Source organism: Nonomuraea candida (assembly GCF_000725485.1).
Lineage (GTDB): Bacteria > Actinomycetota > Actinomycetes > Streptosporangiales > Streptosporangiaceae > Nonomuraea > Nonomuraea candida.
In genome coordinates this window covers 1-40,741 of the sequence record NZ_JOAG01000064.1, presented here as the reverse complement: position 1 = coordinate 40,741, position 40,741 = coordinate 1, and the positions used below count along the sequence as shown (strand labels likewise).

Below are 40,741 nucleotides of genomic sequence, written 5' to 3'. Positions count from 1 at the left end.
CGAGGTGCTCTCCAGCGACGGCATGTCCATCGAGATGCGCGACACCGACGAGGACGTCTTCCGCGCCGCGGAGGAGCTCGGTATCGACCTGTCCCGGCGCGAGCCGAGCAGCGTGGAGGAGATCTGACGCATGGCGTGCGGCCGGGCGGCCGGGCTCCGGCCGCCCCGGCCGCACGTGGATGTGATCGCCGGGTGTGCCGCGTGAGATGCTGCTTTTGTGACCTCGACTGAGCATGCCGAACCGGCCCCGCGCCGCCGGCGGGGCCGTCCCGGCTATGACCAGTCGGCGATCCTGCGCGCCGCGATCGACCTGTTCAACCGCCGTGGCTACGACGCCACCAGCATGGGCGACCTGGCCAGGGAGCTGGGGCTGACCAAGCCGGCCATCTACCACCACGTCAGCAGCAAGGAGCAGCTGCTCGGCCAGGCGCTGGACGACGCGCTCGACGAGCTGACCGCCGTGGTGAGCGAGGCGTCGCGCGACGGGGCGGGCGCCGGCGCGTACGAACGGCTGCGCGGGGTGGTGCGGCGCAGCGTGGAGGTGCTGGTGGCGCACCAGCCGTCCGTCACGCTGCTGCTGCGGGTGCGCGGCAACAGCGAGGTGGAGCTGGCGGCGCTCGAACGCCGGCGCTGGCTCGACGACCGGCTGGCCGCGCTCGTCGCCGACGCCGTCGCCGAGGGCGCGCTGCGCGACGACGTGCCGCCGGGGCTGGTGAGCCGGCTGCTGTTCGGCATGGTGAACTCGCTGGTGGAGTGGTATCGGCCGGACGGCGCGTACGACCTGCGGATGGTCGCCGAGGCGATCACCTCCATCGCCTTCGACGGCCTGGCCCGTCACGAGACCGGTCACCTCGCCCGGCACGACACTTGACCCGCTCCCCGCGACCGGCCCGGCGTGCCGGACCCGGCGCCCGGCCCGCCGGCAGGGACCGCCCCGGCACCCCCTGCCGGGGCCGGTGTCACCAGGTGTAGAAGCCCTGGCCCGTCTTGCGGCCGAGGTGGCCGGCCGCGACCAGGTCGCGCAGGATGCGGGGCGGCTCGAAGCGGGGGCCCAGCTCGCGGGCCAGGTGCTCGGCGATGGCCAGGCGCACGTCCAGGCCGACGATGTCGGTGGTTCGCAGCGGCCCGGCCGGGTGCCGGTAGCCGAGGGTCATGGCGGTGTCGATGCCGGCCGCGTCGGCCACGCCCTCTTCGAGCATGCGCATCGCTTCGAGCGCCAGGCACACCCCGAGCCGGCTGCTGGCGAAGCCCGGCGAGTCGGTCACGGTGATCGGCGTCTTGCCGAGCGCCCGCACCCAGCCCTGGGCCCGGGCGACCAGCTCGGGGCCGGTGGCGGGGGCGGCGACGATCTCGACCAGGTCGCTGACCGGGACGGGGTTGAAGAAGTGCAGGCCGAGAAAGCGCTCGGGCGCGGCCAGCGCGGCGGCGAGGCGCGTCAGGGACAGGCTGCTGGTGTTCGTGGCGAGCACCGCGCCCGGCGCCTGCTTCTCGGCCAGGGCCAGCACCTGGGCCTTCAGCTCGGCGTCCTCGGGCACCGCCTCGACGACGAGCTCGCAGCCGGCCAGGCCGGCGGGGTCGGCCGTGGTCCGCAGCCGGGCCGCCGCCGCCTCCGCGGGCTCGCCGAGCGTGCCCTTGGCGGCGGCCTTGGCCAGGCTGCCGGTCACGCGGGCGCGGGCGGCGGCGGCCGTCGCGTCGCCGGTCTCGACGATGACCACGGCGCTGCCCGCGGCGAGGAACGCGTGCGCGATCCCGGCGCCCATCCGGCCACCGCCATAGACGCCCACGACGCGGGGCAGGCCGGCGTCCCCCTCGTCCGGGTCCGCGGAGCCGGCCGGGCCGGCGTTCAGCGAGTGGGCGTTCATCGGGTCGGCGTTCATCGAGGTCCTCCGGGACGAGGCGGGTGCGCGTTCATCGGGGTCCTCCGGGACGAGGCGGGTGCGCGTTCATCGGGGTCCTCCGGGGCGGCGCGGGTCGGCGTTCATCGGGTACGTCCTTTCCGGTCGCGGCGCTCCAGGAACGCCGTCATGCGCTCGCGCTTGTCCTCGGTCTCGAACAGGACCGCCTGCGCCAGGTCGTCGACGAACGGGTGCGCCGATCGCGGGGCGTGGAAGACGGCCTTCATCAGCCGGGTCGCCAGCGGCGCCTGCGCGGTGATCCGGTCGGCGAGCCGGTGCCCGGCGGCCGCCAGCTCGTCGGGCTCCACGACCTCGTTGAGCAGGCGTACGGCGTGGGCCTCCGCGGCGGTCAGGACGCGCCCGGCCAGCAGGATCTCCTTGGCCAGCGGCTCCCCCACCAGCTCGGCCAGCCGCCAGGCCGCCCCGGCGGCGGCCAGGATGCCCAGGCCCGTCTCCGGGTTGCCGATCCGGACGCGCGGGGTGCCGAGGCGGAAGTCGCAGGCGTAGGCGAGCTCGGCTCCGCCGCCGAGGGCGTACCCGTCGAGGAGGGCGATGGTCGGCATCGGCAGCCGGTGGACGCGGTCGAAGAGCGTGGAGTTGATGCCGCGCAGCGCGTCGTCGCGGCCGCGGTCGCGGAGCTGGGCGATGTCGGCGCCGGCCGCGAACGTGCCGCCCTCGCCGGCGATCAGCACGACCTTCGGCCGCTCCTCGACGGCGGCGCACGCCCCGTGCAGCGCGGCGACCAGCTCGCGGTCGATGGCGTTGCGCACCTCGGGACGGTTGAGCCGCCACACCACCCGGTCGTCGTCCTCCTCCACGAGGAGGCTGGGCCCGGCGCTCACCGGCACACCAGCGGGGCGGCCCCGCGGGCTCCATCGCGGACGGGCGCGCGGCCCTGGCGTCCCCTCGGAGCGGCGACGCGGACGCGAGCGGATGCGCGGCCGTGACGGCCGGTCGTCGCGGCGGCGCGGGCGTGGGCCGAGGCGCGGTCCTGCGGGCTCGTCGTCGTGCGCGGGACGGGCGCGGCCGGTGATGGTGGCACGTTGCGGCTCCTGTGATCGGTACGGGTTCAGGCGTCGTAGTCGACGGTCACGCTCTCGCCGACCGGGTACGTCTGGCAGGTCAGCACGAACCCGGCGGCCACCTCGGCCGGTTCGAGCGCGTAGTTGCGGCGCATGTCCACCGCGCCCGTGCGCACGACCGCGCGGCAGGTGCCGCAGACGCCGCCCTTGCAGGCGAACGGCAGGTCGGCGCGGGTGGCCTGGGCCCCGTCGAGGAGCGTGGTCCGGCGGGAGACGGCCGAGGTGGTGCGCAGGCCGTCGAGCACGGTCGTCAGCTCGGTGGTGGCGCCGTCCGGGAGGTCGTTCCCGGCGCGGCGCGGGGGCGGCGGCGGGGCGTCGGCGTAGAAGAGCTCGACGTGCACGCGCCCGGCGGGGACGCCGAGGGCGGCCAGGACCGGCCGGGCCTGCTCGATCATCTCCAGCGGCCCGCAGAGCCAGACGTGGTCGAACACCTCGACGGGGACGAGGGTGGTGAGCAGGCGGCGCAGCCGGTCGGCGTCGAGGCGGCCGGACAGCAGCTCGACGTCGCGGGGCTCGCGCGAGAGGGTGTGCACGACCTGGAGGCGGGGGCCGTAGCGGTTCTTCAGGTCGCCGAGCTCCTCGGTGAACATGACGGTGCGGCTGGTGCGGTTGGCGTACAGGAGGGAGACCTGCGCGGCGGGGTGGGTGAGCACGGTGGCGGCGACCGAGAGCATCGGGGTGATGCCGGAGCCCGCCGCCACGCACAGGTGGCGCTCGCCCCGGCCGGGGTCGGCCTGCCAGGCGCCGGCGGGCGGCTGGACCTCGATGCGGGTGCCGGGGCGTACCTCGTGGACGAGCCAGGAGGAGAACAGGCCGCCGGGGATCTCGCGCACGCCGATGCGCGGCGCGGCGCCGGCGGGGGCGCAGATCGAGTACGAGCGGCGGTGCTCGCGGCCGTCGATGACGCGGCGCAGGGTGAGGGACTGCCCGGCGCGGAAGGCGTAGGCGTCGCGCAGCTCGTCCGGGACGGCGAAGGTGATCGCGGCGGCGTCCTCGCACAGCCGGTCCACCGCCGTCACGGTCAGCGGGTGGAAGACGGCGGCCCTGGACGGCGCGGGCGCCAGGATGGTCATGGTCAGATCTCCTTGACGTGCTCGAACGGTTCCAGGCAGCCGGCGCAGCGGTAGAGGGCCTTGCAGGCGGTGGCGCCGAACTCGGAGGTGAGCCTGGTGTCCGGCGAGCCGCAGCGCGGGCAGGGCGGGGCCGTCCTGGGCGGGCCGAGGGTGAGCGGCACCGGGCCGGCGCGGCGGGCGGCCGGGCCGGGCGGCGACAGGCCCGCGGCGCGCAGGGCGGCGCGGCCCTGCTCGGAGATCCAGTCGCTGGACCAGGGCGGGTCCAGCACGACGCGCACCTCGACCCGGTCGAAGCCGGCGTCGTTGAGCCGGTGCACGAGGTCGTCGCGCATGGTGGCCATGGCCGGGCAGCCGGTGTAGGTCGGGGTGATCGAGACGACGACGACCTCCTCGCCACTGTCGCCCCGCACCACGTCCACGCCGCGCAGCACGCCGAGGTCGGCGAGGGTGAGCATGGGCATCTCGGGATCGCGCACGTGACCGGCCACCTCGGCCGCCCGCCGCCCGGCGTCCGCCGGGGCCCGGTCGTGGGGCCGGCCGGTCGCCGGGTGCCCGGCGTCCGTCCGGGGCTGGTCGTGGGGCCGGCCGGGCGCCGGGTGCGCGGGGGTCACCAGCGTCCCTCCGGGTGGGCGCGGGCGACCACCTGCATCTCGGCGAGCAGCAGGCTCAGGGCCTCGGTGTGCAGGCCGTCGCGGCCCGTGCGCCCGCCGACGCCTGCCAGGGGCGCCCGGTCCGGGCGCTCGACGCCGCTGACGGCGAGCACCTGGGCGAGGACGGCGTCCACCTCCTCGCGCAGGGACGCCGGGTCCACGCCGACGCCGGCCTCGGCGAGGGAGCGTTCGAGCGGGTGCGGGGCGACCAGCTCGGCCTGCAGCGGCCACAGGGCGTCGAGGGCGGCCAGCAGCCTGCGGCGGGACTCGTCCGTGCCGCGGGCGAGAGTGAGGAACCAGCGGCCGGACCAGTCGCGGTGGTAGGCGACCTCCTTGACGCCCTTGGCGGCGACGGCGGCCAGCACGTGGTCGCGACCGGCGCGCAGCCGCTCCAGCAGCGCGAGCCGGGCCGTGGAGAACAGCAGCAGGCGGACGACGACGTGCGCGAAGTCGCCGTTGGGGACCTCGGCCAGGCGCACGTTGCGGAAGTCGCGGTCGCCGCGGAAGAAGGCGAGCGCGTCCTCCGGCGGCACCGGCGATCCCTCGGGCAGGGCGGGCACCACGCCGGGGTCGGCGGCGGCCGCCCGCGCCAGCAGCAGGCGCGCCTGGCCGAGCAGGTCGAGCGCGATGTTCGCCAGCGCGATGTCCTCTTCGAGGTCGGGGGCGCGGCTGCACCACTCCGACAGGCGCTGCGACATGATCAGGGCGTCGTCGCCGAGCATGAGGCAGTACGCGGCCAGCTCGGCGCCGTCCACGCCGTCGGGCGTGGTGGTGTCCACGCCGGCCAGCGGGTCCTCGAAGTCGGTGCCGAAGGCCCACTGGGACGAGTCCCCGCCGAGCAGCCCGTCGAAGACGCTGCCGTGATCGATGCCCCCGTGTTCGACGCTGCCGGGTTCGACGCTGCCGGGTTGGACGCTGCCGGGTTGGACGCTGCCGTGAGCGATGCTGCCGGGTTCGGTGCTCATGGTGATCGGGCGTTCCTCACATGTGCGGGACGTCGTCGGGGATCTCGTAGAAGGTCGGGTGCCGGTAGACCTTGTCGCCGTTGGGTGCGAACAGCGGGTCCTTCTCGTCGGGGCTGGAGGCGGTGATGGCGTCGGAGCGCACGACCCAGATGCTGACGCCCTCGTTGCGCCGGGTGTACACGTCACGCGCGTGCCGCAGGGCCATCGCGTCGTCCGGCGCGTGCAGCGAGCCGACGTGCACGTGGTTGAGGCCGCGCTTGCCGCGTACGAACACCTCGTACAGCGGCCACTCCCGCCGGTCGGCGCTCATCGCGCGCCCTCCCCGGCCGGTCGCGTGTCCTGCGCCGCCTGAGCCTTCCGGGCCCCCTGGGCCCTCTGGGCCTCCCGGGCCTCCCGGGCCCCCTGGGCTTCCTGGGCTTCCTGGGCTTCCTGGGCCGAGCGGCGGGCGAAGGCCGTCGCGGCCTCGCGGACCCAGGCGCCCTCCTCGTGCGCGGCCCGGCGGTGGGCCAGGCGCTGGGCGTTGCAGGGACCGTCGCCCCGCAGGACGGCCGCGAACTCGGCCCAGTCGGGCTCGCCGAAGTCGTAGTGGCCGCGCTCCTCGTTCCAGCGCAGGCCGGGGTCGGGCAGGGTGACGCCGAGCGCCTCGGCCTGCGGGACGGTCATGTCGACGAACTTCTGGCGCAGCTCGTCGTTGGAGTTGCGCTTGATGCCCCAGGCCATGGACCGTTCGCTGTTGGGCGACTGGGCGTCCGGCGGGCCGAACATCATCAGCGACGGCCACCAGAACCGGTTCACCGACTCCTGCACCATGGCGCGCTGGGCGTCGGTGCCGCGCATCATCGTCATCAGCAGCTCGTAGCCCTGCCGCTGGTGGAACGACTCCTCCTTGCAGATGCGGATCATCGCCCGGCCGTACGGGCCGTAGGAGGTGCGGCAGAGCGGCACCTGGTTGCAGATCGCGGCGCCGTCCACCAGCCAGCCGATGGTGCCGACGTCGGCGTAGGACAGGGTCGGGTAGTTGAAGATCGAGGAGTATTTCTGCCGGCCCGAGAGCAGCAGCTCGGTCAGCTCGGCCCGTGAGACGCCCAAGGTCTCGCACGCGGAGTACAAGTACAGCCCGTGCCCGGCCTCGTCCTGCACCTTGGCCAGCAGGATCGCCTTACGGCGCAGGGACGGCGCGCGGCCGATCCAGTTGCCCTCGGGCTGCATGCCGATGATCTCGGAGTGGGCGTGCTGGGCGATCTGGCGAATGAGCGTCCTGCGGTAGGCGTCCGGCATCCAGTCGCGGGGCTCGATGCGGTCGTGCCGGGCGATCGTCGCGTCGAACCCGGCCTGCAGCCGGCCTTCCAGGCCCGGCTCCGCTGGGGTGGTCGTCATTCTTCCTCCGACACCTCGGGCTCATTTACTTATCGCTCGGTCAGTAATAAGGTCGCACAGGGAGGGGCGCCCGCGCAAGCAGGTCAGGCCCGGGGAGAGGAGACAGGATGAGCACGCTGCTGGAGAGCTACGCCGCCGGACGATGGTTCCGCGCCGCCGACGACGGGGAGCCACTGCTGGACGCGGCCACCGGCGAGGAGGTCGCGCGCGTCTCCAGCCGGGGGCTGGACGTCGCCGCGATGGTCCGGCACGGCCGGGAGGTCGGCGGGCCGGCGCTGCGGTCCCTGACCTTCCACGAGCGGGCGGGCCTGCTCAAGGCGCTGGCCAAGCACCTCATCGAGCGCAAGGAGGAGCTGTACGACCTGTCGGTGAAGACCGGCGCCACCGCCCGCGACACCGCCGTGGACGTGGACGGCGGCATCGGCACCCTGTTCAGCTACGCGAGCAAGGGCGTGCGCGAGCTGCCCAACGACACGATCGTCCTGGACGGCGGCCTGGAGCGGCTGGGCAAGGGCGGCACGTTCGTCGGCCGGCACCTCTACACCTCCAGGCCCGGCGTGGCCGCGCAGATCAACGCCTTCAACTTCCCCGTCTGGGGCATGCTGGAGAAGCTCGCCCCGGCCTTCCTCGCCGGGCTGCCCACGATCGTCAAGCCGGCCTCCCAGACCGCCTACCTCACCGAGCGGGCCGTCCGGCAGATCATCGCCTCCGGCCTCCTGCCCGAGGGCGCGCTCCAGCTCCTGGCCGGCAGCGCCGGGGGCCTGCTCGACGAGCTGACCGTGCAGGACTCCGTGGCCTTCACCGGCTCCGCGCACACCGCCGGCATCCTGCGCCGCCACCCGAACGTGCTGGACGGCGGCGTCGTGCTGGGCGTGGAGGCCGACTCGCTGAACTGCTCGATCCTCGGCCCCGACGTGCGGCCCGACGATCCGGAGTTCGACCTGTTCGTCAAGGGCGTCGTCACCGAGATGACGGTCAAGGCGGGGCAGAAGTGCACGGCCATCCGCCGGGTGCTCGTCCCCGCCCCGCTGGCCGGCCAGGTGGTGGAGGCGCTGGCCGCGCGCCTGGGGAAGGTGACGGTCGGCGACCCGCGCAACCCGGACGTGCGGATGGGGCCGCTGGCCAGCCTCGGCCAGCGTGACGAGGTGCGCAAGGCCGTCGAGGCGCTGACCGCGGGCGCCGAGGTGGTCTACGGCGACGGCGCGGCCCCGCCCGACGGCGACGCCGGGCGCGGCGCGTTCATGAACCCGCTGGTGCTGCGGGCGCGCCCCGGCGCCACCGAGCCGCACGACGTGGAGCCGTTCGGCCCGGTCAGCACCGTGCTCGCCTACGACGGGCTGGACGAGGCGATCGCGCTGGCCGCGCGCGGCCGGGGCAGCCTGGTCGCCTCCGTGGCCACCCACGACCCCGCCGTGGCCCGCTCCGTCGTGCTCGGGCTCGCGCCCTGGCACGGCCGCGTCCTGGTGCTGGACCGCGACGACGCCAAGGAGTCCACCGGCCACGGCTCCCCGCTGCCCACCCTCGTGCACGGCGGACCCGGGCGGGCCGGCGGCGGCGAGGAGCTCGGCGGGATCCGCGGCGTCCTGCACCACATGCAGCGCACCGCCGTGCAGTCCTCCCCCGACCTGCTCACCGCGATCACCGGCCAGTGGACGACGGGCGCCGCCCGCAGCGACACCGGCGTGCACCCCTTCCGCAAGTCCCTGGCCGAGCTGCGGATCGGCGACACCATCAGCTCCGCGCCGCGCACCGTCACGCTCGCCGACATCGACCACTTCGCCGAGTTCACCGGCGACACCTTCTACGCCCACACCGACCCCGAGGCCGCCGCGCGCAACCCGCTCTTCGGCGGCATCGTCGCGCACGGCTACCTGGTCGTCTCCCTGGCCGCCGGGCTCTTCGTCGACCCGGCCCCTGGGCCCGTGCTGGCCAACTTCGGCGTGGACGCCCTGCGCTTCCTCACCCCCGTCAAGGCGGGCGACTCCATCGCCGTGACGCTGACCGTCAAGCAGATCACGCCGCGTGCCAACGCCGACTACGGCGAGGTCCGCTGGGACGCCCTGGTGACCAACCAGGAGGGCCAGGCGGTCGCCACGTACGACGTGCTCACCCTCGTGGCCAAGACCTGGGAGCAGGCGTGAGCGGCGGCGCGGTCCTGCTCGAACGCGACGGCGCCGCGGCCGTGGTGACCATCAACCGGCCCGAGCGCCGCAACGCGCTGGACGGCAAGACCAAGACCGAGCTGCGCGGCGCGCTGGAGGACGTCGCCGGCGACGACGCCGTCCGGGCGGTGCTGCTGACCGGGGCGGGCGGGGCGTTCTGCGCCGGGCAGGACCTGGCCGAGCACGCGGCGGCGCTGCGCGCGGACCCGGCGCACGCGTTCGACACCGTCGAGGAGGACTACGCGCCGGTGGTGCGGCTGCTGGCCACGATGGGCAAGCCGGTGGTCGCGGCCGTCAACGGCACCTGCGTGGGCGCCGGGCTGGCGCTGGCGCTCGCCTGCGACCTGCGGGTCCTGGCCGAGGACGCCGTGCTCGGGACGGCCTTCGCCGCGATCGGGCTGACCTGCGACTCCGGCCTGTCGGCCACGCTCACGCGGGCGGTCGGCGAGGCGCGGGCCAGGGAGCTCGTCCTGCTGGCCGAGCCCTTCTCCGCCCAGCAGGCGGTGGCGTGGGGCATCTCGGGGCAGGTGGTGCCGCGCGAGGAGGTGGGCGCGGCGGGGCGGGCGCTGGCGGCGCGGCTCGCGGCCGGGCCCACCGCCGCGTACGCCGCGTCGAAACGGCTCATCGCCCAGTCGTGGGAGCGGGACCTCGGCGCGACGCTGGCCGCCGAGGCGCAGGCCCAGGCCCGGCTGGGCCTGAGCGGCGACCACGCCGCGGCGGTCGAGGCGTTCCTGGCCAAGCGCAGACCCACCTTCGAGGGACGCTGAACGGTCCTCCCCGCGCCGCCGGGAGCCATTCGTCCAGCGGATCGGGCACAATGAGCGACACTTGGACTCCCGGACGGCGCGAGGAAGGCCGGATGTCGACCGACGAGAGCACGGGCGCGAGCTGGCCCGGGCGTTCCGCCGCGCCGCTCGACGAGGTGGACCGCGCGATCATCGCCGAGTTGCTGCGTGACGGCCGCGTGTCGGTGCGCACGCTGGCCGAGCGCGTGCACATCTCCCGCGCCAGCGCCTACGCGCGACTGGGCCGGCTGCTGGACGACGGCGTGATCACGGGGTTCCGGGCCGAGCTCGCGCCGGCGAAGGCGGGGCTGGGCACCAGCGCGTACGTGTCGGTGACGATCGAGCAGAACGCCTGGCGGGAGGTGTCGGCGCGGCTGCGCGAGATCGCCTACGTCGAGCACATCGCCATGGTCGGCGGCGACTACGACCTCCTGGTGCTGGTCAGGACGCCGGACAACGAGGTGCTGCGGCACGTGGTGCTCGAACGCGTCCAGGACATCCCGGGCGTACGGGCCACGCGGACGTGGCTCGTCTTCGACGAGGCCCGCGGCCGGGGCGCGGAATGGGGCAAGGCCCGGGGCTGACCCCGGGGCGCGGAAGGGGCGCTGACCCCGGGCGCGGAAGGGGGCAAGGCCCGGGGCTTGTCCCGGGCCGCGCCTGCCGGGCAAAACGTCCGGTGTGTCGCCCGTCACTCCGTCCGTGGATCGACATTTGGCACCGGTAAGGCCACTCTGAGGCCATTTGTCGCCTATCGTGCCCGATGTCTTGAACAGGTGGCTCGCCGGGCGGACGCTTCTCTTGTCAAACGTCCAGCGAAAGCGAGCGTCGCCATGGTCCATCGTCAGGTGGTCGACGGTCTTCTCCCCGCGCCCGTCCCCGTGCGCTTCGTCGCCGAGGACGGCACCGCCGTCGACCCGCCCACCGCATACCGGGCGCCCGCGGACGAGCTGCTGGCAGAGGGCTACCGCCGGATGGTCCTCGGCCGCCGCTTCGACCGCCAGGCGACCGCCCTGACCAAGCAGGGCCGGCTGGCCGTCTACCCCTCCAGCCGCGGCCAGGAGGCCTGCCAGGTCGGCGGCGTGCTCGCGCTGCGCGCCGCCGACTGGCTGTTTCCCACCTACCGCGACAGCGTGGCGCTGGTGGCGCGCGGCCTCGATCCCGTCGAGGTGCTCACCCTGCTGCGCGGCGACTGGCACTGCGGCTACGACCCCGCCGCCACCCGCGTCGCCCCCCAGTGCACGCCGCTGGCCACCCAGACCATCCACGCCGTCGGCATGGCCGAGGCGCTGCGCCGCAGGGGCGAGGACGCCGTCGTGATGGCCTTCATCGGCGACGGCGGCACCAGCGAGGGCGACTTTCACGAGGCGCTCAACTACGCGGCCGTGCTGCGCTGCCCGGTCGTGTTCTTCGTGCAGAACAACAAGTACGCCATCTCGGTGCCGCTGGCCCGCCAGAGCGCCGCCCCCGCGCTCGCCTACAAGGGCATCGGGTACGGCGTCCGCTCCGAGCAGGTGGACGGCAACGACCTGGTGGCGGTGCTGGCCGTGCTGGCCGAGGCCGTCCGGCACGCCCGTGACGGTGGCGGGCCGTTCCTGGTGGAGGCGCACACGTACCGGATGGACCCGCACACCAACGCCGACGACGCCACCCGCTACCGCGACGCCGGGGAGGTCGAGCGGTGGCTGGCCGCCGACCCGCTGGCCCGGCTGGAGACCTACCTGCGCGGCCGGGGCCTGCTGGACGAGGCGGGCGTCGCCGCCGCCCACGAGGCCGCCGAGGAGTACGCCGCGCGGCTGCGCGACAGCATGAACGCCGAGCCGGAGACGGATCCGTTCGAGCTGTTCGAGCACGTCTTCGCCGTCCCGACGCCGCAGTTGCGCGAGCAGCGCGCGCTGCTGGCGGCCGAGCTGACCGCCACGGAGGAGTGACATGACCACGATCCCCATGTCCGCGCCCGCACCGGCAGCCGGACCGGCCTCGGCGTCCGGGCCGGCGTCCGTGCCCGCCGCTGCGACGGCGGCCCCGTCCGCGCCCCCGGCCCCCGCGCCCCCGGCCCCTGCGCCCCCGGCCCCGTCCGCGCCTCCTGCCCAGGCCCGGGCCGCGGCCGTGCCCGGCTCCATGTCGATGGCGCAGGCGTTGAACGCGGCGCTGCGCGACGCGCTGCGCGAGGACGAGCGGGTGCTCGTCTTCGGCGAGGACGTCGGGCCGCTGGGCGGCGTGTTCCGCATCACCGACGGGCTGACCAAGGAGTTCGGCGAGGAGCGGTGCTTCGACACGCCGCTGGCCGAGTCCGGCATCGCGGGGCTGGCGGTGGGCATGGCCATGGGCGGCTTCCGCCCGGTGGTGGAGATGCAGTTCGACGCCTTCGCCTACCCGGCCTTCGAGCAGATCGCCTCCCACGTGGCCAAGACCCGCAACCGCACCCGGGGCCGGGTGACGCTGCCGATGGTGATCCGCATCCCGTACGCGGGCGGCATCGGCGGCGTCGAGCACCACTGCGACTCCAGCGAGGCGTACTACGCCCACACGCCCGGCCTGAAGGTCGTCACGCCGGCCACGGTGGAGGACGCGTACTGGCTGCTGCGCGACGCCATCGCCGACCCCGACCCGGTGATCTTCATGGAGCCCAAGCGGCTCTACTGGGCCAAGGAAGCCTTCACCCCCGGCGCCCGGCGCGCCCCCGGCTTCGGGCGGGCGGTGGTGCGCCGCGCGGGCCGCGACGCGACGCTCGTCGCCTACGGCCCCGGCGTGCCGGTCGCGCTGCAGGCCGCCGAGACTGCCGCCGCCGACGGCCTCTCCCTGGAGGTGGTGGACCTGCGCACGATCGTGCCGTTCGACGACGAGACCGTCACGGCCTCCGTACGCAGGACGGGGCGGTGCGTGGTGATCCAGGAGGCCCAGGGGTTCGCCGGCGTGGGCGCGGAGATCGCGGCCCGCGTCCAGGAGCGCTGCTTCCACTCGCTGGCCGCGCCCGTGCTGCGCGTGACCGGGTTCGACATCCCCTACCCGCCGCCGAAACTGGAGCACGCGCACCTGCCGGACGCCGACCGGGTCCTCGACGCGGTGGACCGGCTGCAGTTCGACGACCGGCCCGACGTGCTGCACCTGGGCGGGGAGGCGTCATGACCGTCACGGCCACCCGCCAGGTGTTCCGCCTGCCCGACCTCGGCGAAGGGCTGACCGAGGCCGAGATCATCCACTGGAAGGTCGGGGTCGGCGACACGGTGGAGATCGACCAGATCGTGGTGGAGGTCGAGACGGCCAAGGCCGCCGTGGAGGTGCCCGTCCCGTACGCGGGCACCGTGCTGGCCCTGCACGCCGAGGCCGGCGCCGTCCTGTCGGTCGGCGAGCCCCTCATCGAGATCGGCCCCGCGGCCCCTGCGGACGCGACCACCGAAGACCCGGACCCCGCAGGCATCACCACTGAAGAGCCGAACCCTGGAGGCATCACCGCCGGAGACCTGGACACCCGAGGCGTCCCCGCCGGTGACCCGGCCGCCCGGAACGTGCCCGCCGAGGACCCGGCGGCGGCGCGGTACCGGGAGGAGGAACGCGCCGGCTCCGGCAACGTCCTCATCGGCTACGGCACCGGCCACACCGCCCGCACCCGCCGGCGCCGCCGCCCCTCGGCTGCGCGCCCCACCACGGCTCACCCGGCCGAATCCCTGGCCGTCGCTGAAGACCCGCCCGAGCATCCCTCCGGCGGTCCCCGTCCCGGGCGGGAGCAGGCGCCGGAGGAGGGGCAGGCGCCACGGGTGATCTCGCCGCTGGTGCGGAGGATCGCCCGTGAGCACGGGATCGAGCTCACCGGCGTCACCCCCACCGGTCCTCACGCCGTCATCCTGCGCCGCGACGTCGAGCAGGCCATCGCCGCCCGAACCCCCGCCACCTCCCCGACGGCCTTCCCCGCCGACTCGCCCGCCGACTCGCCCACCGGGTCCCCCACGGCCTTCCCCGCCGGTTCCCCCGCCGGCTCCCCCGCTGGGTCGCCCTCCGGGCAGGGCTTGGGTGGGGCGGCCGGGCGGGGCGGGGGGCTGGTGGCGGAGCGGGTTCCGCTGCGCGGGTTGCGGCGGGCGGCGGCCGAGAAGCTGAGCCGCAGCCGCGCCGAGATCCCCGACGCCACCACCTGGGTGGACGTGGACGCCACCGACCTGGTCGCCGCCAGGGACGCGCTCAAGCGCTCCCGCCCCGGCCTCGGCATCGGCCTGCTGGCCCTGCTGGCCCGCATCTGCGTGGACGGCCTGCGCCGCTTCCCCGAGCTGAACTCCACGGTGGACGCCGCCCGGTCCGAGATCGTCAGGTACGGCCACGTCAACCTCGGCTTCGCCGCCCAGACCGACCGCGGCCTGGTGGTCCCCGTGGTCCGCGACGCGCACCTCATGACCACCGCCCGGCTCGCCGCCGAGCTGGCCCGGCTCACCGGCCTGGCCCGCGCCGGCAGGCTGGGCCCGGAGGAGCTGACCGGCGGCACGTTCACGCTCAACAACTACGGCGTCTTCGGCGTGGACGGCTCCGCGCCCATCATCAACCATCCCGAGGCGGCGATCCTCGGCGTCGGCCGCGTCATCGACCGGCCCTGGGTGCGCGACGGCGCGGTCGTCCCCCGCAAGATCGCCCAGCTCTCGCTCACCTTCGACCACCGGGTCTGCGACGGCGGCGCGGCCGGCGGGTTCCTGCGCCACGTGGCCGACTGCGTGGAGAACCCGGCGATCCTGCTCGCCGACACCTGAACCAGACGCCTGAGCCCGGCACCACAGCCGGACAGCCGAACCCCGACGCCCCGGCCCGGCACCTGGGCCCGGCGCCCCGGCCCGGCGCATGGGCCGGGGCGCCACCGGCGTACGGGGCGTCCCTTGCGTCCCCTTACGGTGGTGCCCATGAACATCTGTGTCTTCCTGTCCGCCGCCGACCTGTCCGAGACCTACACGCGGCCCGCCCGCGAGTTCGCCGAGCTGGTCGGAAGGGGCGGCCACACGCTGGTGTGGGGCGGCTCCGACGTGGGCCTGATGAAGGTGGTGGCCGACGGGGTGCACGAGGCGGGCGGGCGGCTCATGGGCGTCTCGGTGGACTTCCTGGCCGCCAAGGCGCGCCGCGGGGTGGACGACATGGTGATCGCGGCCGACCTCGCCGAGCGCAAGAAGCTGCTGCTGGAAAAGGCCGACGCCGTGGTCATCATGGTCGGCGGCACCGGCACGCTGGACGAGGCCACCGAGATCCTGGAGCTGAAGAAGCACGGGCACACCGACAAGCCCGTCGTGCTGCTCAACACGGCGGGCTTCTACGACGGGCTCAAGGAGCAGTTCCGGCGCATGGAGGACGAGGGTTTCCTGCCGCGTCCCCTCACCGACCTGGTCTTCTTCGCCGAGGAGCCCGTGGGGGCGATGGCCTACCTGGAGGAGTCGCTCGGCATGCCCTGACCGCCCGTCCCCGGGTGCGGTGAGGTGGCGGCGCAGGAAGTCCAGCTCCAGCAGGAGCAGGTTCCCGGCGACCTCCTCCTGGGCGGCCAGGCGGGAGACGCCCGCGCCGCTTGTTCCGGCTCGCGCGTGTGATCGAAGATGGCATCCGGCACGGGACGCGGCGCCGTCCCCGGTGGAGAGGAGCGGCGATGGACGCGACGTTCTGGGACGAGGCGGACCGCCTCCTGATCCGCTACGGAGCCGCCTTCACCCCGCGCGTCATCGAGCGGGCGGCCGGCTCCTACGTCTACGACCGGCAGGGCAGGCCCATCCTCGACTTCACCTCCGGCCAGATGAGCGCCATCCTCGGCCACGCGCACCCGGACGTCGTGGCCACGGTCTCGGCCGCGGCGGCCACGCTCGACCACCTCTACAGCGGCATGCTCAGCCCCCCGCTGCTGGAGCTGGCCGCCGCGCTCACCGCGACGCTGCCGCCCGCGCTGGGCAAGATGATGCTGCTGACCACCGGCGCCGAGGCGAACGAGGCCGCGATCAAGATGGCCAAGCTCGCCACCGGCCGCTACGAGGTCGTCTCCTTCGACCGCTCATGGCACGGCATGACCCAGGGGGCGGCCTCGGCGACCTTCTCGGCCGGCCGGCGCGGCTACGGCCCGCCCGCGCCGGGCAACCTCGTGCTGCCCACGCCGAACGCCTACCGCTCGCCGTTCCGCTCCCCCGACGGCTCCTACGACTGGGAGGCCGAGCTGGACTACGGCTTCGCCCTGGTCGACCGGCAGTCCGCCGGCAGCCTCGCGGCCTGCCTCGTCGAGCCCGTCCTGTCCTCGGGCGGGATCATCGACCTGCCGCCCGGCTACCTGCGCCGTCTCAGGGAGCGGTGCGACGAGCGCGGCATGCTGCTCATCCTCGACGAGGCGCAGACGGGCCTGGGGCGCACCGGGACGATGTACGCGTTCGAGCGCGACGGCGTCGTCCCCGACCTCCTGACGCTGTCGAAGACCCTCGGCGCCGGGCTGCCCGTGGCGGCCGTCGTCACGACGGAGCGGATCGAGCAGGTCTGCCACGAGCGCGGCTTCCTCTTCTACACCACGCACGTCTCCGACCCGCTGGCGGCCTCCGTCGCGCTGACCGTGCTGCGCGTCATCGAACGCGAGAACCTGGTCGAGCGGTCCGCGCGGCTGGGCGGGCAGCTCACCGAACGGCTGCTGGCGCTGCGCGACGGCCACGAGGTCGTCGGCGACGTCCGCGGCCGGGGCCTGCTCCAGGGGCTCGAACTCGTCCGGGACAAGCGCGGCAAGGCACCCGCCGACGCGCTCGGCCAGGCGATCACCACGGCCTGCCTCGAACGCGGCCTGCACATGAACATCGTGCAACTGCCCGGGATGGGGGGCATCTTCCGCATCGCCCCGCCGCTCACGATCGCCGAGGACGACCTGCACGCCGGGATGGACATCCTGGAGGCGTCGCTCAAGGCCGTGCTCGACGCCGCCGCCGGGGGTCATTCCGGGTCCTGAGGCGGGATGGAGGCGAGCTTGTCGGGGTTGCTGACGACGTACACGTCGTGCACCCGCGCGCCGGCGGCGTCGAGGTCGAGCACCATCACCGCGAACGGCGCGTCCTTCGTGAAGACCACCACCGAGGGGTCGCCGTTGACCTGCCGGTACCTGATCCGCACGCCGTGGGTGGTGCGCGCGCCGGTGACGAGGGTCCTGGCGACCTTGTCCCGGCCGTGGATGGGGCGGGGCGCGCCGACCGGCGACTTGCCGCCGCCGTCGGGCCACAGGGTGACGTCGGGGGCGAGCAGGTCCATCAGCGCGGCCAGGTCGCCGCCGAACGCGGCCTCGATGAAGCGCTCGGTCACCTCCCGGTGGATGCGCCGGTCGACGCGGGCGCGGGGGCGGCGGGCCCGCACGTGCTCGCGGGCCCGGTGGGCGAGCTGCCGGATCGCGGCGGGGCTGCGGTCCAGCATGGCGGCGATCTCGGTGTGCTGGTAGGCGAAGACCTCGTGCAGGACGAACACCGCCCGCTCCAGCGGCGTCAGCGTCTCCAGCACGACCAGCAGCGCGATCGACACCGACTCCGCCCGCACGGCCGGCTCGGCCGCGTCGGACGCGGCGACCAGCGGCTCGGGCAGCCAGGGTCCCAGGTACGTCTCCTTGCGCCGGCGCAGCGCGCTCTGGTGGGCGAGCGCCTGGTTGACCGCGATGCGCACCAGGTAGGCGCGCGGGTTGCCGATCGTGTCCGGGTCGCGCCCCGACCAGGCCAGCCAGGTCTCCTGCAGCACGTCCTCGGTGTCGCCGACGGTGCCGAGCATGTTGTAGACGATCGAGAACAACAGCTCGCGGTGCCCGGCGAACACCTCGGCCGCCCCGGCCGCTCCGGCTGCCGCGCCGGTCTCACGCATGGCGGGCCGCCCGCGCCGGTCCCGCGCCGGTCCGGGGCGTGGTCGTCGCGTGGGTCATCGCGTGGGTCATCGCGCGGGTCGTCGCCTGGGTCATCGCGGGTCTCCTTCGCTCACGCCTCCTGAGAGCGCGGGAGCGCCCGGAGTGTGACGCGTCCGCCGGAATGTGAGCGGCATCACGTACGGGGTCGGCGCGGCCGGACGCCCGGGTGCGCAGGCGAACGCCCCGGTGCGCAGGCGGGCGGCCAGGTGCGTGTGCGGCGGCGCGGGGCGTGTGCGGGCGGTTCGGCGGGGCTCAGCCGAGGACGAGCGGGAGCCGCTTGGCCAGGTCGCCCAGCTCGGCCCGCTCGGCGAGGGTCGGGGCGCGCCGTCCCGTGCCGGTCAGCAGCGCGTCCCGGTCGGAGAACGACGCCCCGACGACCCGGCGCCGGCTCCCGGCGCCGCGGCCGTCCCCGCCGGGCCGGGCGGCGCCGCGCCGGGGCACGGCGTGTCGACGCCGCGCCAGCTACCCGCGGATGTGCCGGTGTTCGTGGGCCGCTCGGCCGAACTGGCGCTCCTGGACGCCATGGGAACGGAAACCGCCCCGGAGCCGAAAGCCGAGACCGCGACCGGGGGCACCGTGGAGACCGGGGGCACCGTGGAGACCGGGGGCGCCGTGGGTGCCGCCGGGGCCGGGAGCGGCCTGAGGGCCGCCGTGGCCGGGGCCGCCGTGGAGACCGGCGGGGGTGTGCGGATCATGGCGATCGACGGGATGGCGGGGATCGGGAAGACCGCCCTGGCCGTGCACGCCGCCCACCGGCTCGCGCCGCGCTTCCCCGGCGGGCAGGTCTTCCTCGACCTGCACGGCTGCCATCCGCGGGTCGAGCCGGTGGAGCCGGGGGACGCCCTCGGCCGCCTGCTGCGCGCCCTGGGGGTGCCGGGTGAGGAGATCCCCTCCCACCCGGACGATCGCGCCGCGCTGTACCGCAGCCTGCTGGCGGACCGGAAGGTCCTGATCGTCCTGGACAACGCCGTCAGCGAGGAGCAGGTGCGGCCGCTGCTGCCGGGCGGCCCGGCGTGCCGGGTGCTGATCACCAGCCGGCGGCGGCTGACCGGCCTGGACGGGGCGCACACGGTGTCGCTGGACGTCCTGCCGGTGGCGGACGCCATCACGTTGTTCGCCCGTACCGCGGGTGACGAGCGGCTGGCCGGCACGCCGGGCAGGGCGCTGGACGAGCTGGTGGGCCTGTGCGGGCTGCTCCCGCTGGCGATCCGGCTGGCCGCGGCCCGGCTGCGGGCCTTCCCCGCCTGGAGCGTCGCCCATCTCCTGGAGCGGCTGCGCGAGCAGGACGACCGCCTGGGCGAGCTCGAGGCCGGGCAGCGCAGCGTCACCGCGGCGCTGGAGCTGTCCTTCAGGCAGCTCACCGGCGAGCAGCGGCGGGCCTACCGGCTGCTGAGCCTCCATCCGGGCGCCGACCTGGCGGCCGGCGCGGCGGCGGCCCTCCTCGGCGTGAACGTGCCCGCCGCCCGGCGGGTCCTCGAACGGCTGATCGACGTGCACCTGCTGCAGGAGCCGGAGCTCGGCCGCTACCGCTTCCACGACCTCGTACGCGACCACGCCGGGCGGGCGGCGGCGGCCGAGGAGGGCGAGGCGGCGCGCCGGGCCGCCCTGACCCGCCTGTTCGACCACTACGGCCACGCGGTGACGGCGGCCATGAACGCCCTGTACCCCTACGAGGCCGCCACGCCCCCCGCCACCCCGCCCGGGACGACCGGCTCTCCCTTACCCCCGTCCCGTTCCCTGGACCGGCCCGCGCCCGCCGGCGCCGCGGCCTGGCTGGAGGCCGAGGCGGGCAATCTCCTGGCCACGGTACGGCTGGCGGCCGATCACGGCCGGCCCGATCACGTGCTGCGCCTGTCGGCGGCCCTGCAGCGCTGGTTGTGGAACCGGGGCCGGTACGACGAGGCGGCCTCCGTCCTGGGCCTGGCGCTGGTCGTGGCCAGGAGGGCGGGCGACCCGGCCGGGGAGCTGACCGCCCTGCTGGGTCTCGGCGAGGTCTACCGGGGCCAGGGGCGCAACGCCGAGGCCTTCGACGGCTTCACGTACGCGCTGGAGATCGCCCGCACCACGCGGCTCCGGGTGGGCGAGCTGCGGGCCCTGATCGGGCTCGGCCACCTCCACCGGCTGGGCTGCCGCTACGCCGAGTCCGTGCACTGCTTCGAGCAGGCCCTGGCCCTGGCCCGTACGGCGGGCCACCGGGTCGGCGAGATGGAGGCGCTGGCCGGGCGGGGCTGGATCGCCCGGGACCAGGGACGGCACGCGCAGGCCGCCGAGGCGTTCACCCGGGCGATGGAGCTGGCCCGCGCCATCGGCCATCCGACCGGGGAGCTGCGGGCGCTGAGCGGGCTCGGGCACATTCAGCGCCTGCGGGGGAACTACGAGGAGGCGACGGCCTGCTTCACCCTGGCGCTGAACCTGAGCCGCTCCATCGGCAGCCGCAGCGTGGACGTCGACATGGTCACCACGCTGGGCATCGTCATCTCGCTGGGCGCCATCCACCTGCGGTTCGGGCGTCACGAGCAGGCCGGTGAGGCGTACGGGGAGGCGCTGGAGATCGCGCGGCGGATCGGCAACCGCAACTGGCAGTTCGAGGCTCTGCAGGGGCTGGGCCGGCTGGCCGGGGCGCTCGGGGACCCGCGCGGGGCTCTCGGCAGGCACCGTGCGGCCCTGGACCTGGCCACCGGGCTCGGCCAGCCGCGGGACCAGGCGCGGGCGCACGACGGCCTGGCCCACGCCTACCACGCGCTCGGCCGGCGCGAGCAGGCCGGTCATCACTGGCGCCGGGCGCTGTCCGTCCTCACCGCCCTGGGACTGGAGCACACGGAGGACGAGGAGACCAGCGCCGCGGCGATCCGCACCCACCTCGCCGGCCTCCAGGAGACGCCCCCGGAACCCTCCTGAGCGGATCCCCGGCCCGGCCCCGGAGGCGCCGGGCCGGGGACGTCGCCGGCGTGCCGCGCATGACGCGGGCCGGCCGGCCCGCCGTACAGGACATGAGCCGTTCGGCCTGCCGCGCATGACGCGAACCAGTTGCGGGGCTATGGTTGTTGCAAAGAGTTTGCAACTAATAATCTTTGGAGGATAGTCAGCCATGGGTCAGTACACCCTCCCCGACATGCCCTATGACTACGCGGCCCTGGAGCCCGCGATCACCGGCGAGATCCTGGAGTTGCACCACGCCAAGCACCACGCGGCCTACGTCAAGGGCGCCAACGACACCCTGGAGCGGCTGGCCGAGGCGCGCGACAAGGGCGAGTTCGGGGGCCTGGTCGGGCTGGAGAAGACGTTCGCGTTCAACCTGTCCGGGCACGTCCTGCACACGATCTTCTGGCAGAACCTGTCCCCCGACGGCGGCGACCGCCCCGACGGCGAGCTGGGCGAGGCGATCACCGAGCACTTCGGCTCCTTCGACGCCTTCAAGAAGCAGCTCACCACGGCCACGGCGACCGTGCAGGGCTCCGGCTGGGGCGTGCTGGCCTGGGAGCCGCTCGGCCGCCGCCTGGTGGTCGAGCAGGTCTACGACCACCACGGCAACGTCGGCATGAACACCACCCCGCTGCTGGTGTTCGACGCCTGGGAGCACGCCTACTACCTGCAGTACCGCAACGTCCGCCCGGACTACGTGGAGAAACTGTGGGGCCTGATCAACTGGACCGACGTGATCGCCCGCTACGACGCCGCCCGCGGCGTCTAGCCTGATGCCGGCGACGCCCGCCTGACCTGAGCTTGGTCCGCGGGGCCAGGCGGGCGCCGCCCTCTCCCACCCCGCAAACGCCGCCTCTCCCCGCCGCACAGAACGGGCGCGGCCCCGTACGGCTCCGGCATCGCCACGGACACGCCTCCCAACGCCCGTGCCATCCCTTCACGCCCCGGGCGTACTGGGAGGCTTCATGCAATTTGCTGGCAATTGCGACGTATGGGCAGAATGGCGGTGCCAGTAGCAATCGTCCCACGTCGCACTTTCCGGAGACGCACCGCATGATCCGCCCGCCCCGCACCACCCCGCCCACGCCGCCCACTCGCGACAGCGCACCGTCACGGGCGGGAGCCGGATCATGAGGAAGCTGCTCGCCCTGGCCACGGCGGTCCTGACGCTGACGGCCTGCGGGCAGGCGCCCGCCGCCCGGCAAGCCGCCCCCGCCGCCGCGCCGCAGGCCGGTTTCCCCGTCACCGTCGAGAACTGCGGCCGCAAGCTCACCTTCGACAAGCCGCCCGCCAAGGTCGTCACCGGCTACCACCCCGCCCTGGAGACCCTGGCCGCCCTCGGCCTCGGCGACCGGATCAAGGGGCGGACGAACTTCTCCGAGAGCGCGTTCCTGCCCGGCCAGAAGGAGATCTACGACAAGATCCCCGAGATCTCCTCGACGATCATGCTGCCGCAGAAGGAGGTCATGCTCGCCCAGGGCGCGGACTTCGTCCTGGACAACGCGATGGCCAGCTTCGACGCCGGCGGCGGCTACGCCACCGTGGAGGAGCTCGACGCCGCCGGCTCGCCCGTCTACATCCTCGGCGGCTGGTGCAGCCCGGAGGAGACGCTCGAGTTCACCCTCGACGACACCTTCACCGACCTGCAGAACCTCGGCAAGATCTTCGGCGTCTCCGACCGCGCCGACAAGCTGGTCGCCGAGCTGCGCGGCAAGCTCGACGACGTCCGCGCCCGCGTCGCCGGCCGGCCGCCGGTCAAGGTGCTGGCCACCGACGGCGGCAAGGGGCCGATCAACGCCTACGGCGGCTCCGGCATCACCAACCAGATGATCACCGCCGCCGGCGGGCAGAACGTGCTGGCCGGCGTCAAGGGCGACTACACCGAGGTCAGCGTGGAGCAGATCAGCGCCGCGCAGCCCGAGGCCATCCTGGTCAGCGAGTACGCCACCCTGCGCGGCGAGACGATGCCCAGCATCGAGGCCAAGACCGCCGACGCCCTGTCCATCGCCAGGAACAGCCCCGCCGCCAAGGACAAGCGGGTGCTCCCGGTGCCGGTGGCCGCCCAGCACCCCGGCTACCGCAACCTCCTGGCGATCGTCGACATCGCCCGCTTCCTGCACCCCGACGCGTTCACGTCATGACCAGCGAAACCCGGCAGGAGCGCGCCCCGGCCAAGCCCGCGGGCGGCGCCCGGCCCCGCCGGCGCGCCCGGTACACCGCGCTCGTCGCCGCGCTGGCCGTGGCCGTGGTCGCCGCGACGTGGCTGGCCGTCAGCATCGGCGCGGTGCCCGTCGCGCTGCCGCAGACGTGGGGCATCGTCGCCGACCGCCTGGTGCCCGGCCTGGTCCCGCACACCTGGACGCCGGTGCAGGAGCAGATCGTCTGGGAGTTCCGGCTGCCGCGCGCGCTGCTGGCGCTGCTGGTCGGGGCCGGGCTGGCGGTGGTCGGAGCGGTGCTGCAGGCGCTGGTGCGCAACCCGCTGGCCGACCCGTTCCTGCTCGGCATCTCCTCCGGCGCCTCGTTCGGGGCGGTGCTCGTGCTCATCCTGGGCGCCGGGACGCTGGGCGGGCTGTCGTTGTCGGGCGCGGCCTTCGCCGGCTCCCTGCTGGCCCTGGGGCTGGTGTACGTGCTGGCGCAGCGCTCCGGCAAGATCACGCCGTCCCGGCTGGTGCTGGCCGGGGTGGCGCTGGCCTACCTCTTCCAGGCCCTCTACAGCTTCGTGCTCCAGCAGGCCCAGAGCGGCCGGGCGGCCCAGCAGGTGCTGTTCTGGCTGATGGGCAGCCTCGGCGGGGCCCGCTGGGAGATGCTGCCGCTGCCCACGGCCGTCCTGGCCGCCGGCCTGGTCTACCTGCTGCTGCAGCACCGGCAGCTCAACGCGCTGACCGCCGGCGAGGAGACCGCCGTCTCCCTCGGCGTCAACGTGCACCGCCTGCGGATCACGCTCTTCGTGCTGACCTCCCTGCTGGTCGGCGTGCTGGTGGCCACCAGCGGCGCGATCGCGTTCGTCGGGCTGATCGTGCCGCACGCGGCCCGCCTGCTCGTCGGCGCCGACCACCGCCGGGTGCTGCCCGTCACCGCGCTGCTCGGGGCGGCGTTCCTGCAGCTCGTGGACCTCGCGGCGCGCACCATCAACGCGCCGCAGGAGCTGGCGCTGAGCATCGTCACCGCGCTGTTCGGCGTGCCGTTCTTCCTGTGGCTGCTGCGCCGCCGCTCCGTGGACCGGGCGGTGACCGTCGGATGAGGCTCGACGTGCGGGGCGTGTCGGTGCACCTCGACGGCCGCCCCATCGTGCACGAGGCCGACCTGCTGGTGGACGACGGCGAGTTCGTCTGCCTGGTCGGGCCGAACGGCTGCGGCAAGTCCACCCTGATGCGCACGATCTACCGGGCGCTGCGGCCGGCGTCCGGGCTCATCACCGTGGACGGCGATGACGTGCACGGCCTGTCCTGGCGCGAGTCCGCCCGGCGCACCGCCGTCGTCGCCCAGGAGACGCCCGCCGAGCTCGACTTCACCGTCGGGGAGGTGGTGCTCATGGGCCGCACCCCGTACGAGCGCGCCGCCGCCGAGGACGAGGAGCGGTGCGCGCGGGCCCTGGACCGGGTCGGCCTGGCGGGCGCGCAGGAGCGCATCTACGCCACCCTGTCGGGCGGGGAGAAGCAGCGCGCCCTCGTCGCCCGCGCCCTGGTGCAGGAGACCCGCCTGCTCCTGCTCGACGAGCCCACCTCCCACCTGGACGTCCGCCACCAGCTGGAGATCCTGCACCTGGTGCGCGAGCTGGGCGCCGAGCTGGGCCTGGCCACGCTGGCCGTGCTGCACGACCTCAACCAGGCCGCCGCGTTCTGCGACCGCCTGTACGTCATGAGCGCCGGCCGCGTGCTGGCGGGCGGCCCGCCGGACCAGGTGCTCACCCCCGAGCTGATCTCCCAGGTGTACACCGTGCGCGCCGTGCGCCGCACCCAGCTCGTCTTCGAACGGCTCAAGGAGGAGGACGGGTGATTCCCCGGCCGTCCTCCCCGGCCGTCCTCCTCTAAGAGACCGATGACCGCCCGGCCGCCGCCCGTCACGGCGTGGCGGCGCGGGCGTTGAGCCGGTTCACCATCAACGCCAGGGTGACCCCGTACACCAGGTGGCCGGCGACCATGACCGCCTGGCGGCCGGGCCGGTCCCGCGAGGCCGGGGGCAGGATGCCCAGTTTCGGGACCCAGCCCTGATAGCTGGAGGCCCAGATGGCCAGCGCGTAGCCCGCCCCGGCCGCCACGGGGAGGCGGTGTCCCCTGCTCAGCGTGCCGTACAGGGAGCCGGCCGTGACGCCGAAGCCGAAGTGGGCCAGCGCGCCCGCGACACCCTCGCCGGTCTTGGGCCGGTGGCGCTGGCCGGGCAGGACCGCGCGGGCGATGCGCTTGGGCGGCTGGTCAGGCATGAGACCGGCACGGCTGCCCGCCACCATGACCGCGCTCATCGCCGCCGTCGCGACGGCACCACCGACTGCGCCTTTCAGGAGTTCACGCATCATGCAAGGCGGGTGCCCCGCAGCCCGCCGCGGAAACGCCCGCCCCCGCCGTCCTCGTTCCGTCAGCCCGCCACGCGGAACAACGCGATGGCCCGGGTGCCGATCTTGAAGGAGGCGCTGGGGCGCGGCCCGCCGTCCACCGGGACCTTGCGGCCCCGCACCGTCACCGCGATCACCGCGCCCGGCGCGAGCACGGCCGTCAGGGCGGCCGGCAGGCCCGCGATCCCGGCCGCCGCGCCCGGCCCGCGCCAGTGGGTCTGCTCCCCGTAGGGCACGTCGGTGATCACGATGTCGGGGGCAGCGGCCGGAGGGTCGCCGTCCAGGGCCCGGCGCAGCGCCTCCGCATCGAACACGTCGGCCCGGCGCACCGCGTGCGGCACGTCACCGCCGCCGGCCGCCAGAGCGGCGGCCAGCTCGCGGGCGGCCCGCGCCGCCGCCTCGTACGACGGCCGGCCGAACCGGGCGGCCCGCTCGTCGAGCTCGGCGGCCCGGCCCGCCAGGCCGGCCCCGGTCAGCAGCCCGAGATTGCGCCCGGCCAGCCGCAGCACCCCGGGATCGACGTCGGAGGCCAGCACCGAGGCGACCCGCCGGCGGTGCAGCAGCGCCAGGACGGTCACCAGGTAGCCGCTGCCGCAGCACGGGTCCCACAACACGGCGGGACGGTCGCCGCCGCGCAGCGCCAGCGCGCGCTGGAAGATCTCGCTGGCCGGCCGCACCGGGAAGGCGGGGAACCCGGGGGCCGAATGCAGCACCGCACCGCTGGCCAGCCGCTCGTAGTCGCCTCTGACGGTGGCGTGACGATAGGTCACGCCCCCGCCGCCCGGCGGTTGCGCTGGCGGGCGGCTTCGTACAGCACCACGGTGGCGGCGTTGGCGGCGTTGAGCGAGCTGGCCGAGCCGGTGATCGGGATGCGCGCCATCGTGTCACAGCCCTGCCGCCATCCCGCGCTCAGCCCGGTGGTCTCGTTGCCGACGACCAGCAGGGTCGGGCCGGTCAGGTCGAGGTCGGCGATGTCGTCGGCGCCGTGCTCGTCGGTGCCGACCACGGTCAGCGGCAGGCCCCGGGCGCGCAGCCGCGCCGCCCACTCCAGCACCTCGCGGTGCGAGTGGGTGCGGACCACCGGCAGCGCCAGCAACGACCCGGTGGAGGCCCGCACCGAGCGGGGGTCGTAGGGGTCGGCGGCGTGCCCCGTCACGATCAGGCCGGCGCCGCCGAACGCGTCCAGCGAACGCGCCATCGTGCCGACGTTGCCGGGGCTGTTGGGCCGGTCGAACACCACGCCCAGGAACGACGGCCCCACCTCGATCCTGGACAGATCGTCACCCGGCAGCTCCACCACCGCCACCAGCTCGGGCACGTCGTCGTCCTTGCCACCCAGCTCCCGCAGCAGCTCGGGGGCCATCGCCACCCGCTCGCCGCCGGCCGCCTGCAGCGTCTGGACCGCCCACTGCGACAGCGGCCGGTCGGCGTCGTAGATCAGCGCGCGCACCGGCCAGCCGAGCTCGACCGCCAGACTGATCGGCCGCACCCCCTGGACCAGGAACTCCCCGGCCCGCTGCCGCTTGGACCGGTTTCCCAGCAGCGCCTGCCACTGCTGGAACCGTGCGTTCGCGCGCGAGATGCGCAACTCCCCCGACACCGATCTCCCGACCTCACCACGGCCTGCACGACACGATCACCACCGCGCGAACGGTGACAGACCGCCCCTCACGTCCGCGTTCCTCCTAGCCTAGTGGGACGCACCACGCCGGACGATCGGCCGCCGCCCGCCTCCTCTCACGGATCAGGACCTCTGAGCCGGCACCTGCCCCGGCTCCTCGACCACCCCACGGGCCAGTTCGGCGCTGGCGTAGGAGGTGCCCTTCCTGGAGAGGATCTCGCCATCGAGGATGTCGTCTTGCAGGTTGTCCACGCGCCTGCCGAGGTAGCGGTACGTGCCGGCGTCCAGCACCACGTAGGACCGCGACACAAGCCGCCCTTCCGCGTCCCGCTGGTTGCCGCCGTCGTAGCTGATACCGATCCCGGCCCGGTCCGCCGCGTCATGCACACCCATGTCCACGCGAACGCCCGGGATCTTCGCGAACGCCCTGAAGATCGCCGCTTCGAGCTTGGGCGGCATGGGGAGCTGCTGGTCGAGGTAGACCGACAGCACCCGGAACGCCCGCGCGTCGGCGCTCTCCGCACCGACGGGGTCGTCTTCCGCCTTGACCTTCCAGTGCCGGTCACCCTTGACGTGGGCCAGCAGCGCGTCCGGATCGGTGGGCAGGCGGGCCAGCTTGGCGGCGTACTCCCGCGGGGCGAGGTCGTCGTCGTCCGGGTCGGGCTCGATGGCGTGCCCCTCCATCCGCCCCCCGTTCTCGCGGAACGCCTGCTCGGCACCGTCGTACCTGGTCCAGTACTCCTGGAGCGTGGGGGTGTCCTGGCCAGACTGCTTGACGACCACCTTGCGATACATCCACTGGTCGGCACGTGGCGCGTCACCGGCCCGGCGCCGCTCGGCCACGAGAGCCGCCTGTCGCAGCACCACCTCGGCCCGCACGGGAACCGTCTCCACGATGACGGGTGGTGAAACGGCAGGCCGCTCGACACCGTTCAGAAGCGCGATCGTCCCGACGGCAGCCGTCGCCGCCGCCAGAATCGACGGGGCCACCCAGAACCGCCGCCGCGTCACCGGCCGCGGCACGCTCGCAACCTCGATGCGGCGACGCAGCCGATCCAGGCGGGCGGCGTCCGGCGCCGGGGCATCCGCCCGCAGCTCCCCCAGCAGCTTCAGATCATCCACGGGCCTTCCCCTTCTCCTCGACAGCCGACGGGTCGACCCCGCCCAAAGCGGCGCGGGTCTTCCTCCTGGCACGGTGCAACCGGGAGCGCACCGTGCCGACGGGGATTCCCAGCGCCCTGCCCACCTCCTCGTAGGTGAAATCCGTCCACGCGACCATCAGCAGCACCTCCCTGTCCTCCGCCGACAGCAGCGTCAGCGCACCGGCCAGGCTGCGGTGCGCCGCCCCCGCCGACACCCGCGCCTCCACCCGCTCCGCGTAGCTCTCCGCAACCTCGTCCACACCGCTCCTGGCCAGCGCCCGGTAGGCCCTGACCTCGGCGCGCCGGTGCTTGTGGATGAGGTTCGCGGCGATGCCGTACAGCCAGGGGCGGGCGTCGCGGTGGGAGGTGTCGTAGCGGCCCAGCCGCCGAAACGCCACCAGGAACGTCTCGCCGACGATGTCGTCGGCCAGGGAATCGCCCAAGCGCCTGGTCACGTACCGGTGCAGTTCGGGGGCGTGCCGGTCGAACAGCACCGAGAACGCGGCGGGGTCCTGGCGGGCACGTGCCATCACCTCCGCGTCGTCGGACTCCAGGTCTGTCATCAAGATCATGTGCTCCAATCGCGAATCCTCGTCACCCCCTATCCCCCGATGCGGGCAAACGGGTTCTCGCCGGCCGGCACCACCAGGGACGAACGCGCTGCCACGGGCGAGCACCGCCGGGGCGAGCACCGCCGGGGCGGCCCGGCGGCTCACGGCGCGTGCTCCTCCCCGGCGGCGGCGGTCGCGGCGCGGCAGGCGCGGACGAGCGCGACCACGGTGTCGGTGGTGCGCTCCAGATGGCTGCGGCCGTCGGGCAGCCGCGCCTCCGGGCTGATGTAGCTGTGCCGCCCGACATGGGTGGCCGGATCGAGCCGATGCACCGTGATCTTCCCGGCCCGGACGGCCCGGTTCCATCCGCTCCCCCGGAACCACCGCCGGCGCTGCGGGAAGATCCCCCACCGAGTGGACGAGCCGGGAGCCGGCCGGGGAGAATGGGGAAGGTGCCTTCCAAATCCGCCACGACCGACGAGGCCGCGAACCGGCAGCGCCTGCGCGACCTCGCGCGCCTGCGCCGCGTCCGCGACCGCATCGACAGGGAGTACGCCCAGCCGCTCGACGTCGAAGCGCTGGCCCGCGGCGTGAACATGTCCTCGGGACACCTCAGCCGCGAGTTCCGCCGCGCCTACGGCGAATCGCCCTACTCCTACCTCATGACCCGCCGCATCGAGCGCGCCATGGCACTGCTGCGCCGCGGCGACCTCAGCGTCACCGAGGTCTGCTTCGAGGTCGGCTGCTCCTCACTCGGCACCTTCAGCACCCGCTTCACCGAACTCGTCGGCATGCCGCCCAGCGCCTACCGCCGCGAGGCCGCCCGCGCCACCGCCGGAATGCCCTCCTGCGTGGCCAAACAGGTGACCAGGCCCATCAGGCACCGGGAACCGGCCACCGCCTGACCTCACCGACGCCGCCGGCTCCTGCCGGCCCGGCCGGCTCGGCTGACCACCCCCAGGGCGGCCACCGACCGCCCCTGCACCCACCTCACCGCTCGGGGCCGGCAAAACGCCGGCCCCGCCTGCCCAGGCCAACCTGGAACACCGGCCCGCCTCGCCGCCCTCGCCTCGCCGACCCCCGCCGGGAACACAGGCCCCGCCTCACCGACCCCGGCCGGGAACACAGGCCTCGACTCACCGGCCCCGGCCGGGAGCGCCGGTCTCAGCCTCAGCCGGCCGCCGGCCCCCGGCGGGCCGCGCGCCACTCCGGCGCGAGCACCGCCCACACCTCCACGTCGTGCCGCTCCCCGCGGTGCGGATAGCTCTCCCGCAGCACGCCCTCCCTCGTCATGCCCAGCCGCCGCGCCACCGCGATGCTGCCCTCGTTCCTCGCCGCGGCCAGCCACTCCACCCGGTGGATGCCCCGCTCCTCCACCGCCCAGTCGATGATCACCCGCGCCGCCCGCGTCACCAGGCCCCGGCCCACCGCCGACGGCTCCAGCCAGCAACCCGCCTCGGCCAGCCCCCGCGGCACGTCCATCGTCCGGAAGAGCACGCCCCCGACCAGCTTGCCGTCCGCCCAGATGCCGAAGATCCGCCCCGTGTCGGCCGCCGCCTTCTCCGCGTACGCCCGCAGGAACGACCGGCTCGACTCCAGATCCGTCACCGAGTCCGGCAACGCGATGTACCGGCCGATGAACTCCCGCCCCCGATCCATGTGCGCCAGGAGCTCCTCCGCCCGCCACGGCTCCAGAGGCCGCAACACCGCGCCGTCGTCACCCAGAGAAACCTCGAACATCCGTCACCTCACACCCGGAAACCAGGACAAACGCGGAAAGATCCTCGCACAAATCCCCACCACCGGGCATTCCAAAAACCCCGAGACCTCAGCACATCCAGGACACCGGCGCCACCCCGACCGGGCACACCCCCGTGCACCCACCGGTCGCCCCCCACCCCGCACCAACCGATGCGACCCGCGACCCCACAAGGACGGCGCGAGCACCCACGCCTTCCGCTTCGCCAACGCCTCCGACGACGCCATCGAGAACGCCACCGGCGGCTGGTTCTACCCCGCCTCATCGGCTGGAACGGCCACCCCGGCGTCTCCGGCGGCGACGCCGGCTTCCGCGACGCGTTCGTCCACCACACCGACTTCGGCAGCGCCCGCCTGGAGATCGGCACCGCCTCCATGGAGTACCAGCTCGGCCGCGCCAGCCCGGCGGCATCCCCTTCGACCCCACCGGCCCCCTGGAGCTGACGCCGCGAAGAGGCGCGCCCGGGAGAGACCATCGGCGCCTCTCTTGGGCGCGCCTTAGTTTTTAGTAGCTAAGTCTGAAAAATTATCTTATCGAGGTCCTTTACGTTGTAGATCATGACTAGTAGGACGAGTACATCCTCAGATGCAAGGGCCCGTGCAAGACGGGCAGGTCACGGGGGTGCCGGCAGCGGCCGCGCGGCGGGCGTACCGGCGGGAAAACCGGTGGACATCATCCGGCGGGCGCGGCCATCGTGGGCGCCATGCGTCAAGAGGAGATCTGGAACGCCGAGACCGCCCGGCGCTACGACACGCCGGGCACCGGCATGTTCGCGCCCGAGGTCCTGAATCCGACCGTGGACCGGCTCGCCGCGCTCGCCGAGGGCGGGCGCGCGCTGGAGTTCGCCATCGGGACCGGCCGCGTGGCCGTGCCGCTCGCGGCCCGGGGGGTGCCCGTCACCGGCATCGAGCTGTCGCCCCCGATGATCGAGCAGCTCCGCACGAAGGTGGACGAAGCGACCATCCCGGTGATCACCGGCGACATGACGACCGCCGTCGCGCCGGGCCGCTTCAGCCTCGTCTACCTGGTCTTCAACACCATCTCCAACGTGCTCACCCAGGCCGGACAGATCGCCTGCTTCCGCAACGCCGCCCGCCACCTCACGCCGGGCGGCCGGTTCGTGATCGAGCTGTGGGTGCCCGAGCTGCGCAAGCTCCCGCCGGGCACGCAGGCCACGGTCTTCCACAGCGAGCCCGGCTACCTCGGCCTCGACACCTACGACGTGCTGCACCAGCAGGTGGTCTCGCACCACTTCAGGTTCGGGGAGGACGGGCACGCGGCCGAGCTGTTCCGCACCCCGCACCGCTACATCTGGCCGGCCGAACTCGACCTCATGGCGCAGCTGGCGGGGTTCGAGCTGGAGAGCCGGCACGCGGACTGGTCGGGCACCGAGTTCACCGCCGAGTCCCGCTCCCACGTCTCCGTCTACCGCCTCCCCCCGGACACCATCCCGTCCTCCTGACTCCCGGCGTGATGGGTGGTTCCGGAAGGCGATAACCGGTTGCCCCGGGGGGAGGGCGTTGCCAGGCTCCTCACCATGCCTGCCTACTCCGCCTATGACGGAACCGCCCTCGCCTACGACGCCCACGGGTCCGGCGACCCCGTGATCTGCCTGCCGGGCGGCCCGATCCAGGACGCGGCCTACCTGGGCGACCTCGGCGGCCTGGCGGCGTACCGGCGGCTGATCCTGGTGGATCCCCGGGGCGCCGGCCGGTCGGCGGCGCCGGCGGACCCGGCCTCCTACCGCTGCGACCGGCTCGTCGACGACGTCGAGGCGCTGCGCGAGCACCTCGGCCTCGACCGGTTCGACCTGCTCGCGCACTGCGCCGGCGCGAACCTCGCGGTGCTGTACGCGGCCCGCCACCCGCACCGCGTCTCCAGGCTCGCCCTGATCACCCCGAGCGTCAGGGCCGTCGGCCTCGCGGTCACCGGCCAGGCCCGGCTCGGACTCGCCCGGCTGCGCAAGGACGAGCCCTGGTTCCCCGAGGCGTACGCCGCCCTTGAGGCGATCGTGGCCGGCGAGCCCACCGGGGAGAGGTGGCGGGCGATCACCCCCTTCCTCTACGGCCGCTGGGACGCGGCGGCGCGGGCCCACGACGCCGCCCAGGACGGCCACCGCAACGACGCCGCCGCGGCGGCATGGGGGGCCGAGGGCGCCTTCGACCCCGACGCCACCCGCGCGGCGCTGGCCGCGTTCACCGCCCCGGTGCTGCTGCTGGCCGGCGAGTACGACCTGAACACCCCGCCGGACGTGGCCGCCGCCTTCGCCGCGCTGTTCCCGGCCGCGGAGTGCGTCGTGCAGCCGGGGGCGGGCCACTTCCCCTGGGTGGACGACGCCGGCCGGTTCGCCGCGGCGACGGCGCGCTTCCTGGCCTGAGCACGCCTGGGCACGGAGCCGGACGGCCCGGTCACGACCGGCTGCGTGCCGCGGCGACCCATTCGTCCACCAGGGCGCAGAGCCGGTCCAGGGCCGCTTCCACGCGCTCGCGGTCGCCCGTGGTGAGGAGGTCGAGCTGCAACCCCGTGTACGCCGAGTTCGCCAGCGTCGAGACGCGTGACGCCTCGGGCTCGGGCACGCCCCGCTCGCGCAGCAGCCCGGTCACGAACTCCGCCCGGTCCGCCAGCAGCCGTGGCACGTGGCCGAGCAGCCTGCCGCTCGCCGCCAGGCCCTCGATCTCGTGGATCAGCCGGGCGACGGGCAGGTTCTCCTCCCGCGTCTGCCAGTCCCAGGCGCGGCGCATGACGGTGCCCACGCTGTCGGCGCCCGACCAGCCGGGCAGGGCCCGCATCCACGCCCGGTGCCGCTCGTCCAGCCGCTGCAGGGTGGCCTCCAGCAGGGCCTCCTTGTCGGCGAAGTGGTGGGTGAGCACGCGCGTGGACTTGCCCAGGTGCTCGGCCAGCGGGCGCATCGACAACGTCGAGAGCCCGTGCCCCGCCAGGTAGTCGACGATCTGGTCGAGCAGCTCCCCGCGCCGGTTCGGGTCGGCGGTCCTGGCCATGGCAACCCCTTTGACGTCATTCGGGTGACGACTGTTACCCTAAATGGGAAACGACTGTTACCTTAATCGGGGGGTGCCATGTCCCTGGAGGCCCCATCGCGGGTGCGTCCGCCCTTGTGGCTGCTCGCGCTGGTCTTCACCACGTTCACCTTCGCCACCGACGATTACGTGATCGCCGGCGTGCTGCCGGCCCTCTCGGCGGACCTCGGCGTCAGCGAGGCGGCGGCCGGGCAGCTCGTGACCGTGTTCTCGCTGGCCTTCGCGCTGGGCGCGCCGGTCGCGTCCGTGGTGACCGCCACCTGGCCGCGGCGCCGGCTGATGACCGGCGCGCTGGCGCTGTTCGTGGCGGCGAACTGGGCGGCGGCGTTCACCGGCTCCTACGCCGTCCTCATGGGGCTGCGCGTGGTGGCCGCGCTCGCGGCGGCGGCCGTCGTGCCGTCCGCGTACGCCGTCGCCGCCTCCCTGGCCCCGCCCGGGCGTCAGGGGCGCTACCTGGCGCTGGTGATGGGCGGGCTGACCGGCTCGCTCATGCTCGGCGTGCCCATCGGCACCTGGGTGGGCGGCGCGTACGGCTGGCAGGCCACGTTCGGGCTGGGCGGGCTGCTGGGGCTGGTCGCGCTCGTGGCGGTCGCGCGTACGCTGCCCGAGACTCCCCCGGCGGACGCCATGCCGATCCGCGACCGCCTGGCGCCCCTGGCCCGGCCCCCGGTGCTGCTCGGCCTGCTCGGCATCGCGGCGAGCACGCTCGGCAGCATGGTGGTGCTGACCTATCTGGCGCCGTTCCTGCGGGACGTGTCCGGGGCGGGGCCGGGCGAGCTGGGCTGGGTGTTCGCGCTGGCCGGGCTCGCCGGAATGGCGGGCGGGCAGCTCGGCGGGCGGGCCGCCGACCGCTGGGGCGCCGACACGGCGCTGATCACGGGCGTGGCCGCGTTCGCCGCGGTGATGGCGGCCCTGACGCTCTGCTGGCTGCTGCGGCCGTTCACGCTGCTCGCGCTGCTGCCGCTGCTGCTGGCCTGGGCGGCCGTGTCCTGGTGGCTCCCCCCGCCGGCGCAGACCCGCCTGCTCGCCCTGGCCGGCCCGGCGGCGCCGCAGGCCCTCGCGCTCAACAGCAGCGCCGTCTACGCCGGCGTGTCGGGCGGCGGGGCGATCGGCGGGCTCGTCCTGGAGAGCCACGGCAGCGGCCGGCTGCCCGCCGCCGCGGCCGCCGTCGAGCTCGCCGCCCTCGCCCTCTTCTGGCTGGCCGGCCGCCACGCCGGGTTGACCCGGAATCCGGCGCGGTGATAGATCTCTTGGCCAGCGTCGCGGTGCACCCGGCAAGGAGAACGCCGAGGGCATGGAGGCGCGGTGACCTCGGAATTCACGTGACACCATCCCACGATCGCCTGACGGCGTTCGGCAACCAGCTCGTCGGCGTGCACCTCTGGCTCCGCGAGGAGCTCGCCTCCCTCCGCGAGGAGCTCGACGCCCACCTCGCCGGCGGAGCCCGCCCCCGCGACCTGCGCGCCCACTGCCTGAGCTTCTGCTCGGCGCTCGACCGGCACCACACCGGCGAGGACGACGGCGCGTTCCCCGCGCTCGCCGCCCGCTTCCCCGAGCTGGGGCCGGTGCTGGAGGAGCTGCGCCGCGACCACCGGCTGGTCGAGGAGTCCCTGCGCCGGCTCCAGGCGCTCATCGACGGCCTGGACGAGCGGCGGGGCGACCCCGCGAAGGTCCGCCACGAGATCGACAGCCTCGCCGCGCTGATGGAGACGCACTTCGTCTACGAGGAGAAGCGCATCGTGGCGGCGCTGAACGACCTCGACGTGCCCGGCTGGCGCCGGTCCCGCCCCGGCTTCCTCCGTACCGGCGACGCCGCGCCCTGACCCGAAGCCCCGCCCCGTCGGGCAGCCGGTCAGGTGGGGGCGAGCAGGTCGAGGACCGCGCTCACGGCCGGGGTCGGCGTGCGCGCCAGCGCGTGCGTGGTGCGAGTGATCGCGGTCGTGGCGATCGGACGCAGCACGACGCCCTCGGGCACGCCGACCACCGTCGCCACCAGTTCCGGCACCAGGCCCGCCCCGAGCCCCTCGCGCACCATCCGCAGCACGAGGGCGTAGTCGTCGGCCGTGTGCACCACCCGCGGCCGGAACCCGGCCAGCGCGCAGACCCGGTCGAGCAGCTCGTGGTCGCTGGTCCCGCGCGAGCCGGCGATCCACGACTCCTCGCGCAGCAGCCGCAGGTCCACCGCGTCCGCCACCGCCGGGTGCCCCTCGGGCAGGGCCATCAGGATGGGCTCGGCGCCCAGGAAACGCCGTGAGACCCCCGGCGGCGGGTCCTCGGGGATCAGGTTGTAGGTGAAGACGACCGCCAGCTCGCAGTCGCCGCCGCGCAGCGCCTCGACCGCCTCGCGCGGCTCCAGCTCGCGGACGATCACGTGCAGGCCGGGGTGGCGGGTCCTGGCCGCGGCCATCGCGGGCAGCAGGCGGTGGACGGCCGCCGTGGCGAAGCACGCCACCCGTACGGGGCCGCGCGGCGTCGCGGCGGACCGCAGGTCCTGCTCGGCCGCGTCCAGCGCGTTCAGCACCGTACGGGCGTGACCGACGAGCCGCCGCCCCTCGGCCGTCAGCCTGACCCGGCGCCCGGCCCGCTCGAACAGCGGCACCCCCGCCTCCCGCTCCAGCGCCGCGAGCTGCTGCGACACGGCGGAGGAGGTCATGCCGCAGACCTCGCCCACGGCGGTCATCGTGCCGTGCTCGGCGAACTCGCGCAGCAGCAACAGCCGGGTCGGATCCAACATCAAGCCCAGCTTACAGATCACCTCAGCATTACTAAGTGGACGTTGCCGAAGTGCTCGCGCGACACTGCCACCTGGCATGGAGCCCGGGCGACGCCATCACCGGTGATCCGGCCCGGGCGACACCGCCACCGTTGATCCAGGAGGACACCATGCTGACCGTCGTCGAGATCCCCCAGTGGCAGGGATCGCTCTCCCCCACCGCGCCCGGGCTGGCCGAAGGCGCCTCCCGGCTGGCCGCCATGGTGCCGGGGGCCCGCCGCGTACGGGTCGAGACCGGCGGCACCCTCGCCGAGACCGCCGCGCGGGTCCGCCGGGCGCTGCCGCAGGACGGCTTCACCGTGACCGTCGGCGGGGACTGCGGCGTCGAGCTCGAACCCGTCGCCGCCGCGCTGCGCCGGCACGGCGACCGCCTGGCCGTCGCCTGGTTCGACGCGCACCCCGACCTGAACACTCCCGAGAGCTCCCCCTCGGGCGCCTTCCACGGCATGATCCTGCGCACCCTCCAGGGCGAGGGCCCGCCCGACCTGGTGCCCTCCCCCGCGCTGCGCCCCGGCCAGATCGCGCTGGCGGGCACCCGCTCGTTCGACCCGGCCGAGACCGAGCACATCCGGCGGGCCGGCATCGGCGGCCTGTCCGGCATCGACGCGGACGCGGTCGTGTACGTGCACGTCGACCTCGACGTCCTGGACGGCATCAGGTCCGTCGGCTACCCCGAACCCGGCGGCCTGTCCCCCAGGGAGCTGGCCGAGGCCGTCGCCGCGCTGGCCGCCCGCCACGAGATCGTCGGCCTGGGCATCACCGAGTACGCGCCCTCCGATCCCCGCGACGAGGAGCTGCTGCGCCGCCTCGTCCCCGAGCTCGTCCGGCTCTGCCACGCCTCCCGCCCCTGGCAGATCGAACGGCGCGCCGCCACCGCCTGGCCGGCCCGCCACGCGGAGGAGCGCGACGGCTGGCTCCTGCGCCACACGCCGGGCGTGGGCAACCGCCGCTCGAACTCCGCCCTCCCCCTGCCGGCCGTTTCCCCCTCGACCACCGCACTGCCACCCCTCACCACCTACCCCGCCTCCCCCACCGGCCCGGACACCGGTTCCGGACCAAGGGCCGACGCCGCCTCCGGTCCGAACTCCGCCTCCGCACCGAAACCCGCCCCCGGCCCCGGCGCCACTTCCGGACCGCGTGATGCCTTCGGTCCGGACGCCGGCCTCCACTCCTTCACCGCGTCGCCGCCGATCGCCTCGCCGGAGACGCTCGCCGGGATGGAGTCCTTCTACGAGCGGCGCGGACTGCCCGTGATCGTGCAGGTGAGCCCGGCCGGGCACCTGCGGGAGCTCGACGCGCTGCTCGCCGGACGCGGCTACACCCGCGAGGGCGAGACCCTCGTCATGACGGCCACCACCCGCGACGTGCTGGCCGCCGCCCCCGGCCCCGAACCGGCGGGGCGGGCCGAGGAGGTGGAGGACCGCGACCGCTGGGCCGCGCTGTTCGAGGCCGTGAAGGGCGACACCGCCGGCATGGAGGTCATCTCCCGCATCACCGCCAAGGCGGTGCTGCTGGCCAAGGACACCGCCGGTCTGGGCCTGGCGGTCACCGAGGACGGCTGGACGGGCCTGTTCTGCATGGCCACCCACCCGGACCACCGCCGCCGGGGCGTGGCGAGGGCGGTCGTGGCCGCCGCCGCCCGCTGGTCGGAACGCCAGGGCGCCACCCGCCTGTACCTCCAGGTCGAGGCGGACAACCCAGCCGCCCTCGCCCTCTACGACGGCCTCGGATTCACCACGTCCCACGAGTACCACTACCGCCGCCGCCCGTAGCGGCGCACGAGAGCCGGCACCGGTGGAGCCGGGCAAGCAGTACTTTCGGCCGGTGCAAGCACCCGCACCCCAGGCCCTAGCCTGGACCCCGTGCAAGTCCCCGACCGGTTCAAGGTGGTGGCCGAGGCCGGGCTCGGCCTCGGGCTGGCGCTGGCCATCGCCTTCCAGGCGCACCGGATCGCCGGCAGCTGGGGCGCCGCCCACTGGTGGTTCGGCGCGCTCGCCGGCGCCCAGGTCTGCCTGCTCGCCCTGTTCCGCCGCCGCGCCCGGCTGTGGACGGCCGTGGCGGGCCTGGCCGTGGCCGCGCTCGCCGTCGTCGTCTCCCGTCTCGCCCACCTGCCCACCGAACCGGGCCCCGCCACCGCTCTCGGCCTGGCGGTGCTCGTCGCCGGGGCGGTCAGGACGCTGCCCGCCCGCACCGCCGGCGCCGTCGCCGCCGCGGGGCTGGCCGTGCCGGTCGGCGCGCTCCTGGCCGCTCCGGCCTCCGCCGTGCCGGTGCCGGCCTGCCTGTCCTGGCTCGCCGCCCTGGTGATGGGGCTCGTCCCGCGCCTCCTGGCCGCCCGCCGCCACGCCGCCGCCGAGCGCGTACGGCGGGCAGAACGCCTCGAACTGGCCAGGGAGCTGCACGACGTCGTGGCCCACCACATCACCAGCATCGTGCTCCAGGCCCAGGCAGCCCGGCTCGTCACCGCCAAGCACCCCCAAAGGACGGACGACTCGCTGGCCGGCATCGAGAGCGCGGGCTCGGAGGCCCTGGCCGCGACCCGCCACGTCGTCGGCCTCCTGCGCGCCCCCTCCACCGGTCCGGCCGGCTGGGCGGTCCGCGCCACCGTCCCCACCGGCGGACGCCGATGACGGCCCCCGTACGGCCGCGCCACCGTCCCGACCGGCGGACGCCGATGACGGCCCCCGTACGGGAGCGGCCGTGACCATCCGGGTGCTGCTGGCCGACGACCAGGCGATGATCCGGGCCAGCCTGCGGATCATCCTGGAGGACCAGCCGGACATCGTCGTGGTCGCCGAGGCCGGCGACGGTGTGGCGGCGATCGAGCAGGCCCGCCGGACCCGTCCGGACGTGTGCCTGGTCGACGTCCAGATGCCCCGCCTCGACGGGATCGGGGTCGCCCGCGCGCTGGCCGGCGACCCGGCCCGGGTGGTCATGGTGACCACCTTCGACCTCGACGAGTACGTCTACGGCGCGCTGCGCGGCGGCGCCACCGGGTTCGTGCTGAAGGACGCGGGCCCCGGCCTGCTGGTGGAGGCCGTGCGGGCCGCGTACGCGGGCGACTCGCTCATCTCGCCGTCGATCACCCTCCGGCTGCTGCGCCACCTCACCGCCCGCGGCGACCGCGGCGCGGCCCGCGCGCCCGCGCAACCCCTGACCCCGCGCGAGCTCCAGATCGCGCAGGCGGTCGCCCGAGGACACACCAACCAGGAGATCGCCGACCACCTGTTCATCTCGCTCAGTACGGTCAAGGGACATGTGTCGGGCATCCAGGCCAAACTCGGCGTGCGCAACCGGGTCGAGATCGCGGCCTGGACGTGGGAGAGCCGGCTCGTGGGCCCGGACTGACGCCACTAACCGGACGAGTGCGGTGAAAGTGGCGGGAACCCACCGAGTCCGTACGACGTCCAACCAGAGCTAGCGTTCGCGCCGGGCACCCGCACCATGGACGGCGGTGCCGGCGCGGTAGTCCGACCTGTTCGCCTACGACGACAAAACGACGCCAGTATCAGCTGCCCCGCCCTCCACGCCCCGGCACACCGGCCGTGGCGCGAGCCGCCATGCGCCCGATTCGCCGCGTGGAGGGCATTGTCCCCCGATCCGAGCCCACCGATCCAGTGGAGGACCTGGTGACGCCCACGAGTTCCGGCCGATCGCAGGAACGACAGCACGCCCGCCCCGGGAGGGTCTCCCGGCAACTGCTCAAGGTGGCGGCCGTCACGGTCGTGGCGACGAGCGGCCTCAGCGTGACCATGACGGCCTCGGCGGCCACCGGCACGCCCGCCCCGCCGCCCGCGGTCACCGAGACCCCGGCCCCGACGACCCCGGCCCCGACGCCCACCGAGACCCTGACCGCCACGCCCACCGATGCCGCCACGCCCACCGATGCCGCGACGCCCGCGCCCCTGCCCACGCCCGTCGAGCTGCCGCCGATCAACCCCTGGGGCTTCATCGGCACCATGCACGGCGAGTTCGCGGTGACCGCCAAGGACGGCTGCACCACCGTCACCCTGCTCACCCAGACGGGCCAGGTGACCGCCGCCACCGCGGACTCCCTCACGGTACGCAGCCAGGACGGCTTCGAGCAGGCGTACACGATCGACGAGTCCACCCGCCGGCCGGTGCTCTTCCGCGACCGGAACCGGCAGGACGAGGAGAGCGCCGGCGACGAGGAGCTCGCGCCGGGCGACTGGGTGTCGGTGACGGCCACCGTCAGCACGCCGGCGCCTTAGTCTCGTGGGCTCGGAGATGTGTATAAGAGACAGCCACCTCCACCACCCCGCCGACGAGCCCCACCGACGCGCCGACGCCACCCGCCACCCCGGCGACCCCCACCGACGGGCAGACGTCTCCCGCCGGCGGGCAGCCGGCCACGACGGACGGGCGGACGGCGACGGCCGTCTACGTCCTCGACCTGTCGCAGCCCTTCCGGCTGCACCCGAAGAGCAGCAGGGAGTGGCGGCGGGCCAAGCAGTGGTGGGCCACCGTCGTGCCCAGGTGGCAGACCCCGGCCCCGACGCCCACCGAGACCCTGACCGCCAC

42 protein-coding genes are annotated in these 40,741 nt (G+C 74.6%); 24 read left to right on the top strand and 18 right to left on the bottom strand.

Annotated features, from left to right (window positions below):
- Nucleotides 1-217 precede the first annotated feature (217 nt).
- On the top strand, nucleotides 218-871 hold the full coding sequence (locus IO39_RS40190; protein ID WP_052423985.1) for a TetR/AcrR family transcriptional regulator: 654 nt from the start codon (nucleotides 218-220) through the stop codon (nucleotides 869-871).
- An 88-nt stretch (nucleotides 872-959) separates the two neighbouring features.
- Here IO39_RS40190 and IO39_RS40185 read toward each other — a convergent pair whose 3' ends face one another.
- The 7 genes from IO39_RS40185 to paaA all read right to left on the bottom strand — a co-directional run bounded on the left by IO39_RS40185 (nucleotide 960) and on the right by paaA (nucleotide 7,042).
- Nucleotides 960-1,877 (bottom strand): 3-hydroxyacyl-CoA dehydrogenase family protein, encoded by a 918-nt coding sequence (locus IO39_RS40185; protein WP_281200362.1) that lies wholly within the window; start codon nucleotides 1,875-1,877, stop codon nucleotides 960-962.
- Nucleotides 1,878-1,978: 101 nt separating this feature from the next.
- Nucleotides 1,979-2,737: an enoyl-CoA hydratase/isomerase family protein gene (locus IO39_RS40180; protein ID WP_211267346.1), complete on the bottom strand. Its 759-nt coding sequence runs from the start codon at nucleotides 2,735-2,737 to the stop codon at nucleotides 1,979-1,981.
- Between the two features lie 227 nt (nucleotides 2,738-2,964).
- Nucleotides 2,965-4,050 (bottom strand): 1,2-phenylacetyl-CoA epoxidase subunit PaaE, encoded by a 1,086-nt coding sequence (paaE, locus tag IO39_RS40175; RefSeq protein ID WP_043635653.1) that lies wholly within the window; start codon nucleotides 4,048-4,050, stop codon nucleotides 2,965-2,967.
- A 2-nt stretch (nucleotides 4,051-4,052) separates the two neighbouring features.
- Nucleotides 4,053-4,538 (bottom strand): 1,2-phenylacetyl-CoA epoxidase subunit PaaD, encoded by a 486-nt coding sequence (gene paaD, locus IO39_RS40170; protein ID WP_043635681.1) that lies wholly within the window; start codon nucleotides 4,536-4,538, stop codon nucleotides 4,053-4,055.
- A gap of 119 nt (nucleotides 4,539-4,657) precedes the next feature.
- Nucleotides 4,658-5,569 carry a 1,2-phenylacetyl-CoA epoxidase subunit PaaC gene (gene paaC / locus IO39_RS40165; protein WP_043635679.1) on the bottom strand — a complete coding sequence of 304 codons (912 nt, stop codon included), beginning with the start codon at nucleotides 5,567-5,569 and terminating at the stop codon, nucleotides 4,658-4,660.
- A gap of 112 nt (nucleotides 5,570-5,681) precedes the next feature.
- Nucleotides 5,682-5,975 (bottom strand): 1,2-phenylacetyl-CoA epoxidase subunit PaaB, encoded by a 294-nt coding sequence (gene paaB / locus IO39_RS40160; protein WP_043635650.1) that lies wholly within the window; start codon nucleotides 5,973-5,975, stop codon nucleotides 5,682-5,684.
- Nucleotides 5,972-7,042 (bottom strand): 1,2-phenylacetyl-CoA epoxidase subunit PaaA, encoded by a 1,071-nt coding sequence (paaA, locus tag IO39_RS40155; protein WP_043635648.1) that lies wholly within the window; start codon nucleotides 7,040-7,042, stop codon nucleotides 5,972-5,974. The genes paaB and paaA overlap by 4 nt, the downstream gene beginning before the upstream one ends.
- Nucleotides 7,043-7,149: 107 nt before the next feature.
- Here paaA and paaZ point away from each other — a divergent pair, with 107 nt between their 5' ends.
- From paaZ to IO39_RS40115, 8 genes are all read left to right on the top strand, one after another.
- On the top strand, nucleotides 7,150-9,183 hold the full coding sequence (paaZ, locus tag IO39_RS40150) for a phenylacetic acid degradation bifunctional protein PaaZ (RefSeq protein ID WP_043635646.1): 2,034 nt from the start codon (nucleotides 7,150-7,152) through the stop codon (nucleotides 9,181-9,183).
- Complete coding sequence (locus IO39_RS40145; protein WP_052423984.1) at nucleotides 9,180-9,971, top strand: enoyl-CoA hydratase/isomerase family protein; 792 nt, start codon at nucleotides 9,180-9,182, stop codon at nucleotides 9,969-9,971. The genes paaZ and IO39_RS40145 overlap by 4 nt, the downstream gene beginning before the upstream one ends.
- A 92-nt stretch (nucleotides 9,972-10,063) precedes the next feature.
- Nucleotides 10,064-10,573, top strand: a complete 510-nt coding sequence (locus tag IO39_RS40140; protein WP_043635644.1) for an Lrp/AsnC family transcriptional regulator — start codon at nucleotides 10,064-10,066, stop codon at nucleotides 10,571-10,573.
- Nucleotides 10,574-10,819: 246 nt separating this feature from the next.
- Nucleotides 10,820-11,917, top strand: coding sequence for a pyruvate dehydrogenase (acetyl-transferring) E1 component subunit alpha (gene pdhA / locus IO39_RS40135; RefSeq protein ID WP_043635641.1), 1,098 nt, complete (start codon nucleotides 10,820-10,822; stop codon nucleotides 11,915-11,917).
- Nucleotides 11,918-12,107: 190 nt separating this feature from the next.
- Nucleotides 12,108-13,115 (top strand): alpha-ketoacid dehydrogenase subunit beta, encoded by a 1,008-nt coding sequence (locus tag IO39_RS40130; RefSeq protein ID WP_043635638.1) that lies wholly within the window; start codon nucleotides 12,108-12,110, stop codon nucleotides 13,113-13,115.
- Nucleotides 13,112-14,719 carry a dihydrolipoamide acetyltransferase family protein gene (locus IO39_RS40125; protein ID WP_043635635.1) on the top strand — a complete coding sequence of 536 codons (1,608 nt, stop codon included), beginning with the start codon at nucleotides 13,112-13,114 and terminating at the stop codon, nucleotides 14,717-14,719. The genes IO39_RS40130 and IO39_RS40125 overlap by 4 nt, the downstream gene beginning before the upstream one ends.
- A 147-nt stretch (nucleotides 14,720-14,866) precedes the next feature.
- Nucleotides 14,867-15,406: an LOG family protein gene (locus IO39_RS40120; protein ID WP_043635633.1), complete on the top strand. Its 540-nt coding sequence runs from the start codon at nucleotides 14,867-14,869 to the stop codon at nucleotides 15,404-15,406.
- Between the two features lie 188 nt (nucleotides 15,407-15,594).
- A complete protein-coding gene (locus IO39_RS40115) occupies nucleotides 15,595-16,917 on the top strand; it encodes an aspartate aminotransferase family protein (protein WP_043635630.1) in 1,323 nt (440 codons plus the stop codon).
- Here IO39_RS40115 and sigJ read toward each other — a convergent pair.
- Together sigJ and IO39_RS58350 are read right to left on the bottom strand one after the other, a co-directional pair.
- Complete coding sequence (gene sigJ, locus IO39_RS40110) at nucleotides 16,902-17,807, bottom strand: RNA polymerase sigma factor SigJ (protein ID WP_043635628.1); 906 nt, start codon at nucleotides 17,805-17,807, stop codon at nucleotides 16,902-16,904. The genes IO39_RS40115 and sigJ overlap by 16 nt on opposite strands.
- 292 nt (nucleotides 17,808-18,099) lie before the next feature.
- Nucleotides 18,100-18,288, bottom strand: coding sequence for a hypothetical protein (locus IO39_RS58350; protein ID WP_043635624.1), 189 nt, complete (start codon nucleotides 18,286-18,288; stop codon nucleotides 18,100-18,102).
- Between the two features lie 3 nt (nucleotides 18,289-18,291).
- Between IO39_RS58350 and IO39_RS40100 the strand changes: the two genes are divergently transcribed.
- The 5 genes from IO39_RS40100 to IO39_RS40080 all read left to right on the top strand — a co-directional run bounded on the left by IO39_RS40100 (nucleotide 18,292) and on the right by IO39_RS40080 (nucleotide 24,765).
- Nucleotides 18,292-20,745 carry an ATP-binding protein gene (locus tag IO39_RS40100; protein WP_157549603.1) on the top strand — a complete coding sequence of 818 codons (2,454 nt, stop codon included), beginning with the start codon at nucleotides 18,292-18,294 and terminating at the stop codon, nucleotides 20,743-20,745.
- Nucleotides 20,746-20,935: 190 nt separating this feature from the next.
- Complete coding sequence (locus tag IO39_RS40095; RefSeq protein WP_043635622.1) at nucleotides 20,936-21,538, top strand: superoxide dismutase; 603 nt, start codon at nucleotides 20,936-20,938, stop codon at nucleotides 21,536-21,538.
- A gap of 361 nt (nucleotides 21,539-21,899) precedes the next feature.
- On the top strand, nucleotides 21,900-22,910 hold the full coding sequence (locus IO39_RS40090; protein WP_043635620.1) for an ABC transporter substrate-binding protein: 1,011 nt from the start codon (nucleotides 21,900-21,902) through the stop codon (nucleotides 22,908-22,910).
- Nucleotides 22,907-24,010, top strand: coding sequence for a FecCD family ABC transporter permease (locus IO39_RS40085; RefSeq protein WP_043635617.1), 1,104 nt, complete (start codon nucleotides 22,907-22,909; stop codon nucleotides 24,008-24,010). Before IO39_RS40090 ends, IO39_RS40085 begins: the two co-directional genes overlap by 4 nt.
- Entirely contained in the window at nucleotides 24,007-24,765 is a 759-nt protein-coding gene (locus IO39_RS40080) for an ABC transporter ATP-binding protein (RefSeq protein ID WP_043635616.1), read from the top strand. The genes IO39_RS40085 and IO39_RS40080 overlap by 4 nt, the downstream gene beginning before the upstream one ends.
- Before the next feature lie 64 nt (nucleotides 24,766-24,829).
- On the opposite strand, the gene IO39_RS40075 is transcribed toward IO39_RS40080, so the two are convergent.
- From IO39_RS40075 to IO39_RS53515, 6 genes are all read right to left on the bottom strand, one after another.
- Nucleotides 24,830-25,282: a DUF6789 family protein gene (locus IO39_RS40075; RefSeq protein WP_043635614.1), complete on the bottom strand. Its 453-nt coding sequence runs from the start codon at nucleotides 25,280-25,282 to the stop codon at nucleotides 24,830-24,832.
- 59 nt (nucleotides 25,283-25,341) lie between these two features.
- Nucleotides 25,342-26,088, bottom strand: a complete 747-nt coding sequence (locus IO39_RS40070; RefSeq protein ID WP_043635612.1) for an rRNA methyltransferase — start codon at nucleotides 26,086-26,088, stop codon at nucleotides 25,342-25,344.
- Nucleotides 26,085-26,918: a TrmH family RNA methyltransferase gene (locus IO39_RS40065; protein WP_043635610.1), complete on the bottom strand. Its 834-nt coding sequence runs from the start codon at nucleotides 26,916-26,918 to the stop codon at nucleotides 26,085-26,087. The genes IO39_RS40070 and IO39_RS40065 overlap by 4 nt, the downstream gene beginning before the upstream one ends.
- Before the next feature lie 144 nt (nucleotides 26,919-27,062).
- Nucleotides 27,063-28,061, bottom strand: a complete 999-nt coding sequence (locus tag IO39_RS40060) for a CU044_5270 family protein (protein WP_043635609.1) — start codon at nucleotides 28,059-28,061, stop codon at nucleotides 27,063-27,065.
- Complete coding sequence (locus IO39_RS40055; RefSeq protein ID WP_245642553.1) at nucleotides 28,054-28,653, bottom strand: RNA polymerase sigma factor; 600 nt, start codon at nucleotides 28,651-28,653, stop codon at nucleotides 28,054-28,056. Before IO39_RS40055 ends, IO39_RS40060 begins: the two co-directional genes overlap by 8 nt.
- Nucleotides 28,654-28,793: 140 nt before the next feature.
- Entirely contained in the window at nucleotides 28,794-28,964 is a 171-nt protein-coding gene (locus IO39_RS53515; RefSeq protein ID WP_211267345.1) for a hypothetical protein, read from the bottom strand.
- Between the two features lie 120 nt (nucleotides 28,965-29,084).
- Here IO39_RS53515 and IO39_RS40050 point away from each other — a divergent pair, with 120 nt between their 5' ends.
- Nucleotides 29,085-29,537, top strand: coding sequence for a helix-turn-helix transcriptional regulator (locus IO39_RS40050; RefSeq protein ID WP_245642552.1), 453 nt, complete (start codon nucleotides 29,085-29,087; stop codon nucleotides 29,535-29,537).
- Between the two features lie 265 nt (nucleotides 29,538-29,802).
- On the opposite strand, the gene IO39_RS40045 is transcribed toward IO39_RS40050, so the two are convergent.
- The gene (locus IO39_RS40045; protein WP_043635605.1) at nucleotides 29,803-30,372 is read right to left on the bottom strand and encodes a GNAT family N-acetyltransferase; all 570 of its coding nucleotides are present in this window, start codon (nucleotides 30,370-30,372) and stop codon (nucleotides 29,803-29,805) included.
- Nucleotides 30,373-30,543: 171 nt separating this feature from the next.
- Here IO39_RS40045 and IO39_RS55370 point away from each other — a divergent pair, with 171 nt between their 5' ends.
- The 3 genes from IO39_RS55370 (at nucleotide 30,544) to IO39_RS40035 (ending at nucleotide 32,768) form a co-directional block, all read left to right on the top strand.
- Nucleotides 30,544-30,834, top strand: coding sequence for a hypothetical protein (locus IO39_RS55370; RefSeq protein ID WP_157549601.1), 291 nt, complete (start codon nucleotides 30,544-30,546; stop codon nucleotides 30,832-30,834).
- Between the two features lie 260 nt (nucleotides 30,835-31,094).
- The gene (locus IO39_RS40040; RefSeq protein WP_043635667.1) at nucleotides 31,095-31,853 is read left to right on the top strand and encodes a class I SAM-dependent methyltransferase; all 759 of its coding nucleotides are present in this window, start codon (nucleotides 31,095-31,097) and stop codon (nucleotides 31,851-31,853) included.
- 75 nt (nucleotides 31,854-31,928) lie between these two features.
- Nucleotides 31,929-32,768: an alpha/beta fold hydrolase gene (locus IO39_RS40035; protein WP_043635603.1), complete on the top strand. Its 840-nt coding sequence runs from the start codon at nucleotides 31,929-31,931 to the stop codon at nucleotides 32,766-32,768.
- Nucleotides 32,769-32,799: 31 nt separating this feature from the next.
- Here IO39_RS40035 and IO39_RS40030 read toward each other — a convergent pair whose 3' ends face one another.
- The gene (locus IO39_RS40030; protein ID WP_043635601.1) at nucleotides 32,800-33,390 is read right to left on the bottom strand and encodes a TetR/AcrR family transcriptional regulator; all 591 of its coding nucleotides are present in this window, start codon (nucleotides 33,388-33,390) and stop codon (nucleotides 32,800-32,802) included.
- Nucleotides 33,391-33,492: 102 nt separating this feature from the next.
- Between IO39_RS40030 and IO39_RS40025 the strand changes: the two genes are divergently transcribed.
- Both IO39_RS40025 and IO39_RS40020 read left to right on the top strand, forming a co-directional pair.
- The gene (locus IO39_RS40025) at nucleotides 33,493-34,671 is read left to right on the top strand and encodes an MFS transporter (protein ID WP_211267344.1); all 1,179 of its coding nucleotides are present in this window, start codon (nucleotides 33,493-33,495) and stop codon (nucleotides 34,669-34,671) included.
- 80 nt (nucleotides 34,672-34,751) lie between these two features.
- On the top strand, nucleotides 34,752-35,252 hold the full coding sequence (locus IO39_RS40020; protein WP_043635598.1) for a hemerythrin domain-containing protein: 501 nt from the start codon (nucleotides 34,752-34,754) through the stop codon (nucleotides 35,250-35,252).
- A gap of 29 nt (nucleotides 35,253-35,281) precedes the next feature.
- Here the strand turns inward: IO39_RS40020 and IO39_RS40015 are convergent, their stop codons facing one another.
- On the bottom strand, nucleotides 35,282-36,163 hold the full coding sequence (locus IO39_RS40015; RefSeq protein ID WP_052423982.1) for a LysR family transcriptional regulator: 882 nt from the start codon (nucleotides 36,161-36,163) through the stop codon (nucleotides 35,282-35,284).
- A gap of 35 nt (nucleotides 36,164-36,198) precedes the next feature.
- Between IO39_RS40015 and IO39_RS59270 the strand changes: the two genes are divergently transcribed.
- The 4 genes from IO39_RS59270 (at nucleotide 36,199) to IO39_RS59780 (ending at nucleotide 40,431) form a co-directional block, all read left to right on the top strand.
- Entirely contained in the window at nucleotides 36,199-37,974 is a 1,776-nt protein-coding gene (locus IO39_RS59270) for a GNAT family N-acetyltransferase (RefSeq protein ID WP_169789203.1), read from the top strand.
- 90 nt (nucleotides 37,975-38,064) lie between these two features.
- Nucleotides 38,065-38,829, top strand: a complete 765-nt coding sequence (locus IO39_RS40005; protein ID WP_245642551.1) for a histidine kinase dimerization/phosphoacceptor domain-containing protein — start codon at nucleotides 38,065-38,067, stop codon at nucleotides 38,827-38,829.
- A gap of 70 nt (nucleotides 38,830-38,899) precedes the next feature.
- On the top strand, nucleotides 38,900-39,547 hold the full coding sequence (locus tag IO39_RS40000) for a response regulator (protein WP_043635596.1): 648 nt from the start codon (nucleotides 38,900-38,902) through the stop codon (nucleotides 39,545-39,547).
- A 281-nt stretch (nucleotides 39,548-39,828) separates the two neighbouring features.
- A complete protein-coding gene (locus IO39_RS59780; RefSeq protein ID WP_211267343.1) occupies nucleotides 39,829-40,431 on the top strand; it encodes a hypothetical protein in 603 nt (200 codons plus the stop codon).
- Nucleotides 40,432-40,741: the final 310 nt, after the last annotated feature.

Coding starts and splice junctions, on each gene's coding strand:
- IO39_RS40115 (WP_043635630.1), top strand. CDS start 15,595: ATGGACGCGACGTTCTGGGACGAGGCGGACCGCCTCCTGATCCGCTAC.
- IO39_RS40090 (WP_043635620.1), top strand. CDS start 21,900: ATGAGGAAGCTGCTCGCCCTGGCCACGGCGGTCCTGACGCTGACGGCC.
- IO39_RS40080 (WP_043635616.1), top strand. CDS start 24,007: ATGAGGCTCGACGTGCGGGGCGTGTCGGTGCACCTCGACGGCCGCCCC.
- IO39_RS40055 (WP_245642553.1), bottom strand. CDS start 28,653: ATGATCTTGATGACAGACCTGGAGTCCGACGACGCGGAGGTGATGGCA.
- paaZ (WP_043635646.1), top strand. CDS start 7,150: ATGAGCACGCTGCTGGAGAGCTACGCCGCCGGACGATGGTTCCGCGCC.
- paaB (WP_043635650.1), bottom strand. CDS start 5,975: ATGAGCGCCGACCGGCGGGAGTGGCCGCTGTACGAGGTGTTCGTACGC.
- IO39_RS40120 (WP_043635633.1), top strand. CDS start 14,867: ATGAACATCTGTGTCTTCCTGTCCGCCGCCGACCTGTCCGAGACCTAC.
- IO39_RS40085 (WP_043635617.1), top strand. CDS start 22,907: ATGACCAGCGAAACCCGGCAGGAGCGCGCCCCGGCCAAGCCCGCGGGC.
- IO39_RS40040 (WP_043635667.1), top strand. CDS start 31,095: ATGCGTCAAGAGGAGATCTGGAACGCCGAGACCGCCCGGCGCTACGAC.
- IO39_RS40125 (WP_043635635.1), top strand. CDS start 13,112: ATGACCGTCACGGCCACCCGCCAGGTGTTCCGCCTGCCCGACCTCGGC.
- IO39_RS40130 (WP_043635638.1), top strand. CDS start 12,108: ATGTCGATGGCGCAGGCGTTGAACGCGGCGCTGCGCGACGCGCTGCGC.
- IO39_RS40030 (WP_043635601.1), bottom strand. CDS start 33,390: ATGGCCAGGACCGCCGACCCGAACCGGCGCGGGGAGCTGCTCGACCAG.
- paaA (WP_043635648.1), bottom strand. CDS start 7,042: ATGACGACCACCCCAGCGGAGCCGGGCCTGGAAGGCCGGCTGCAGGCC.
- IO39_RS55370 (WP_157549601.1), top strand. CDS start 30,544: ATGCGACCCGCGACCCCACAAGGACGGCGCGAGCACCCACGCCTTCCG.
- paaE (WP_043635653.1), bottom strand. CDS start 4,050: ATGACCATCCTGGCGCCCGCGCCGTCCAGGGCCGCCGTCTTCCACCCG.
- IO39_RS40015 (WP_052423982.1), bottom strand. CDS start 36,163: ATGTTGGATCCGACCCGGCTGTTGCTGCTGCGCGAGTTCGCCGAGCAC.
- sigJ (WP_043635628.1), bottom strand. CDS start 17,807: ATGCGTGAGACCGGCGCGGCAGCCGGAGCGGCCGGGGCGGCCGAGGTG.
- IO39_RS40035 (WP_043635603.1), top strand. CDS start 31,929: ATGCCTGCCTACTCCGCCTATGACGGAACCGCCCTCGCCTACGACGCC.
- IO39_RS40075 (WP_043635614.1), bottom strand. CDS start 25,282: ATGATGCGTGAACTCCTGAAAGGCGCAGTCGGTGGTGCCGTCGCGACG.
- IO39_RS40140 (WP_043635644.1), top strand. CDS start 10,064: ATGTCGACCGACGAGAGCACGGGCGCGAGCTGGCCCGGGCGTTCCGCC.
- IO39_RS40095 (WP_043635622.1), top strand. CDS start 20,936: ATGGGTCAGTACACCCTCCCCGACATGCCCTATGACTACGCGGCCCTG.
- IO39_RS40045 (WP_043635605.1), bottom strand. CDS start 30,372: ATGTTCGAGGTTTCTCTGGGTGACGACGGCGCGGTGTTGCGGCCTCTG.
- IO39_RS40185 (WP_281200362.1), bottom strand. CDS start 1,877: ATGAACGCCGACCCGATGAACGCCCACTCGCTGAACGCCGGCCCGGCC.
- pdhA (WP_043635641.1), top strand. CDS start 10,820: ATGGTCCATCGTCAGGTGGTCGACGGTCTTCTCCCCGCGCCCGTCCCC.